Annotated in this window: 65 protein-coding genes, 8 tRNA genes and 1 riboswitch (1 of these 74 running past the window's edge); of the genes, 69 read left to right on the top strand and 4 right to left on the bottom strand. The window is 44.0% G+C overall.

Annotated elements, in window-relative coordinates; genetic code table 11:
- Positions 1–124: 124 nt before the first annotated feature.
- Genes FD47_RS00620 through FD47_RS00610 form a run of 3 tightly spaced genes read left to right on the top strand, consistent with a single transcriptional unit; the run spans position 125 to position 2,011 of the window.
- Positions 125–442: a PadR family transcriptional regulator gene (locus FD47_RS00620; RefSeq protein WP_008215173.1), complete on the top strand. Its 318-nt coding sequence runs from the start codon at positions 125–127 to the stop codon at positions 440–442.
- Positions 435–1,073 carry a DUF1700 domain-containing protein gene (locus tag FD47_RS00615; protein WP_056979912.1) on the top strand — a complete coding sequence of 213 codons (639 nt, stop codon included), beginning with the start codon at positions 435–437 and terminating at the stop codon, positions 1,071–1,073. The genes FD47_RS00620 and FD47_RS00615 overlap by 8 nt, the downstream gene beginning before the upstream one ends.
- Entirely contained in the window at positions 1,070–2,011 is a 942-nt protein-coding gene (locus FD47_RS00610; RefSeq protein ID WP_056979911.1) for a DUF4097 family beta strand repeat-containing protein, read from the top strand. The genes FD47_RS00615 and FD47_RS00610 overlap by 4 nt, the downstream gene beginning before the upstream one ends.
- Positions 2,012–2,149: 138 nt before the next feature.
- On the opposite strand, the gene FD47_RS00605 is transcribed toward FD47_RS00610, so the two are convergent.
- Positions 2,150–2,527: a DUF1634 domain-containing protein gene (locus FD47_RS00605; protein WP_054732069.1), complete on the bottom strand. Its 378-nt coding sequence runs from the start codon at positions 2,525–2,527 to the stop codon at positions 2,150–2,152.
- Positions 2,528–3,346, bottom strand: a complete 819-nt coding sequence (locus tag FD47_RS00600; RefSeq protein ID WP_420806358.1) for a sulfite exporter TauE/SafE family protein — start codon at positions 3,344–3,346, stop codon at positions 2,528–2,530. It lies immediately after the preceding gene.
- A gap of 181 nt (positions 3,347–3,527) precedes the next feature.
- Here FD47_RS00600 and FD47_RS00595 point away from each other — a divergent pair, with 181 nt between their 5' ends.
- The 18 genes from FD47_RS00595 to rpoC all read left to right on the top strand — a co-directional run bounded on the left by FD47_RS00595 (position 3,528) and on the right by rpoC (position 22,407).
- The gene (locus FD47_RS00595; protein WP_054732073.1) at positions 3,528–4,217 is read left to right on the top strand and encodes a phosphatase PAP2 family protein; all 690 of its coding nucleotides are present in this window, start codon (positions 3,528–3,530) and stop codon (positions 4,215–4,217) included.
- Between the two features lie 26 nt (positions 4,218–4,243).
- The gene (locus FD47_RS00590) at positions 4,244–4,771 is read left to right on the top strand and encodes a GNAT family N-acetyltransferase (protein WP_225352666.1); all 528 of its coding nucleotides are present in this window, start codon (positions 4,244–4,246) and stop codon (positions 4,769–4,771) included.
- A gap of 76 nt (positions 4,772–4,847) precedes the next feature.
- Positions 4,848–5,024: riboswitch (Lysine riboswitch) on the top strand.
- An 89-nt stretch (positions 5,025–5,113) separates the two neighbouring features.
- A complete protein-coding gene (locus FD47_RS00585; RefSeq protein ID WP_056979910.1) occupies positions 5,114–6,604 on the top strand; it encodes an amino acid permease in 1,491 nt (496 codons plus the stop codon).
- A 127-nt stretch (positions 6,605–6,731) separates the two neighbouring features.
- Positions 6,732–7,778 (top strand): tagatose 1,6-diphosphate aldolase, encoded by a 1,047-nt coding sequence (locus tag FD47_RS00580; protein WP_056979909.1) that lies wholly within the window; start codon positions 6,732–6,734, stop codon positions 7,776–7,778.
- Positions 7,779–7,860: 82 nt separating this feature from the next.
- Positions 7,861–8,499 carry a deoxynucleoside kinase gene (locus tag FD47_RS00575; RefSeq protein WP_008215161.1) on the top strand — a complete coding sequence of 213 codons (639 nt, stop codon included), beginning with the start codon at positions 7,861–7,863 and terminating at the stop codon, positions 8,497–8,499.
- Between the two features lie 327 nt (positions 8,500–8,826).
- Positions 8,827–10,110, top strand: a complete 1,284-nt coding sequence (gene serS / locus FD47_RS00570) for a serine--tRNA ligase (RefSeq protein ID WP_054732075.1) — start codon at positions 8,827–8,829, stop codon at positions 10,108–10,110.
- A 550-nt stretch (positions 10,111–10,660) separates the two neighbouring features.
- Positions 10,661–10,733 (top strand) — tRNA-Val (locus FD47_RS00565).
- A 2-nt stretch (positions 10,734–10,735) separates the two neighbouring features.
- Positions 10,736–10,808: transfer RNA gene (locus tag FD47_RS00560), tRNA-Lys, on the top strand.
- Positions 10,809–10,830: 22 nt separating this feature from the next.
- Positions 10,831–10,912, top strand: a tRNA-Leu gene (locus FD47_RS00555).
- Positions 10,913–10,933: 21 nt separating this feature from the next.
- Positions 10,934–11,007, top strand: a tRNA-Thr gene (locus FD47_RS00550).
- Between the two features lie 5 nt (positions 11,008–11,012).
- A tRNA-Gly gene (locus FD47_RS00545) sits at positions 11,013–11,084 on the top strand.
- 56 nt (positions 11,085–11,140) lie between these two features.
- Positions 11,141–11,214 (top strand) — tRNA-Arg (locus tag FD47_RS00540).
- Positions 11,215–11,250: 36 nt separating this feature from the next.
- A tRNA-Pro gene (locus tag FD47_RS00535) sits at positions 11,251–11,324 on the top strand.
- 64 nt (positions 11,325–11,388) lie between these two features.
- A tRNA-Pro gene (locus tag FD47_RS00530) sits at positions 11,389–11,462 on the top strand.
- A 426-nt stretch (positions 11,463–11,888) separates the two neighbouring features.
- On the top strand, positions 11,889–12,356 hold the full coding sequence (locus tag FD47_RS00525; protein WP_040537669.1) for a CtsR family transcriptional regulator: 468 nt from the start codon (positions 11,889–11,891) through the stop codon (positions 12,354–12,356).
- A 15-nt stretch (positions 12,357–12,371) separates the two neighbouring features.
- Positions 12,372–14,864, top strand: coding sequence for an ATP-dependent Clp protease ATP-binding subunit (locus FD47_RS00520; RefSeq protein ID WP_056979908.1), 2,493 nt, complete (start codon positions 12,372–12,374; stop codon positions 14,862–14,864).
- Positions 14,865–15,090: 226 nt separating this feature from the next.
- Positions 15,091–18,717 (top strand): DNA-directed RNA polymerase subunit beta, encoded by a 3,627-nt coding sequence (rpoB, locus tag FD47_RS00515; RefSeq protein ID WP_054732077.1) that lies wholly within the window; start codon positions 15,091–15,093, stop codon positions 18,715–18,717.
- A gap of 18 nt (positions 18,718–18,735) precedes the next feature.
- The gene (gene rpoC / locus FD47_RS00510; RefSeq protein ID WP_008211793.1) at positions 18,736–22,407 is read left to right on the top strand and encodes a DNA-directed RNA polymerase subunit beta'; all 3,672 of its coding nucleotides are present in this window, start codon (positions 18,736–18,738) and stop codon (positions 22,405–22,407) included.
- A gap of 102 nt (positions 22,408–22,509) precedes the next feature.
- Here rpoC and FD47_RS00505 read toward each other — a convergent pair whose 3' ends face one another.
- On the bottom strand, positions 22,510–23,211 hold the full coding sequence (locus FD47_RS00505; protein WP_054732078.1) for a prepilin peptidase: 702 nt from the start codon (positions 23,209–23,211) through the stop codon (positions 22,510–22,512).
- A gap of 234 nt (positions 23,212–23,445) precedes the next feature.
- Here FD47_RS00505 and rpsL point away from each other — a divergent pair, with 234 nt between their 5' ends.
- The 39 genes from rpsL (at position 23,446) to FD47_RS00320 (ending at position 46,002) form a co-directional block, all read left to right on the top strand.
- Positions 23,446–23,859 carry a 30S ribosomal protein S12 gene (rpsL, locus tag FD47_RS00500; protein ID WP_003559489.1) on the top strand — a complete coding sequence of 138 codons (414 nt, stop codon included), beginning with the start codon at positions 23,446–23,448 and terminating at the stop codon, positions 23,857–23,859.
- A gap of 56 nt (positions 23,860–23,915) precedes the next feature.
- A complete protein-coding gene (gene rpsG / locus FD47_RS00495) occupies positions 23,916–24,386 on the top strand; it encodes a 30S ribosomal protein S7 (RefSeq protein ID WP_008211797.1) in 471 nt (156 codons plus the stop codon).
- Between the two features lie 74 nt (positions 24,387–24,460).
- Positions 24,461–26,557 (top strand): elongation factor G, encoded by a 2,097-nt coding sequence (fusA, locus tag FD47_RS00490; RefSeq protein WP_054732081.1) that lies wholly within the window; start codon positions 24,461–24,463, stop codon positions 26,555–26,557.
- Positions 26,558–26,863: 306 nt separating this feature from the next.
- Entirely contained in the window at positions 26,864–27,172 is a 309-nt protein-coding gene (rpsJ, locus tag FD47_RS00485; RefSeq protein ID WP_035444678.1) for a 30S ribosomal protein S10, read from the top strand.
- A 27-nt stretch (positions 27,173–27,199) separates the two neighbouring features.
- Positions 27,200–27,835, top strand: a complete 636-nt coding sequence (gene rplC, locus FD47_RS00480) for a 50S ribosomal protein L3 (protein WP_054732083.1) — start codon at positions 27,200–27,202, stop codon at positions 27,833–27,835.
- 17 nt (positions 27,836–27,852) lie between these two features.
- On the top strand, positions 27,853–28,476 hold the full coding sequence (rplD, locus tag FD47_RS00475) for a 50S ribosomal protein L4 (RefSeq protein ID WP_008211806.1): 624 nt from the start codon (positions 27,853–27,855) through the stop codon (positions 28,474–28,476).
- Entirely contained in the window at positions 28,476–28,766 is a 291-nt protein-coding gene (gene rplW / locus FD47_RS00470; protein ID WP_008211807.1) for a 50S ribosomal protein L23, read from the top strand. Before rplD ends, rplW begins: the two co-directional genes overlap by 1 nt.
- Before the next feature lie 26 nt (positions 28,767–28,792).
- On the top strand, positions 28,793–29,632 hold the full coding sequence (gene rplB, locus FD47_RS00465) for a 50S ribosomal protein L2 (protein WP_040537651.1): 840 nt from the start codon (positions 28,793–28,795) through the stop codon (positions 29,630–29,632).
- A 44-nt stretch (positions 29,633–29,676) separates the two neighbouring features.
- Positions 29,677–29,952: a 30S ribosomal protein S19 gene (gene rpsS / locus FD47_RS00460; RefSeq protein ID WP_008211809.1), complete on the top strand. Its 276-nt coding sequence runs from the start codon at positions 29,677–29,679 to the stop codon at positions 29,950–29,952.
- 16 nt (positions 29,953–29,968) lie between these two features.
- Positions 29,969–30,325: a 50S ribosomal protein L22 gene (rplV, locus tag FD47_RS00455; protein WP_008211812.1), complete on the top strand. Its 357-nt coding sequence runs from the start codon at positions 29,969–29,971 to the stop codon at positions 30,323–30,325.
- A 3-nt stretch (positions 30,326–30,328) separates the two neighbouring features.
- Positions 30,329–30,994, top strand: coding sequence for a 30S ribosomal protein S3 (gene rpsC / locus FD47_RS00450; protein ID WP_056979907.1), 666 nt, complete (start codon positions 30,329–30,331; stop codon positions 30,992–30,994).
- 2 nt (positions 30,995–30,996) lie between these two features.
- Positions 30,997–31,431: a 50S ribosomal protein L16 gene (rplP, locus tag FD47_RS00445; protein WP_008211816.1), complete on the top strand. Its 435-nt coding sequence runs from the start codon at positions 30,997–30,999 to the stop codon at positions 31,429–31,431.
- Positions 31,421–31,615: a 50S ribosomal protein L29 gene (gene rpmC, locus FD47_RS00440; protein WP_008211818.1), complete on the top strand. Its 195-nt coding sequence runs from the start codon at positions 31,421–31,423 to the stop codon at positions 31,613–31,615. Before rplP ends, rpmC begins: the two co-directional genes overlap by 11 nt.
- A gap of 24 nt (positions 31,616–31,639) precedes the next feature.
- Positions 31,640–31,906, top strand: coding sequence for a 30S ribosomal protein S17 (gene rpsQ / locus FD47_RS00435; RefSeq protein ID WP_008211820.1), 267 nt, complete (start codon positions 31,640–31,642; stop codon positions 31,904–31,906).
- Between the two features lie 58 nt (positions 31,907–31,964).
- Positions 31,965–32,333, top strand: a complete 369-nt coding sequence (gene rplN / locus FD47_RS00430; protein WP_003635661.1) for a 50S ribosomal protein L14 — start codon at positions 31,965–31,967, stop codon at positions 32,331–32,333.
- A gap of 28 nt (positions 32,334–32,361) precedes the next feature.
- The gene (rplX, locus tag FD47_RS00425; RefSeq protein ID WP_008211826.1) at positions 32,362–32,670 is read left to right on the top strand and encodes a 50S ribosomal protein L24; all 309 of its coding nucleotides are present in this window, start codon (positions 32,362–32,364) and stop codon (positions 32,668–32,670) included.
- Positions 32,671–32,700: 30 nt separating this feature from the next.
- Positions 32,701–33,243, top strand: coding sequence for a 50S ribosomal protein L5 (rplE, locus tag FD47_RS00420; protein ID WP_008211828.1), 543 nt, complete (start codon positions 32,701–32,703; stop codon positions 33,241–33,243).
- 16 nt (positions 33,244–33,259) lie between these two features.
- Positions 33,260–33,445: a type Z 30S ribosomal protein S14 gene (locus tag FD47_RS14935; RefSeq protein ID WP_081467886.1), complete on the top strand. Its 186-nt coding sequence runs from the start codon at positions 33,260–33,262 to the stop codon at positions 33,443–33,445.
- 28 nt (positions 33,446–33,473) lie between these two features.
- A complete protein-coding gene (gene rpsH / locus FD47_RS00415; protein WP_040537652.1) occupies positions 33,474–33,872 on the top strand; it encodes a 30S ribosomal protein S8 in 399 nt (132 codons plus the stop codon).
- A gap of 29 nt (positions 33,873–33,901) precedes the next feature.
- Entirely contained in the window at positions 33,902–34,441 is a 540-nt protein-coding gene (gene rplF, locus FD47_RS00410) for a 50S ribosomal protein L6 (RefSeq protein ID WP_054732087.1), read from the top strand.
- Positions 34,442–34,475: 34 nt separating this feature from the next.
- Positions 34,476–34,832, top strand: coding sequence for a 50S ribosomal protein L18 (gene rplR, locus FD47_RS00405; RefSeq protein ID WP_040537653.1), 357 nt, complete (start codon positions 34,476–34,478; stop codon positions 34,830–34,832).
- A 21-nt stretch (positions 34,833–34,853) separates the two neighbouring features.
- Positions 34,854–35,357, top strand: a complete 504-nt coding sequence (gene rpsE / locus FD47_RS00400) for a 30S ribosomal protein S5 (RefSeq protein WP_008211832.1) — start codon at positions 34,854–34,856, stop codon at positions 35,355–35,357.
- A gap of 14 nt (positions 35,358–35,371) precedes the next feature.
- Positions 35,372–35,557, top strand: coding sequence for a 50S ribosomal protein L30 (gene rpmD / locus FD47_RS00395; RefSeq protein ID WP_008211833.1), 186 nt, complete (start codon positions 35,372–35,374; stop codon positions 35,555–35,557).
- Positions 35,558–35,583: 26 nt separating this feature from the next.
- Positions 35,584–36,018, top strand: coding sequence for a 50S ribosomal protein L15 (gene rplO, locus FD47_RS00390; RefSeq protein ID WP_008211834.1), 435 nt, complete (start codon positions 35,584–35,586; stop codon positions 36,016–36,018).
- A complete protein-coding gene (secY, locus tag FD47_RS00385; protein WP_054732093.1) occupies positions 36,018–37,337 on the top strand; it encodes a preprotein translocase subunit SecY in 1,320 nt (439 codons plus the stop codon). The genes rplO and secY overlap by 1 nt, the downstream gene beginning before the upstream one ends.
- Positions 37,338–37,367: 30 nt before the next feature.
- Positions 37,368–38,024: an adenylate kinase gene (locus FD47_RS00380; RefSeq protein ID WP_008211838.1), complete on the top strand. Its 657-nt coding sequence runs from the start codon at positions 37,368–37,370 to the stop codon at positions 38,022–38,024.
- 124 nt (positions 38,025–38,148) lie between these two features.
- Positions 38,149–38,367: a translation initiation factor IF-1 gene (gene infA / locus FD47_RS00375; protein ID WP_003559541.1), complete on the top strand. Its 219-nt coding sequence runs from the start codon at positions 38,149–38,151 to the stop codon at positions 38,365–38,367.
- A gap of 35 nt (positions 38,368–38,402) precedes the next feature.
- Positions 38,403–38,522: a 50S ribosomal protein L36 gene (gene rpmJ / locus FD47_RS14930; RefSeq protein ID WP_011668476.1), complete on the top strand. Its 120-nt coding sequence runs from the start codon at positions 38,403–38,405 to the stop codon at positions 38,520–38,522.
- Between the two features lie 20 nt (positions 38,523–38,542).
- Positions 38,543–38,908, top strand: a complete 366-nt coding sequence (gene rpsM / locus FD47_RS00370) for a 30S ribosomal protein S13 (RefSeq protein WP_008211840.1) — start codon at positions 38,543–38,545, stop codon at positions 38,906–38,908.
- A gap of 25 nt (positions 38,909–38,933) precedes the next feature.
- Positions 38,934–39,323, top strand: coding sequence for a 30S ribosomal protein S11 (gene rpsK / locus FD47_RS00365; RefSeq protein WP_008211841.1), 390 nt, complete (start codon positions 38,934–38,936; stop codon positions 39,321–39,323).
- A gap of 99 nt (positions 39,324–39,422) precedes the next feature.
- Positions 39,423–40,373, top strand: coding sequence for a DNA-directed RNA polymerase subunit alpha (locus FD47_RS00360; RefSeq protein WP_040537654.1), 951 nt, complete (start codon positions 39,423–39,425; stop codon positions 40,371–40,373).
- 24 nt (positions 40,374–40,397) lie between these two features.
- Positions 40,398–40,781 (top strand): 50S ribosomal protein L17, encoded by a 384-nt coding sequence (rplQ, locus tag FD47_RS00355; protein ID WP_040537655.1) that lies wholly within the window; start codon positions 40,398–40,400, stop codon positions 40,779–40,781.
- Between the two features lie 192 nt (positions 40,782–40,973).
- Positions 40,974–41,807, top strand: a complete 834-nt coding sequence (locus FD47_RS00350) for an energy-coupling factor transporter ATPase (RefSeq protein ID WP_056979914.1) — start codon at positions 40,974–40,976, stop codon at positions 41,805–41,807.
- Complete coding sequence (locus FD47_RS00345; protein WP_054732095.1) at positions 41,777–42,652, top strand: energy-coupling factor ABC transporter ATP-binding protein; 876 nt, start codon at positions 41,777–41,779, stop codon at positions 42,650–42,652. Before FD47_RS00350 ends, FD47_RS00345 begins: the two co-directional genes overlap by 31 nt.
- On the top strand, positions 42,645–43,442 hold the full coding sequence (locus FD47_RS00340; RefSeq protein WP_008211849.1) for an energy-coupling factor transporter transmembrane component T family protein: 798 nt from the start codon (positions 42,645–42,647) through the stop codon (positions 43,440–43,442). The genes FD47_RS00345 and FD47_RS00340 overlap by 8 nt, the downstream gene beginning before the upstream one ends.
- Positions 43,443–43,453: 11 nt before the next feature.
- Positions 43,454–44,248: a tRNA pseudouridine(38-40) synthase TruA gene (truA, locus tag FD47_RS00335; RefSeq protein WP_054732163.1), complete on the top strand. Its 795-nt coding sequence runs from the start codon at positions 43,454–43,456 to the stop codon at positions 44,246–44,248.
- A 126-nt stretch (positions 44,249–44,374) separates the two neighbouring features.
- On the top strand, positions 44,375–44,818 hold the full coding sequence (gene rplM / locus FD47_RS00330) for a 50S ribosomal protein L13 (protein WP_040537656.1): 444 nt from the start codon (positions 44,375–44,377) through the stop codon (positions 44,816–44,818).
- A gap of 13 nt (positions 44,819–44,831) precedes the next feature.
- On the top strand, positions 44,832–45,224 hold the full coding sequence (gene rpsI / locus FD47_RS00325) for a 30S ribosomal protein S9 (RefSeq protein ID WP_040537657.1): 393 nt from the start codon (positions 44,832–44,834) through the stop codon (positions 45,222–45,224).
- A 184-nt stretch (positions 45,225–45,408) separates the two neighbouring features.
- Entirely contained in the window at positions 45,409–46,002 is a 594-nt protein-coding gene (locus FD47_RS00320) for an ECF transporter S component (protein WP_040537658.1), read from the top strand.
- Positions 46,003–46,068: 66 nt separating this feature from the next.
- Here the strand turns inward: FD47_RS00320 and FD47_RS00315 are convergent, their stop codons facing one another.
- Complete coding sequence (locus FD47_RS00315; RefSeq protein ID WP_054732097.1) at positions 46,069–46,353, bottom strand: hypothetical protein; 285 nt, start codon at positions 46,351–46,353, stop codon at positions 46,069–46,071.
- Positions 46,354–46,570: 217 nt separating this feature from the next.
- Here FD47_RS00315 and FD47_RS00310 point away from each other — a divergent pair, with 217 nt between their 5' ends.
- The 9 genes from FD47_RS00310 to gatA all read left to right on the top strand — a co-directional run.
- On the top strand, positions 46,571–47,146 hold the full coding sequence (locus FD47_RS00310) for a glycoside hydrolase family 73 protein (RefSeq protein ID WP_040537672.1): 576 nt from the start codon (positions 46,571–46,573) through the stop codon (positions 47,144–47,146).
- 15 nt (positions 47,147–47,161) lie between these two features.
- Positions 47,162–47,734 (top strand): xanthine phosphoribosyltransferase, encoded by a 573-nt coding sequence (locus FD47_RS00305; protein WP_008211865.1) that lies wholly within the window; start codon positions 47,162–47,164, stop codon positions 47,732–47,734.
- 150 nt (positions 47,735–47,884) lie between these two features.
- Positions 47,885–49,045 carry an ATP-grasp domain-containing protein gene (locus FD47_RS00300; RefSeq protein ID WP_056979906.1) on the top strand — a complete coding sequence of 387 codons (1,161 nt, stop codon included), beginning with the start codon at positions 47,885–47,887 and terminating at the stop codon, positions 49,043–49,045.
- A gap of 99 nt (positions 49,046–49,144) precedes the next feature.
- Entirely contained in the window at positions 49,145–51,376 is a 2,232-nt protein-coding gene (pcrA, locus tag FD47_RS00295) for a DNA helicase PcrA (protein ID WP_056979905.1), read from the top strand.
- Positions 51,377–51,393: 17 nt separating this feature from the next.
- Positions 51,394–51,996, top strand: a complete 603-nt coding sequence (locus FD47_RS00290) for a sugar O-acetyltransferase (protein ID WP_054732101.1) — start codon at positions 51,394–51,396, stop codon at positions 51,994–51,996.
- A 34-nt stretch (positions 51,997–52,030) separates the two neighbouring features.
- On the top strand, positions 52,031–54,058 hold the full coding sequence (gene ligA / locus FD47_RS00285) for an NAD-dependent DNA ligase LigA (protein WP_040537660.1): 2,028 nt from the start codon (positions 52,031–52,033) through the stop codon (positions 54,056–54,058).
- A gap of 18 nt (positions 54,059–54,076) precedes the next feature.
- Positions 54,077–55,219 (top strand): CamS family sex pheromone protein, encoded by a 1,143-nt coding sequence (locus FD47_RS00280; RefSeq protein ID WP_082402567.1) that lies wholly within the window; start codon positions 54,077–54,079, stop codon positions 55,217–55,219.
- Between the two features lie 84 nt (positions 55,220–55,303).
- Positions 55,304–55,615, top strand: coding sequence for an Asp-tRNA(Asn)/Glu-tRNA(Gln) amidotransferase subunit GatC (gene gatC, locus FD47_RS00275; RefSeq protein WP_008211876.1), 312 nt, complete (start codon positions 55,304–55,306; stop codon positions 55,613–55,615).
- Positions 55,615–56,365 carry the 5' portion of an Asp-tRNA(Asn)/Glu-tRNA(Gln) amidotransferase subunit GatA gene (gene gatA, locus FD47_RS00270; protein ID WP_056979904.1) on the top strand. It continues 713 nt past the right edge of the window, so the window shows 751 of its 1,464 coding nt (coding positions 1–751); it begins with the start codon at positions 55,615–55,617; its stop codon lies beyond the right edge, outside the window. The genes gatC and gatA overlap by 1 nt, the downstream gene beginning before the upstream one ends.

Genomic DNA, 56,365 nt, shown 5'->3' with positions numbered 1-56,365 from the left:
CATATACGCCTCTAAGCTTAGTAGTTTTTATATTTCAAACATTGTCGTTGACAAGTAATCGGAAGTTCGGTAAGATATTCATGAAATCATATTATATGATATATAGTATTGTAGAGGTGACAATATGGCAATTCAAATGAGTTCCGAACTTTTGGATGGGTGCGTGCTGGGGTTGTTATCCCATGATGATTATTACGGTTATGCCCTGACCCAGAAGATTCAGGAATCGATCACGGTCTCAGAATCCACGATGTATCCGGTTTTGAGGCGGTTGAAAAAGAACGGCTTATTGACGACGTACGATCAGCCCTATCAGGGACGCAATCGCCGGTATTACAAAATTACAGCGGAAGGTAAGCGACAGTTTGACATGATTCAACAGGAATGGCAGGAATTTAAAGACGGGGTTGATAAGATGTTGGGAGATGAGTTGAATGAATGATTACATTGCGGAATTCACGGGGCTGCTAAGCCAATTGGATGCCGAAGAGCGAAGTGAAGTGGTTGATTTCTATACCGAGTATCTACAGGACGGCAACTTTACCGCCTATAACGATTGTGTTCGGGAATTGGGCACGCCACGGCAATTGGCTCGAAAGGTTTTAGCAGATTATTCGATTAAAAATTTACAAGCCGACCAGAGTAGTGACAAACAATCGCGCGCTGCCAAGCCGAAGGACAACGTTAAAACCGTTTGGCTCATTATCCTAGCGGTGTTATCAACGCCGGTCACGATCCCCTTAGCCCTCGGGTTAGCGGGACTATCGGTTGCCATTTTTGCAACAGCCTTTAGCATCCTCGTTGGCCTGATTGCGCTGGCGGTTGGGATCATCTTTGGCGGTCTTGGGAGCCTGGTGGTCGGCATTGGTATTCTGCCATCCGATGCCTGGCTAAGCATGCTTTACATTGGCGTTGGGATGACCGTTGTCGGAATTTTGGTCTTAATGAGTCCGGTATTTTCGGCCGCATTTAACGGGATTATTCGTGGCGTCACAAACTTTTCTCAGTGGGCTTACCACAAGGTAGTGCCCCAAAATCGGGCTGAAAAACATGGAAAGGGGCGGCAAAAATGAGAAAATCAACAATTATCGGGTTGGCACTCACCATCCTCGGCGTTATTTTGACTGCCGTTGCCCTTGGCCATACCGGATTTAAGACAATTGTTTGGGATAACGGCCTGAAGGTAGCTGATGAGCAAACCCAGGGACTGAAGCCGATCACCAAACAGCTCAAATCTTTTGACCAACTGAATTTCCAAACCGAGAGCGGTGTCGTGATTAAAACCGGCAATGTTGACCGGCCAACCGTTTCGTATCCGAAATTTAATCACGTGACGCAATCCGGCAACACCCTCACGATTGACGGCGCGCAACGTCACCGTACCCGCATCATTGGCTTTAGTATCAATAGTTACAATGACGATGGCGGCAAGGTGACGATTACGGTGCCAAGGAAAATGACATTAAAGGGTGTGGATGGTCATACCTATAACGAAGTGACGATGACGGACCTAAGTCTGGATCAATTAAAGTTATCTGGTGATGCTGACGTTGAGATGACTAACGTCAAGGTTCACTCAGCGCTTAATCTAACGAACACCGATGACACGACCTTGAAAAACGTGAGCGCCCCGGGAATTACCCAGAGCAGTGATGGCGGCGACCTGACTTATCAGAATGCTGATTTTTCAAAGGGTGCCAGTCAAATCTCAACCGATGGCGGGGATGTGTCAGTCACTGAAACCAAGTTCAAGGACGCGACAATCAATTCCGATGGTGGCGACGTCAAATTGATCAATAATCACGTGACCAGCTCGGCCACGGTGAATACCGACGGCAGTGATATTGAGGCCGTCATTCCTGACCGCAAGCACGTGCAGATCAGCACCAACGCGGATGGCGGGGACGTGTCCCTGTTTGGCAAGTCTGGTAGTGACTCGTGGCAAATGGGTAAGACCAATGCCGTCCTCTATCGGTTCAGTACAGACAGCGGCGATGTGACGGTCAGGTAGCTGTTTGTGACTGAATAACCGTCTTTTGCCGAAATAGAAGTGGATAAAAAAGGTTAGCCTCCAACATATTCTGGAAGCTAACCTTTTTGGATATTCTGATCTCACGCGTCCAAATTTCAGCAAAATTTTTAAGCGGCGCTAAGCTCTAATCCCCACAATTAAGCAAACCGCTAAAATAATCAGCACGGCGGTGGTAATAATGACATACATTCTGTCGTGTTCTTTGTAGAACGAATAAATTGAGACGACCACTCGCAAAACCGGCGTCAGAATCAAACAAAAGATACCCAGCATCATAATGGCAAACGGTTTGAACTGAATGAGGCCCTGACCAATTTGTGAGAAGTTGGTCGGGTAGGTATCTCCGGGATAACCGCTCTTACCAGTCAGGATCAATAACACAATTCCGACGATCATAATACTGGCTGAGATGATGACGCCAATTCGCAGAATTTTGCCAATCATGACTTCAACATCGGCCATTTCTTCGGAGACGTTTTTAGGTGACTGTTTCATTTATAATCGAATTCCTTTCACAAACATTTCCAGACCAATATAGGCGAGGACGGGAATAAAAATCAGCCGGATAAATCGAGCGGACAAATGCTGCATTAGCCGGGATCCCAGGGTTGCACCGACTAGAATCCCCAGTGCCAAGGGAACGGCAATCTGCGGCTTGATGGAGCCGTTGAAGAAGTAAACCGTGGCACTGGCGGCCGCCGTGACGCCCATCATCAGATTACTGGTTGACGTGGAGGGCTTCAACGGCATTTTCATGATGGTATCCATTGCCGTAACTTTGAAGGCCCCCGAACCGATCCCCAATAAGCCACTGGCAATGCCGGCACCGTACATCATGGCAAAGCCGCCGGGGATGTTTTCGACCTGGTAGTCAATTTGCTTCATGGCAGCCTTATCAAAGTAGGTGCTGTTGAGCTTGAACTTACTTGCCAAAGCGTCCGGATGGGCCCGATTGAGAACCCCTTCGTTTCGCCGTAATTTTCGAATCATGTTGTACGCCGAAAATAATAGCAGCAGGCCAAACAAAATGTAGAGGTACTTGGGATCCAGCACGCCGGTTAAAAGGGCCCCGCTTAAAGCGCCCAACGTGGTCGCAATTTCCAAAAACATGGCAACCCGCAGATTCAAAATTTGGTTCTGCAGGTAAGCGATTGTGGCGCCCGAACTGGTGGCGATCACGGCGATAATGCTGGCTCCAATGGCATACTTGATGTCAACGCCCATGAGCAGTGTCAGAATTGGCGTGAGAATGATCCCACCGCCAAGTCCAAGGACGGCGCCGGCCAGGCCGGCAAAAACCCCAATTGCAATCATGGTAAGGGCATACGTTATCAAAATTAAGTCACTCCTTCGTCTTTCGTTGAGAAACAGATTTAATTATACAACCTGAACTCAAGCCTGAAAAGTTTCTAAAGTTTGAAGGGGGCCAAAAAAACAAATGGTGAATGTGATATACTCAAAATTGAGATTTATTTAGTAGAGAGGATTGTTGAAGATGTTTGGCAACGAAGGTTACATGATGATTGACAGGGATACTAACCGGGCGTTTAAATTGCTGGTTAGCGTTATTATTACCCTGCTGTTATCAATATCGGTCGCGTTTAATTTTGATTACCTGCAATTTTTAGATTCGGTGTTCACAACCGCAATTCAAGGGAACACGCCCAGTCAGGGCCTTGAGAGCTTCTATTCGGCAATCTCATTTTTTGCCAGTCCTAAAATGGATATTTTGTGGGCGTTTATCATTGCCTTCTTTCTATGGGGATTCAAGTATAAGGTTCCCGCGTTATGGGCACTGTTCACGCTTGCGGGCGGGGACGTCATTGGCTTTGTCGTCAAGGATCTGGTGAAACGCCACCGACCGCCGCTTCATTTGGGTGTCGATAACGGTTATAGTTATCCAAGCGGCCACGTCCTGGGGTTCTTTTTGGTCATGGCGGTACTATGGATCGCGGTTATCCCGTTGATTCGCTTTGCGGCGGTTCGCTACCTTCTGCGGACGTTGATGATTATTGGTCTGGCAGTGGTGATGATTTCCCGGGTCTATCTAAACGCGCATTACCCAACCGATACGGTCGGGGCTGGTCTGGTGGCATACAGTTGGTTATTAATTTCTGAGATGCTGTACGTCAAGTTTGCTCCCCAGATTGCCCGGTATCGATTCGTGGTAAACACCAAGGTATAAGCTGGCGATGAATGAGGATAATTTGTTTGAATGAGAGGGTTGGAAACTTGATGATTGTGACTGATCGGCTGGCAATTCGCCGGCTTTTGCCAACGGATTTTCAACAGTACGCCGAATTAACGGCCTTCCCTGAGGTCGCTGATGGGGCGGGGTTTAACTTCATCAGTAACCCCCAAATGATTAAAAGCGCGCTTGTCCGCCAACTGAAGAATAAGGGAACCTACGGGGTGTTTGAAGATCAGCAGTTAATTGGCGCTGTTTTATTGTTTGAACGGATTGGTGCGTCTGGCCGCCCGGACCCTGAGGATTTGGAAGTCAGTTACTTTTTACGACCTGATCGCTGGCAAATGGGCTATATGACTGAGGCTTTAAAGACTATCGTTGCCGGGGTAAAAGCCCGCCATCAGGTACGGTCACTTTACGCTGAGGTGCTGGTTACCAACGCACGATCGGTTGCTTTGTTAGAGCGGTTAGACTTTGAGCTGGTCACCAAGCTGCGCGACCCAATTCTTGGAAGCGATAAGTTAATTTACGAGCGCAAACTCCGGGCGTGAACGCCGGCGGTTGTCAGAATTGTCAATATGCGTTACAATTCGGAGTGTTAAAATTCAATAGTTAGACTAATCAATGTATTCGAGTAGAGGCGCATTTATCAAGAGTCGATTTCACGAGTTTGAAAAGAAACGGTGACTGAAATCAAAAGGGATGAATGCCGAAATGAGCGGCCACTTTTATGACTGTGAGTTGGGGCTTAACCTAATAAGTTAAGAACTGTCGCGACAATTGCCGCGGAGCGCTATAAGATGTTGAAAAACACTTGCCGTCTCTTTCAATATATTTTGAAAGGGATTTTTTTGTGGTCTGATGAATCTAAAATTAGGAGACGAGGTTAAATTATGGATGGAAATGAGAATGGCGAAAGCACCGGTCAAGTGAAGCGGGGATTAAAGTCCCGTCACGTTTCAATGATCGCCCTTGGCGGTAGTATTGGAACCGGGCTGTTCGTTGCCAGCGGTTCCACAATTAGCCAGGCTGGACCAATGGGCGCCTTAACGGCGTACTTTTTCATGGGACTGATGGTTTACTTTTTAATGACCAGCCTGGGTGAAATGGCCACGAACATGCCAATTTCAGGCTCGTTTGCGGCGTATTCATCAAAGTACGTTGATCCGGCCCTGGGATTTGCGATGGGCTGGAACTACTGGTTTAACTGGGCAATTACGGTTGCCGTTGATATTAGTACCGCGGCGTTGGTCATGCGGTTTTGGCTGCCCAACGTTCCGGAATGGATCTGGAGTTCAATCGCCCTGGTTCTGATTTTTATTATCAACGCGCTGTCAGTCCGGGCATTTGGCGAAACCGAGTTCTGGATGTCTTTGATTAAGGTTGTCACAATTGTGATTTTTCTGGCCGTTGGCTGCTTAACAATTTTCGGAATCATGGGCGGTCACTTTATTGGGATGCGTAACTTTACGATTAAGCAGGCACCGTTTGTTGGCGGATTTCCAGCAATCTTATCCGTATTCGTGGTTGCCGGATTCTCGTTTCAGGGAACCGAGCTGGTCGGCATTACCGCTGGTGAATCTCAAGACCCCCAGCACAGCGTTCCCAAGGCGATTAACGAAGTCTTTTGGCGAATCATTTTATTCTATATCTTAACGATTTTTGTCATTGGTGCCATTATTCCTTACACGAACCACGCCTTACTCGGGTCAAGTACCACCGACATTGCCATCAGTCCGTTCACGCTGGTATTTCAACGCGCCGGATTAGCTGCGGCGGCCAGCGTCATGAACGCGGTTATTCTATCGTCAGTGATTTCGTCCGCCAATTCGGGGATGTACGCCTCGACGCGGATGCTTTACTCACTGTCTAACAGCGGGTATGCACCCAAGAAGCTGGGGCAAACTGCCAGCAACGGGATTCCGTATTATTCACTGTTAGTGACGACGGTTGTGTCGCTGTTAACGTTTATTTCCAGTATTGCCGGGCCGCAGTTGTATATGTGGCTGGTGGCGGCATCTGGATTGACCGGGTTTATCGCCTGGTTTGGGATCGCAATTTCTCATTATCGGTTCCGGCGGGCGTTCGTCAAACAAGGCCATTCACTGAGCGAACTGAAGTATCATGCTAAATTGTTTCCGTTTGGGCCGCTTCTGTGTTTGATTCTTTGTATTTTGGTGATCGTCGGCCAAAATCCGACGGCCTTCCTGCACTTTGACTGGAAGCAAATTCTGGTCACGTATATTAGTGTGCCGTTGGTACTGGTCCTGTACTTTGGCTATAAGTGGAAAAATCATACGAAAATCATTCCACTTGAAAAGGTCGACGTTTCCCCGTCGCGCGAAGAGGAAGACCTTTCAAAATTAAATGATCAACAGTCGTAATACCGGTAATTGGCCTATCCAAATTTGGGGTGGGCCAATTATTTTTGTTGTACATATAAGTGGTCGTATCGTATAATGAACCAATAGAACCAACAAATTGGTATATTAAAAATATGAGGTGTTGGATATGGCAAAAAAGTTCCTTTCAAAGGGAAAGTATGACAGAATGTTGAAATTGACCAATAATGACGCAATCATCGATGCGTTGGCGTTAGACCAGCGTGGATCGCTTGTTAAGATGATGAAAAAGGCTTCCGAAAAATACGGGAAGCTTTTCAGCATGAAAATGGTCTATGATTTTAAGCAAACCGTTTCAGAAGTCTTGAGTCCGTTGAGCTCAGCTATTTTATTGGATGAGCAAATGGGCTTTAAAGGCATTGAGGCCAAGTCTGCCGACACTGGTTTGATTATGTCATACGAAAAGACGGGGTATGATGCGAACGAACCTGGCCGGCTGCCAAGTTTGATTCCCGATCAATCTGCCCAGATTATGGTAACGAAGGGCGCTGACGCCTTGAAAGTGTTAATTTACTATAACCCGGATGATCCCGATGAGATCAACGACCAAAAGAAAGCCTTCGCTGAACGTTACGGAACTGAAGGACTGGCTGCCGAGACGCCGACCTTTTTTGAAATTGTGACTTACGACGATCGCTATGATTCAAAATCACTTGAGTTTGCCAAGGAGAAGCCGGACTTTGTTCTTCGGGCAATGAAAGAATTTACCCAGGATAAATACCACATTGACGTTCTCAAAATGGAAGTGCCATTTAATCCAACCTACATTGATGGCTGGGATAGTAGCGTTGATGAGTCGGCCTATACTGAAGACCAGGCCAAGGGATATCTCAAACAGCTAAGCGATGAAGCAACCCGACCGTTTATCTTCCTGAGTGCTGGGGTGCCAACCGATGTTTTCCAACACGAATTAAAACTTGCCGGGGCTGCTGGGGCCAAGTTTAACGGCGTATTGAGTGGCCGGGCAACTTGGATTGAAGGCGTTGACCTATTTGTTCGTGATGGTCGCGATGGGCTGGTTGATTGGCTTCAGCATAAGGGAACCCGTAACGTCACCGAATTAACGAAAATTTTGGCCGAGAACGCCACCCCGTGGTACGAAGCATATGGTGGTTTAGACAATATTCAGGTGGTTGACGTATCGAATTTGAATTAGTGAGCTACTAGATGTTGCACCTGACGTTTTAAACTAGTACAATATGTTGTACTGTTATTAAAACGAATAAGGGGATTATCGAATGCTCGTGTTAGCTGGAACAATTGGCGCCGGAAAAACGTCATTAACGCAAATGCTCTCAACCCATTTGGGAACACCTGCCTACTATGAATCGGTTGACAATAACCGAATTCTGCCGCTGTTTTATCAGGATCCGAAGAAATATGCTTTTTTGCTGCAAATTGATTTCTTGAATCGGCGAATGGCGGATATCAAGAAGGCATGGCGTAACGAACAAAGCGTCCTGGATCGCTCAATTTTTGAAGATTCATTGTTGTTTCATTTGAATGCCGATCTTGGCAGAGCGACCGAAACCGAGGTTGCCATTTATGATTCGCTGTTGCAGAACATGATGCAGGAATTGCCATCGACTCCCCATAGTAAGAACCCGGATTTGTTAATTCACATTGATATTTCGTTTGACACGATGTTGGCGCGGATTAAGAAGCGGGGGCGGCCATTCGAACAGATTGCCAACGATCCAAGCCTGTATCAGTATTACAAAGATCTTAATCAGCGCTATCAAACGTGGTATCAAAATTATGACAAGTCAGCTAAAATCCAGATTAACGGTGACAAGTACGATTTCGTTGAAAAAGATCGCGATAAGCACGCTGTCTTTGACTTGATTGATCAAAAAATCAGCCAGTTGGCGATTTAGGCGCTTGTGGTTTGAGATTGGATTGGGTATAATCGATTTAGATTAAAACGTTTTGTGCCTATTCAGTAGATTTCAGAGAGACAGTGGTCGGTGTGAACTGTTATCGAATATTCCAGCACATGGAAGCGGGCGGGTAATGCCGCACGGTGTATGCCGTTATCATACTTTGAGAGCTCGGCATTTGTCGAGAACTTGGGTGGTACCGCGAAAAGGATCCTTCGTCCCAGTGATGAAGGGTCCTTTTTTATGCACAAAATGTTGCCAATTGGAAAATGATGGGTTCAACCATCTAAAACGACTGGCAAGTTATCTAAGGAGGATTTTCACATGCTTGATATTAAAAAAATTCGTAAGGATCCTGATTTTACCAAGGAAAAGTTAGCCACTCGGGGGATTAAGCCCGAGACAATTGACGAGCTGCTTTCATACGACGCCAAACGCCGGGATTTAATCGTTAAATCAGAATCACTTAAGGCCCAACGGAATGACGTTTCTGACCAAATTTCTCAGTTAAAACGTCAGAAGCAGGATGCTACTGAGGCCATTAACCAAATGAAAACGGTTGGCCAAACCATCAAGGATCTGGATGATCAATTACGCCAGATAGAAGAGGATGAGACCAACTTGGCTGCCCACCTGCCGAATATTCCGGCCGATGGGGTGCCGGTTTCCCTGACTGAAGAAGGGGCCGTGGAATTACGCAAGGTTGGCAACATTCCGTCATTTGATTTTGAACCCAAACATCACTGGGACATTGGCGAACAACTCGGGATCCTGGATTTCGAGCGGGCCGCAAAGGTTTCCGGCAGCCGGTTTGTGTACTATATTGGCGACGGCGCCTTGCTGGAACGGGCGGTTTACAATTTCTATCTTGACCAAAATACCGCCGCTGGTTACCAAGAAGTCATCCCACCATACATGGTTAATAATGATTCAATGTATGGCACCGGCCAATTTCCAAAGTTCTTGGAAACAAAGGCTGGTTACGAAATTTCCGGGACGGATTTAACAATGATTCCAACCGCTGAAGTGCCGCTGGTCAATTACTATCGTAATGAAGTCATTCCAGAAGATAAGCTGCCGGTCTCATTTACGGCACTTTCACCGGCCTTCAGATCAGAAGCTGGTAGTGCCGGCCGGGACACCAAGGGATTAATTCGCCTGCACCAGTTTAACAAGGTTGAGATGGTGAAGTTTACCAAGCCGGAAGATTCTTGGGATGCCCTGGAACAAATTACCCATCAGGCTGAGGAAAACCTGCAGAAGTTGGGGCTGCCATACCACGTTATCACGCTGACAACCAGCGATATGAGCTTCACGGCAGCAATGACCCACGACTTGGAAGTTTGGTTCCCGGCTCAGGACAAGTATCGGGAGATTTCAAGCTGCTCAAACACCACTGATTTCCAAGCTCGCCGGGCTCACATTCAATATCGGGACGCGGATGGTAAACTTCACTTTGTTCACACGTTGAACGGGTCTGGATTGGCAGTTGGGCGAACGGTTGCCGCTATTTTGGAAAATTATCAGAATGCTGACGGTTCGGTCACGATTCCAGAAGCATTACGGCCGTACATGCATGGCAAAACCAAAATCGAAAAAAACAACTAATTTAATTGCAGAATTTCAGCCCTAGTATTCGTATCTATAACTGTAACCTGCTGCGATCGCACTGGTGACCCGGCAGGTTACATGGATACTGGTTGTGAAGAGACGTTTATTTATTTCGGGATTTTAGGAGAATCCGATTTAAAATTGCGTATCTATATAATGTAGCCACGAGCGATGGTCACCCGCCATCCTTGTTGGTTGCATGTGCAGGATGCTTGAGATCGCCCTCTCGAGGTATTCTTTGTACTCATTCCCCCAAAAATGCTTCAGTAGCCGGCAGAGGAGCTGTCGATAGTGAAGCGATGTGTCGAGATGGCTTGCCCGCCGTCTCGGCACTTTTTTTGACTAAATTAAAAATTGTGCTGGTAATGAGCCGCAAATTACGATATAATATTTCTTGTCGGAAAATGCTAAAGGCTTTCGATATCAGTCATGGACAGCGATTTAAATTTAAAAATTCTTCTTGACTTCGATTGAGTAGGAATGGTAAAATTTAATAGTTGTCTTGATGATGTGTCTACCAACAACACATTGATTCATATAGTTTCATGGAGGATTAGCTCAGCTGGGAGAGCATCTGCCTTACAAGCAGGAGGTCACAGGTTCGATCCCTGTATCCTCCATTGAGCCGTTAGCTCAGTTGGTAGAGCATCTGACTTTTAATCAGAGGGTCGGCAGTTCGAGACTGCCACGGCTCATTGCCAGTTTTTATTTAACAATGCGGGCGTGGCGGAACTGGCAGACGCGCTAGATTTAGGTTCTAGTGTCTTATGACGTGGGGGTTCGAATCCCTTCGCCCGCATAGAACCATTAATATTATATTGCCGACTTAGCTCAGTTGGTTAGAGCGCTTCACTAGTAATGAAGAGGTCGGGCGTTCGAATCGTCTAGTCGGCACTTTTGCGGAAGTAGTTCAGTGGTAGAACATCACCTTGCCATGGTGGGGGTCGCGGGTTCGAATCCCGTCTTCCGCTTCCTCATTGTCAGTGTACTGATAATCGAGATGCGTAACTAATTTAATAAATATTATGCACCCATAGCGCAACTGGATAGAGTGTCTGACTACGAATCAGAAGGTTGTAGGTTCGACTCCTACTGGGTGCATTTTTTATTGCCATTGGTTATGCAATTTGGTAATATCGGGAAGTAGCTCAGCTTGGTAGAGCACCTGGTTTGGGACCAGGGGGTCGCAGGTTCGAATCCTGTCTTCCCGATTTTTTTGTCTCAACGCATCAATTTGTGATATATTGAGACTGTGAATTAAATACTAGTGATTATCGGGAAGTAGCTCAGCTTGGTAGAGCACTACGTTCGGGACGTAGGGGTCGCAAGTTCAAATCTTGTTTTCCCGATTTTTTTTGCCTTAAAATTGACTTGTGAGATCAAAATAACCGATTACTTTCATTAATAATAATTAAAATTCAAACTACTTCGATTCATTTTTGGTGGTGCGGAGGCTTCCAGCTGGGGTGGGCTGGGGCCTTTTTTGCTTTTTGACGAGAGGACTTGGTTGGTCTTTTGTTGCCGGGTGTCATTTATTATAGTAGAAATGTGCTCCAGAGCCCACGCTGGAGGCGTTGGCGAGTCCCTTTAGGGCGACGCCCCCGATACTAACGTGTAAGCACTAACCAGCCAGAACCCAAATCCGGGGTTCCGCTGGTTAGCGGTTACACACCGGGACACCCGTTGCGCTTCGCACTCTCGAAACCTTTTCTTTGCATTTTCCCTGGTTCTTCGTATAATTAAAGTCAATATTAGTCAAAGAATTGGGTGATAATATGGCCGACGAAAATATTTCTGATTTAATTGAACATTATTTGAAGGAAATACTCGCCGATAACGAACAAGTGAAAATTCGCCGATCGGAAATTGCTGGATTATTTGACGTTGTCCCGTCGCAAATTAACTACGTCATCAATACACGATTTACCATTCAAAATGGGTACATCGTTGAGAGCAAACGTGGTGGCGGCGGGTACATTAGAATAGAAAAGGTTCATTTATTAGATGATATCGATGTGTTGAATTCTCTGATTGCCGCAATTGGCAATAAATTATCGAAAAGAGATAGTGAAACCATCGTCCAAACGTTATATAATAATGAATTAATTAATCGTCGTGAGGTGAGCATTATCTTAGCGGCAATTGATAAGGATGCAATTGACCTTAACAATAGTGATTTAACTGATATTATGAGGGCAAATATCATGATATCAATTTTGAATCGTTTGCGTTATGAACGATAGGAAGTGAGGGTATATATGAATAATTTATTTACTCCGAGTGCTAAGAATGTTTTGACCATTGCTCAAGAACAAGCTAAGAAATTTAAGCACCAAGCTATTGGAACTGAGCACCTGTTACTTGGTCTGTTGATCGAGACAAATGGGATTGCGTACAAGTCGCTTCAGCAGTTTTCAATCACGGCTGAGGACATTACCGAAGAAGTCGAGCGCTTTGCCGGTTATGGCAACTTAAAGGATCTTAGCAGCAACGATTATTTACCATACTCTCCAAAAGCCAAGGAAGTTTTGGCTCAGGCTGGTGAATTTGCTAAGAAAAATGGCGTTCCCAAAGTAGGAACTGAACACATTCTCTTATCATTATTAACTGACGAAACGATCCTTTCTTCGAGAATCTTAATTAACCTAGGCCTTGATTTATCACAAATTCGTAAAGTCACTTTAAGAAAAATGGGAATCAGTGGTGGTTCTATGGCTTCAAATATGTCATCTAAACGGGGCGCTCGTCAGCCTAAGCAAAAGGACAGCAAGACCCCGACAATTGATTCACTTGCCCGTGATTTGACGGAAATGGCTCGTGAGAATCGTCTGGATCCAACCATTGGTCGTGATCTGGAAGTTAAACGGGTTGTTCAAATTTTGGCACGACGAACGAAAAACAATCCAGTGTTGATTGGTGAACCTGGGGTTGGTAAGACAGCAATCGCTGAAGGTCTTGCTGAACGCATTGTGAATGGCGACGTTCCTGGCGATATGGTTCATAAGCGATTGATGATGCTTGATATGGGCTCATTAGTTGCTGGTACAAAGTACCGTGGTGAGTTTGAAGACCGTTTGAAGAAGGTCATTGAAGAAATTTACCAAGACGGCAACATCATTCTCTTCATCGATGAGCTGCATACGCTGATTGGTGCTGGTGGGGCTGAAGGGGCCATTGATGCCTCTAACATTTTAAAGCCAGCCCTTGCTCGTGGTGAGCTGCAACTGATTGGGGCAACCACTTTGGATGAATACCAAAAGTACATTGAATCCGATGCTCCTTTGGAACGACGGTTTGCTAAGGTGATGGTTGATGAACCAACCACCGATGAAACCGTTCAGATTCTGAAAGGGTTGCGGCCAAAGTACGAACAACATCATCACGTTGAAATTACCGATGAGGCAATTGACGCAGCGGTTCGGCTTTCCAGCCGTTATATCAGTGACCGATTCCTGCCCGATAAGGCAATTGATTTGATGGATGAGGCCGCTGCAAAGGTTCGAATTGATCACCTGCAAAGTTCCAATGTGGTTGACAGTCACAAGAAATTGTCTGATTTACTGGAAGAGTTGAATGACGCATTAGCAGCCCAGGATTACGAAAAGGCTTCTAAGCTTCGTAAACAAGCTAACAAGCTGCAGGATGAACTGGCTAAGGAAAACGAAGCGCCTGAAGAAGACGAGGACGCCCACTATCCTGTTAAGGAAACTGCTCAGGATATTGCGGAAATTGTTGGTGAGTGGACTGGGATTCCAGTAACCCGTTTGAGCAGTACTGAAGCTGATCGGTTAGTTAACTTGGAAAAGGTGCTTCACCAACGGGTTGTTGGTCAAGAGGAAGCAATCTCAGCAGTTTCACGATCGATTCGCCGGGCTCGAAGCGGCCTGAAGGATCCGAACCGGCCAATTGGTTCATTCATGTTCCTTGGACCTACCGGGGTTGGGAAAACCGAATTAGCAAAAGCCGTTGCTGAAGCGGTCTTTGGTTCCGAAGACGATATGATTCGGGTTGATATGAGTGAATACATGGAGAAGTACTCTACCAGCCGGTTGATTGGATCAGCTCCTGGCTACGTGGGTTACGATGAAGGTGGCCAATTAACTGAAAAGGTTCGTCAAAAGCCATACTCCGTGGTTCTCTTTGATGAAGTTGAAAAGGCTCATCCAGATGTCTTTAATTTGTTGCTTCAAGTCTTGGATGATGGCTACTTGACTGACTCCAAGGGACGCAAGATTGATTTTCGGAACACGGTAATCATCATGACTTCTAACTTGGGGGCCACGACGCTTCGTGATAAGAAGACGGTTGGCTTCGGTCAGGAAACTGCCAAGGAAGACTACGCTGCGATGAAGGACACCATTAACGCCGCCCTTAAGCAACGGTTCCGGCCAGAATTCTTGAACCGAATTGATGAAGTGGTTGTCTTCCACTCATTGACCAAGGCAGAACTTGATCAGATTGTGAAGTTGATGACTAAACCAGTTATCAAGCGGATTCATGACCAGGGGATCGACATTAAGGTTACTAAGACGGCCATTGGCATTATTTCCAAGGTTGGCTTTGATCCTCAATATGGTGCCCGTCCAATTCGCCGCGCAATTCAAACCGAGCTCGAAGATAATTTGAGTGCCAAGCTGTTGTCTAAAGAAATCGTTCCTGGCGATTCGGTAACCGTTGGCGGTCGTAACGACCAGATTACCATTTCCGTTAAGAAACCTAATCGGCAGACACTGGTGAACAATAAAAAGTAAATAAACGGATTCACGAGACTTTTGTTTGACAAGTAGTTGAATAGTTGGTATAGTCTTAGTTGTATTTGTTGTGAATCGAAATGGTTAATGCGATCTATTGTCCGGATTAACCTGCATAAAAACCAAAAGCAAGTCAGGCTTGTTTTTGGATTTTTTTTGCCAAAAATCAGGTAAAAAGGGCAATTGTAATCAAAATGTAACATTTTGATTCCGGAATTTTGGAGAGGTGAAAAACTTGGCAGGACACTTAGTTAAATATGGAAAACACCGTACCCGACGAAGTTACGCACGAATTAAAGAAGTGCTCGATCTCCCAAACCTTATTGAAATCCAGACTAATTCTTACAACTGGTTTTTAAAAGAGGGACTTCGCGAAACCTTTGATGGCATCATGCCCATTGATGATTTCCAGGGAAAGCTTTCATTAGAGTTTGTTGATTATCAGCTATTAGAACCAAAGTACACCGTTGACGAAGCACGTGAACATGAAGCCAATTATTCTGCACCACTTCATATCACATTGAAATTAACCAATCACGAGACTGGTGAAATCAAGAGCCAAGATGTCTTCTTTGGTGACTTCCCATTAATGACCGATCAAGGAACATTTATCATTAATGGTGCCGAACGAGTTATTGTTTCACAATTGGTTCGTTCTCCCGGCGTCTATTACCACCAGGATACTGATAAGAATGGTCGGGTTTCTTACGGCACCACGGTTATCCCTAACAGAGGTGCCTGGCTTGAATTTGAAACTGATTCCAAAAATATTTCATATGTTCGAATTGACCGGACTCGTAAAATTCCTTTGACTGAATTGATCAGAGCGCTCGGCTTTGGCAACGATTCAGAAATCACCGATATTTTGGGCGATAGCGAGAGCCTGGGATTGACGCTGGAAAAGGATGTTCATAAGGATACTGACGATTCTCGAGTTGAAGAGTCGTTGAAGGATATTTATGAACGGTTGCGGCCAGGTGAACCAAAGACCGCTGATTCATCACGGAGTTTGTTAACTGCACGTTTCTTCGATCCAAAGCGTTATGATATGGCGCCAGTTGGCCGTTACAAGACCAACAAGAAGCTGAGCCTGAAGAACCGTCTTTTGGGCCTGACTTTGGCAGAAACGCTTGCTGATCCGGACACCGGTGAAGTCATTGTTCAAAAGGACACTGTCATCACCAAAGACGTGATGAAGAAGTTGGCCCCATATCTTGATAACAACGAGTTTAAAGCCTACACGTTCACGCCTTCTGATGAAGCCGTTGTAACCAAGCCAATGACCGTTCAGATTATCAAGGTTTATTCCGTCAATGATCCGGAACGTGTCGTTCCAATTATTGGTAATGACAACATTCCGCTTGAATTTAAACACATTACCCCAGCTGATATCATTGCGTCGATGAACTACTTCTTTAACCTACAAGAAGGCATCGGGACAATCGATGATATTGATCACTTGGGTAACCGCCGGATTCGTTCAGTTGGTGAGTTGCTCCAGAACCAATTCCGAATTGGTTTATCACGGATGGAACGGGTTGTTCGTGAAAGAATGTCAATTCAAGACACTTCGACCGTCACCCCGCAACAGTTGATTAACATTCGGCCAGTGGTTGCTTCTATTAAGGAATTCTTTGGGTCATCACAATTGTCACAATTCATGGACCAGACTAATCCGCTTGGTGAATTAACCCATAAGCGCCGTTTGTCAGCTCTTGGACCTGGTGGTTTGACTCGTGACCGTGCCGGATATGAAGTCCGGGATGTTCACTACACCCACTATGGTCGGATGTGTCCAATTGAAACGCCTGAAGGCCCTAACATTGGTTTGATTAACAGTTTGTCAAGCTATGCCCGGGTTAACAAGTATGGCTTTATCGAAACACCATACCGCCGGGTTGACTGGACGACGCATAAAGTAACTGATAGAATCGATTACTTGACTGCCGACGAAGAAGATAACTTTGTTATTGCGCAGGCCAACTCACCTTTAAATGATGACGGCTCATTCGTTAATAACGTGGTTATGGCTCGTCACAAGTCAAACAATATCGAAATCAGTATCGATAAAGTCGATTACATGGACGTTTCACCGAAGCAAGTTGTCGCTGTTGCGACGGCATGTATTCCTTTCTTGGAAAACGATGATTCAAACCGGGCGTTGATGGGTGCCAACATGCAGCGGCAGGCGGTTCCTTTGATTGATCCGCATGCCCCACTAGTTGGAACTGGTATCGAATACAAGGCTGCTCATGATTCCGGAGTTGCACTTATTTGCAAGTTCCCTGGAAAAGTGGAATACGTCGATGCTCGTGAAATCCGGATTCGTCGTGAAGACGGCACGCTGGATAAGTATAAATTAATGAAATTCCGTCGTTCAAACGGCGGTAAGAACTATAACCAACGGCCAATCGTCCGCGTTGGTGACCAAGTCGATGCTGACGAAGTGTTGGCTGATGGGCCATCAATGGAAGGCGGCGAATTAGCACTGGGGCAAAACCCAATCGTTGCCTTTATGACTTGGCAAGGTTATAACTTCGAAGATGCCATCGCCATTAGCGAACGACTTGTTAAGGACGATGTCTACACGTCAATTCATATTGAAGAGTACGAATCTGAAACTCGGGACACCAAATTAGGACCTGAGGAAATGACCCGTGAAATTCCTAACGTTGGTGAAGATGCCCTTAAGAACCTTGACGAATCCGGAACTATTCGGATCGGTGCCGAAGTTCATGATGGCGACATCTTAGTTGGTAAGGTAACCCCTAAAGGAGTTACTGAGTTGTCAGCTGAGGAACGGTTGCTTCACGCCATCTTTGGTGAAAAATCACGTGAAGTGCGTGATACTTCATTGAGAGTTCCTCATGGCGGCGGCGGTATTATTCAAGACGTTAAGGTCTTCACCCGTGAAAACGGTGATGAATTATCACCTGGCGTTAACAAGATGGTCCGGGTTTACATCGCCCAGAAGCGTAAGATTCAAGTGGGTGATAAGATGTCCGGCCGTCATGGTAACAAAGGGACCGTTTCCGTTGTGATTCCTGAAGAAGATATGCCATTCTTGCCAGATGGAACCCCAGTTGACATTATGTTGAGCCCAATGGGTGTGCCATCACGAATGAACATTGGTCAAGTTTTGGAACTTCATTTAGGAATGGCCGCACGGAAATTAGGGATCCACGTTGCAACACCTGTTTTTGATGGGGCAACCGATAAGGATATCTGGAGCGCTGTTAAGGAAGCCGGCATGCCAAAGGATGGTAAATACATTCTTTATGACGGCCGGACCGGCGAACCATTTGATAAGCCGATTGCCGTTGGGGTTATGCATTATCTGAAGTTGGCCCACATGGTTGACGATAAGATTCATGCCCGTTCAATTGGACCTTACTCATTGGTTACGCAACAACCACTTGGTGGGAAAGCCCAGTTTGGTGGTCAGCGTTTTGGTGAAATGGAAGTTTGGGCACTTGAAGCTTATGGTGCCGCTTATACCCTGCAAGAAATCTTGACTTATAAGTCAGATGACGTCGTTGGTCGAGTTAAGACCTACGAAGCGATTGTAAAGGGCGAGCCAATTCCTAAGCCAGGAGTTCCAGAATCATTCCGAGTTCTTGTTAAGGAATTACAATCACTCGGACTTGATATGAAGGTCCTTGATAACAGCCATAAAGAAATTGAACTTAGAGATTTAGACGATGACGACGATGTTGTTAACGTTGACGCTTTAAGCAAAATGAATGACAAGAAGGATCAAAAGACTTCTGCAACGACTGAAGCGGCTTCTGACAAGAAGGAAGTTGCCGATCAGCCAACTAAGTCAACCAATGTTAATAATAGTAATGACTAATCATGGGAGGTCAAACTAGTGGTCGATGTTAATAAATTCGAAAGTATGCAGATTGGGCTAGCCTCTCCCGACAAGATTCGTAGTTGGTCATACGGCGAAGTAAAGAAGCCGGAAACGATTAACTACCGGACATTAAAGCCTGAAAAAGACGGCCTGTTCGACGAACGAATTTTTGGCCCAACCAAAGATTGGGAATGTGCCTGTGGCAAGTACAAGCGGATCCGTTACAAGGGAATCGTTTGTGATCGCTGTGGTGTTGAAGTAACGCGGTCCAAGGTTCGTCGTGAACGAATGGGCCACATTGAATTAGCTGCCCCAGTGACTCACATTTGGTACTTTAAGGGAATTCCAAGTCGAATGGGCTTGGTTCTCGACATGAGTCCACGGGCCCTTGAAGAGATTATCTACTTTGCTTCTTATGTTGTAACCGATTCTGGTAATACACCATTGGAAAAGAAGCAGTTGCTCTCAGAACGGGAATATCGTGAAAAGAAGACCGAATATGGGCCTCGTTTTGAAGCTCAAATCGGTGCTGAAGCAATTAAGACGTTATTAAAAGACGTTGATGTTCAAAAAGAAGTTACTGAATTAAAGGACGAATTGAAGAACGCAACCGGTCAAAAACGGACCCGGGCCGTTCGTCGTCTGGATATTCTGGAAGCCTTCGTTCAGTCAGGTAACAAATTATCATGGATGGTACTGGATACCATTCCGGTTATCCCACCTGATTTGCGCCCAATGGTTCAGTTGGAAGGTGGCCGATTTGCCACTTCTGATTTGAATGATTTATATCGGCGGGTAATCAACCGTAATAATCGGTTGAAACGACTGCTTGACCTTAATGCCCCTGGCATCATCGTTCAAAATGAAAAGCGGATGCTTCAAGAAGCTGTCGACGCATTAATTGATAATGGTCGTCGTGGTCGTCCGGTTGCCGGTCCTGGTAACCGCCCATTGAAGTCACTGTCACACATGCTTAAAGGTAAGCAGGGACGGTTCCGTCAAAACTTACTTGGTAAGCGGGTTGACTACTCTGGTCGTTCAGTTATCGATGTTGGGCCAAGTCTGAAGATGAACCAAATGGGACTTCCAGTTCCAATGGCAATGGAATTATTTAAGCCGTTTATCATGAAGGAATTGGTTGGCCGCAAGTTGGCTTCCAACATTAAGAACGCTAAGCGCAAGATTGAACGTCAAGATGATGATGTCTTTAGTGTTCTTGAAGATGTCATTAAGGAACACCCAGTTCTGTTGAACCGGGCCCCAACACTTCACCGTTTGGGAATTCAAGCTTTCGAGCCCGTGCTTGTAAGTGGTAAGTCGATGCGTTTGCACCCACTTGTTTGTGAAGCTTACAATGCCGATTTCGATGGTGACCAAATGGCCATTCACGTGCCACTGTCTGATGAAGCTCAAGCCGAATCACGTCTTTTAATGCTCGCTGCTGGTCACATCCTGGCACCTAAGGATGGAAAACCAGTTGTAACACCATCACAGGATATGGTTATTGGTAACTATTACTTGACGATGGAAGAAAAGGGCCGTGAAGGTGAAGGAATGATCTTCAATTCACCTGACGAAGTTAATTTGGCATACCGGAACGGGATTGTGCACTGGCATTCAAGAATTGGGATCAAGGCTTCAGCCTATCCTGAAAAGTCATTTACTAAGGAACAAGCCGGCAAAATTTTGGTAACTTCCGTTGGTAAAGTGATCTTCAATAAGATTCTGCCAAAGGATTTCCCTTACATTAACGAACCAACCGATACAAATATTAATGGGTTCGTTGATGATAAGTACTTCCTTGAACCCGGCGAAGACATCCATGAACATTTGGCAAATGCAGAACTTGTTCCCCCATTCAAAAAGGGCTTCTTGAGTGACATCATTGCCCAAGTTTATAAGATTTATAAAGTAACTGAAACCTCATTCTTCCTGGATCGAATGAAAGATCTGGGCTACGATGAATCAACTAAGTCAGGCCTGACGGTGGGAATTTCCGATATCACCGAATTACCTGACAAACAAAAGATCATCGATGAGGCCCACAAAAAAGTTGAAATGGTTACCAAGCAATTCCGCCGTGGTTTGATTACCGATCATGAACGTTATGAACGGGTTATCGGCGTTTGGAACGATGCCAAGGATGACATTCAAAAGCGTTTGATGGCCGCTCAGAGTCCCCAGAACCCAATCTATATGATGAGTGATTCTGGTGCTCGTGGGAACATTTCTAACTTTACCCAGCTTGCTGGGATGCGTGGTCTGATGGCCGCTCCTAACGGTGAAATCATGGAATTGCCGATCACATCGAACTTCCGTGAAGGCCTATCTGTTTTGGAAATGTTCATTTCAACCCATGGTGCCCGTAAAGGAATGACTGATACGGCGCTTAAGACTGCCAACTCAGGTTACCTGACCCGTCGATTGGTTGATGTTGCCCAGGATGTGATTGTTCGTGAAAAGGATTGTGGAACCGATCGTGGTTTGACAATCAGCGCGATTACTGAAGGTAACGAAATGATCGAACCATTGTATGATCGGATTGTCGGTCGTTACGCACAGAAATCAGTTAAGAATCCGAAGACTGGCGAAGTGATTGTGCCAGCTCAGACGATGATTAATGAAGATCAGGCGCAAAAGATTGATCAACTTGGCATTAAACAAGTTACGATTCGCTCAGCATTTACTTGCAATACCGTTCATGGGGTTTGTGAGAAGTGTTATGGTCGTAACATGGCTACCGGCGACGAAGTTGAAGTTGGTGAAGCTGTTGGAACGGTCGCTGCTCAATCAATCGGTGAACCAGGTACTCAGCTAACCATGCGGAACTTCCATACCGGTGGTGTTGCCGGTAACGCTGATATTACCCAAGGACTTCCTCGAGTTCAAGAAATTTTTGAAGCCCGGAATCCAAAAGGTAAAGCTGAAATTAGTGAAGTTACTGGAACTGTTCAATCAATTGAAGAGAATCCAGCTGAGAGAACTAAGGAAATCACCATCAAAGGTGAGGCCGATACAAGAACTTATACGGTTCCGATTACCGCTCGGATGCGCGTTGGCGAAGGTGACTTTATTCACCGAGGCTCAGCTCTGAACGAAGGGTCTGTTGATCCAAAGGAATTGTTGAAGGTTCGCGATGTTCTTTCAACCGAAAACTATCTTCTCCACGAAGTTCAAAAAGTTTACCGGATGCAAGGTGTGGAAGTGGCTGATAAGCATGTGGAAATCATGATTCGTCAGATGCTTCGTAAAGTTCGCATTATGGATCCTGGTGATACCGATGTTCTTCCAGGAACATTGATGGATATTAATGACTTCAGAAATAGCAATGGTGACACCGTTATTTCTGGTGGCATTCCGGCAACTGCGCGACCAGTTCTTCTCGGAATTACCAAGGCTGCCCTTGAAACGAATAGTTTCTTGTCAGCTGCGTCATTCCAGGAAACTACTCGAGTATTGACGGATGCTGCTATTCGCGGCAAGAATGATCCATTAGTTGGTTTGAAGGAAAATGTTATCATTGGTAAATTGATCCCTGCAGGTACTGGGATGCCAAATTACCGTGGTATCAAGCCAGAAGAAATTGGCGGTTCTTCAACTGATGGGGTTTATTCAATCAGCGAACTTGAAGAAAAAATGAAGGCTGAGGATGCTCAAAAGAGCCAATCAACCAATCCAGCAAAATAACATTAACTGATGGATCATCATTTTAACTGGTGAACATCAACTGTTAAAAGAAGACCCCTGTCAATTTGGCAGGGGCCTTCTTCGTACATAAATGACCGATGATTAGGGAAACTGTGAGATTAGGGGAACTAAATAGGTGCCAAAGTGAAGCATTATGATATAGGCAGCTGTAATGAATGGTACGAAGGGAATTTTGTTGTCAGCTGGCCAGGGAGCAACAATTAGGTACCCTAAAGCAATCACGCAGGAAATGCACAGAATCCAGAGTAAATGAGCTATGGATAGGGGCAGCCATAAACAGAAGAAAATGTCGATATCCCCATTACCAAGAAATGTTTGCCAACGGTTAATGAGTTGAATAACAGCGTAGCAGCCAATCGCAATTAATAATTGCGGCAAGGTGTGCTGATGGCAGATAACGCAAACGACGAAGAGCAATATTAAGCCTGCCGAGGGTACCTGCTTGCGTTTTATGTCGAAAAGACTAAGATAAATCAAAATGAGAACGGTTGCTAATGACAGAAAGTTTGGGAGTGAAACGGCTTGGACGACGAATATCGTTCCGACTAGCAGCTCAGCGATAAACGAAGCCTTGGCAATTGATGCGTGGCAGAATCGACACTTTCCTCGTAAACTCAAGTAACCGAGGACGGGAATCAGGTCGCGAACCTGGAGCTGCTTTTGACAGCTGTCACAATGTGATCGGGGAAAAATAATTGATTCCCCACGGAGTTGACGGGTGACTATGGCGGTGATAAAGGAGCCAAAGCTGGCCCCTAACATAAATTCAATTATTATCAGCATATTTTTTACCTCTGTTAGAGATATACGAAATTAAATTCTTTTTTCTTGAATGATTGACACATCTGCTTAGTCATGATAAATTAGAGAAGGTGCTTTTTGTGACAGATTCCTGAAATCTCAGACATGCTGACTGTTTAAGACAAAAAGTGTTTGGCGGAACACATTTCTTTTTACATAAAAAAGAACCGCCTGGATGTGTGGACTTAAAACAAAATACGAAAGGAGTACTTTTAGATGCCTACAATTAATCAATTGGTCCGTAAAGGACGTCATTCTAGAAGTTCAAAATCAAAGTCACCAGCTTTAAACTATGCTTACAATAGTTATAAGAAGAAGCAAGTCGTTGTACCTGCCCCTCAAAAACGAGGCGTTGCAACCCGTGTCGGAACTATGACACCAAAGAAGCCTAACTCAGCTTTACGTAAATATGCCCGTGTTCGGTTATCCAACTTAATCGAAGTAACTGCTTATATCCCTGGGATTGGCCACAACTTGCAAGAGCATAGTGTTGTATTAATCCGTGGTGGTCGTGTTAAGGATTTACCTGGTGTTCGTTATCACGTTATTCGTGGTGCTCTTGATACAGCCGGTGTAACCGATCGTCGTCAAGGTCGTTCTAAGTACGGTACTAAGAAGCCTAAAGAATAATTTAAATCACTTAATCTAAATTTTCGTTTTTATAGAAAAATGAGGAGGATAACGAAATGCCTAGAAAAGGAAATGTTCAAAAGCGGGAAGTACTTCCCGATCCTATGTACAATTCAAAACTGGTCACTCGTTTAATCAACCGCTTAATGTTGGATGGTAAACGAGGAACCGCATCAGAAATTTTATATGGTGCATTTGATCTTATTAAAGAAGAAACTGGTAACGAACCAGTTGACGTGTTCGAAGAGGCAATGAAGAACGTTATGCCCGTTCTTGAAGTTAAGGCTCGCCGTGTTGGTGGTTCTAACTATCAAGTTCCAATCGAAGTTCGTCCTGATCGTCGGACAACCTTGGGCTTACGTTGGCTTGTTAACTACGCACGCTTGCGTGGCGAACACACCATGACTGAACGTCTTGCGCGTGAAATTATGGATGCTGCCAATAATACTGGTGCAGCCGTTAAGAAGCGTGAAGATACTCACAGAATGGCTGAAGCCAACCGAGCATTTGCTCACTATCGTTGGTAATATAATATTTGTTTTAAGCTTCAATTAAAAAGTGGCTTATGGCCACTTTTTATGCGAATGGAAGGAGTAACACAATGGCTAACAAACGAGAATTTCCGCTAGAAAAAACTCGTAATATCGGGATTATGGCCCATATCGATGCTGGTAAAACAACAACGACCGAACGGATCCTGTACTATACCGGTAAAATTCACAAAATTGGTGAAACCCATGATGGGGCCTCACAAATGGACTGGATGCCACAAGAACAAGAACGTGGTATTACGATCACTTCTGCCGCTACTACTGCACAGTGGAAGGATCACCGGATTAACATTATCGATACCCCAGGACACGTGGACTTCACTGTTGAAGTTGAACGGTCATTGCGGGTTTTGGATGGTGCGATCGCTGTTCTTGATGCCCAAGCTGGTGTTGAACCTCAAACCGAAACTGTTTGGCGTCAAGCCTCAGATTACGACGTTCCACGGATTGTTTTTGTTAACAAGATGGATAAAATTGGTGCCAACTTTGATTTCTCCGTTGGCTCAATCCAAGATCGCTTGAACGCTAAGCCACTTGCTATTCAGATGCCAATTGGTGCCGAAGATAATTTTGAAGGGGTTATTGACCTCGTTGAAATGAAGGCCGATCTTTATGATGAAGATCAATTGGGAACTGAATGGGATACGGTTGACGTTCCTGATGATTATAAAGAAGAAGCCGCTAAGCGTCGGGATCAGATGATTGAAGCCCTTGCCGATGTCGATGATGACATTATGGACAAGTACCTTGAAGGCGAAGAAATTCCTAAGGCCGAAATCAAAGCTGCCATTCGTAAAGCAACCTTGAACTTGGAACTCTTCCCTGTATTAGCTGGTTCAGCCTTTAAGAACAAGGGTGTTCAGATGCTGATGGATGCCGTTATTGATTACTTACCATCACCACTTGATGTTAAGCCATATAACGCAACTGATCCTGAAACTGGTGAGAAAATCGAATTGAAGGCTAACGATGACGCAAGTTTCGCTGCCCTTGCATTTAAAGTGGCAACCGATCCATTCGTTGGTCGTTTGACTTACATTCGAGTTTACTCAGGTACCTTGGAATCCGGTTCATATATTCTGAACGCAACCAAGGACAAACGTGAGCGGGTTGGTCGTCTGCTGCAAATGCATTCGAATCACCGTCAGGAAATTCCAGAAGTCTTCTCAGGTGATATTGCTGCTGCGATTGGCCTGAAGAACACGACTACTGGTGATTCCTTAACCGATGTTGATCGGCCACTTCACTTGGAATCAATGGAATTCCCAGACCCAGTTATTCAGGTTGCCGTGGAACCAAAGACCAAGGCTGATCAAGACAAGATGAACGAAGCTTTGCAAAAGCTTTCTGAAGAAGATCCAACTTTCAAGGCTGAAACCAACCCTGAAACTGGTGAAACTTTGATCGCCGGAATGGGCGAATTGCATTTGGATATCATCATCGACCGAATGAGACGTGAATTCCACGTTGATGCCACTGTTGGTGCCCCACAAGTTTCATATCGTGAAGCATTTACGAAGAAGACTTCTGCACAAGGGAAGTTTGTTCGTCAGTCTGGTGGTAAAGGTCAATATGGTGATGTTTGGATCGAATTCTCACCTAACGAAGAAGGTAAGGGATTCGAATTCGAAGATGCCATTGTTGGTGGGGTTGTTCCTCGTGAATTTATCCCAGCTGTTGAACAAGGCTTGAAAGAATCATTGGCTAACGGTGTGCTTGCCGGTTACCCATTGGTTGATTTGAAAGCTAAGTTGTACGATGGTAGTTATCACGAAGTCGATTCGAGTGAAGCCGCATTTAAGGTTGCCGCATCATTGGCTCTCCGGAATGCTGCTAAGACGGCTGATCCAGTTATCCTTGAACCAATCATGAAGGTTGATATCAACGTTCCTGAAGAATACATGGGTGACATTATGGGTCAAGTTACCGCTCGTCGTGGACGGGTTGACGGTATGGAAAGCCGAAGCGGCGCCGAAGTTATTCATTCATATGTGCCATTGGCAGAAATGTTTGGATATGCAACGACTCTTCGTTCAGCTTCTCAAGGCCGTGGTACTTTCACCATGACATTTGATCATTACGAGCCAGTACCAAAGAGTATTCAGGCTGAAATTATCAAGAAAAATGGTGGTAACGCACCAGAATAAAAATTATTTTGGAGAGATCAGTTGCGGCTGATCTCTTTTTTTGGAAAAAATCTGTCATCGTGGTTAAGATCATTTGAACATCACAGAAATATTACAAAATAAAATTATTGCCCGTTAGGCTTGTTTTAACGGGCATTTTTTAGTACACTAGTTGAGTACTGTTTTTAGGGATAGCTTTGTCCTTAAAACTGTAAAGGTAAGCTTTGATGTGAAAGGTTGCGACACACCCGGATGCTTTGCCATGGGTTTGGCGGTAATTTTCACGGAGTTAGTCTTATTTTTAAAATAGACGAAGGAGGGAACACAATGGCAAAACAAAAAATTCGTATCCGTTTGAAGGCATACGAGCATCGGATCTTAGATCAATCAGCAGATAAGATTGTTGCAACGGCACAAAGAACTGGGGCTACTATTTCAGGTCCAATTCCGTTGCCTACTGAGCGGACAATCTATACTGTTCTTGCTTCACCACATAAGTTTAAGGATGCGCGTGAGCAATTTGAAATTTTGACTCATAAACGTTTAATCGATATTTTGAATCCAACACCAAAGACGGTTGACTCATTAATGAAGCTCGACCTGCCTAGTGGCGTTGACATTGAAATCAAACTTTAATTAATACAATATATTGGAGGTGTACTCATGACCAGAAAAGGAATCTTAGGAAAAAAGGTTGGAATGACGCAAGTCTTTACTGACAACGGCGAGTTAGTACCCGTAACTGTTGTTGAAGTAACCCCTAACGTTATCATGCAGGTTAAGACCGTTGAAAACGACGGTTACGATGCTGTTCAGTTGGGTTATGATGACAAGCGTACTGTGCTTACTAACAAGCCAGAACAAGGTCATGCAAAGAAAGCAAATACGACCCCTAAGCGCTTCATTAAGGAAATCAAGGATGTTGAGCTGGGGGATTATAAAGTATCTGAGGAAGTTAAGACAGATATCTTTAAACCAGGAGACATCGTTGATGTAACTGGAACTACAAAAGGTCATGGATACCAAGGTAACATTCATAAGGATGGCCAATCACGTGGACCAGAAACTCACGGTTCTCGTTATCACCGTCGTCCAGGTTCATTAGGTGTTATTATTAACCGGGTTGTCCCAGGTATGAAGTTACCAGGACGCATGGGTAATAAGACCGTTACAATTCAAAATCTTGAAGTTGTTAGCACCGATGTTGACAATAACGTTATTTTGATCAAAGGTAACGTTCCAGGCGCAAACAAATCATTTATTACGATTCAATCAGCCGTTCGCGGCGCAAACAAGTAGAAGGGAGGCAACTATAGATGACTGACGTAGCATTATTTAAACAAGATGGTAGTCAAAACGGAACAGTTTCATTAAATGATAGCATTTTTGGAATTGAACCAAACAATAACGTCGTTTTCGATGCAGTTGTTATGCAGCGGGCATCACGGCGTCAAGGAACTCACTCAGTTAAGAACCGTTCAGCAGTCCGTGGCGGTGGTAAAAAACCATGGCGTCAAAAGGGTACTGGTCGCGCTCGTCAAGGTTCTATCCGGTCACCACAGTGGCGTGGCGGTGGAATTGTCTTTGGACCAACTCCACGTTCATACGCTTATCATTTACCTAAGAAGGTATCCCGTTTGGCTCTTAAGTCAGTACTTTCTGAAAAAGTTTCAGACGGTAAATTCGTTGTTGTCGATGCTTTGGAATTTGACGCACCGAAGACTAAGGAATTTGCAACATTACTCGATAAATTAAATGTTTCTACTAAAACATTAGTAGTTTTGGAAGATGGTAACGAAAAGGCGTCACTTTCTGCTCGTAACCTCGAAAATGTTAAAGTTGTATCGGCTGACGGTATCAACACATTGGACATTGCGGATCATGACAAAGTTATCATTACAAAAGCTGCTCTTTCTCAGGTAGAGGAGGTGCTCGCATAATGGAATCACGTGATGTTATTTTACGCCCAGTTATTACTGAAGACTCAACCAGCCGGATGGACGACAAATCATACACATTCGATGTTGATTTACGAGCAACTAAGACTCAAGTTAAAAAAGCAATTGAAGATATCTTCGATGTCAAAGTTGTTCGGGTGAACATTATGAACGTTCGTGGCAAGTTAAAGCGCCAGGGTCGTTATGCCGGATACACAAAGAAACGTCGCAAGGCAATTGTAACCTTGTCAGAAGATTCAAAAGAAATCCAATTATTTGGTGAAGAATCATAATTTTTAAATAGTAGGAGGGAAACGTTGTGGCTATAAAAACATATAAGCCTACCAGTAATGGTCGTCGTAATATGACCAGCTTGGACTACAGTTCAATTACTAAGAGCAAGCCTGAGAAGTCATTACTCGAATCAAAAAGCCATACTGCCGGCCGGAATAACAATGGTCGGATGACTGTTCGCCATCGTGGCGGCGGTAACAAGAATCAATACCGTGTGATCGATTTCAAACGGATCAAGGATAATGTTCCAGCAACTGTAAAGGCAATCGAATACGATCCAAACCGGACTGCTAACATTGCACTTATCGTGTATGTGGATGGCGTAAAGTCATATATCATTGCACCTAAGGGCTTGAAGGTTGGAGATCAGGTTGAATCCGGAACAGATGCCGATATTAAGGTGGGTAACACGTTACCGCTTGCTAACATTCCCGTTGGTTCAATTATTCATAACATCGAATTGAAGCCAGGTAAGGGTGGGCAATTAGCTCGTTCTGCCGGTGCCTCAGCTCAATTGTTGGGCCGTGATGGTAAGTACGCCTTAGTTCGTTTGTCATCAGGTGAAACCCGGATGATCTTAGCAACTAACCGTGCCACTATCGGCTCAGTTGGTAATGAAGAACATGAACTTGTTAATGTTGGTAAAGCTGGCCGAACTCGTTACAAGGGTCAACGTCCACATGTTCGTGGTTCTGTAATGAACCCTAACGATCACCCTCATGGTGGTGGTGAAGGTAAAGCGCCAGTTGGTTTACCATCTCCATTGTCACCTTGGGGCAAGAAGACCGTTGGTAAGAAGACCCGTTCTAAGAAAGCACGTTCAAACAAATTTATTGTGCGTCGTCGTAAGGGATCGAAGATGTAAAAAAACATATGTCATTAGTTGGCATATGAAGAGGAGGTTTCAAAATGAGTCGTAGTTTAAAAAAGGGACCATTCGCCGATGAGTACTTGCTTAAAAAGGTAGACGCTCAGAAGGATCAAGATAAAAAGTCCGTTATTAAAACATGGTCACGTCGCTCAACAATTTTCCCTAGCTTTATTGGTTACACGTTCGCCGTTTATGACGGTCGTAAACACGTACCAGTTTATGTTCAGGAAGATATGGTAGGTCATAAGCTTGGTGAATTTGTACCAACTCGGACTTTCCATGGTCATGGTACCGACGATAAGAAGACTGTCTAAACAAGGAGGATAACAAATGGCTGAACAAGTTACATCAGCAACAGCAACTGCTAAAACTGTTCGTATTGCCGCTCGTAAGGTCCGACTTGTAGTCGATCTTATCCGGGGTAAGAACGTTGCCGAAGCTGCCGCCATCCTGGATTTCACACCCCGCGGTGCTTCTCCAGTAGTTTCTAAAGTACTTAAATCTGCTGTTGCAAACGCAGAAAACAATTTCGATTTAGATTCTGAAAATCTTTTTGTTAGCGACGCATACGTTAATGAAGGCCCAACCTTGAAGCGTTTCCGTCCTCGTGCAAAGGGATCTGCATCACCAATCAACAAACGCACAAGTCACATCACAATTGTTGTGTCAGAAAAAGAGGAGGGATAACGCGTGGGTAATAAAATAAATCCTAATGGTTTACGAGTTGGAATCATTCGCGACTGGGAAGCTAAGTGGTATGCTGGCAAAGATTATGCTGCATATTTACGTGAAGATTTACAGATTCGTAAGTACATTTCAAAACGTCTTGCAAGTGCATCCGTTTCAACTGTTGAAATCGAACGTGCCGCAAATCGCGTTAACATTTCAATTCATACTGCCAAGCCAGGAATGGTAATTGGTAAGGGTGGATCCGAAGTTGAAAACCTTCGTAAGGAATTAAACGACCTTACTGGCAAACGGGTTCATATCAATATTATTGAAATTAAGAAGCCTGATCTTGATGCAAAGCTTGTTGGCGAGAATATTGCTCGTCAATTGGAAGGCCGAGTTGCTTTCCGTCGGGCAATGCGTCAATCAATGCAACGGACAATGCGTGCTGGTGCTAAGGGAATTAAAACCCAAGTCGCTGGCCGGTTGAACGGTGCAGATATGGCTCGAGTTGAATCATATTCTGATGGAACTGTTCCTTTGCATACTTTACGAGCAGATATTGACTACGCTTGGGTAGAAGCCTTTACAACATACGGTTCAATCGGTGTTAAGACTTGGATCTATCGTGGTGAAATTCTTCCTGAAAAGCCAAAGAACAGTAAAGCTGACAAAGGAGGCAAATAAACATGTTAGTACCTAAACGTGTTAAGCATCGTCGTGAACATCGTGGTAAGTTGCGTGGCAACGCCAAGGGTGGTACAACGGTGACTTTCGGTGAATACGGTTTACAATCTCTAGATTCACATTGGATTACCAACCGTCAGATCGAAGCATGTCGTGTTGCGATGACCCGTTATATGAAGCGTGGCGGAAGAGTTTGGATTAAAATCTTCCCACACAAGTCATATACTGAAAAAGGTGTCGGAGTTCGAATGGGTAATGGTAAAGGAACACCAGCAGGCTGGGTATCACCAGTTAAGCGTGGCAAGGTTTTATTTGAAATCGGCGGTGTTTCTAAAGAAGTTGCTGAAGAAGCATTACGGCTTGCCTCTAACAAACTTCCTGTTCGTACCCGGATTATAAAACGTGAGGAAGTAGGTGGCGAATCAAATGAAGGCTAAAGATATTAATGAATTAACCACTGCTCAAATGATTGATAAAGAAAAAGATTACAAAGACGAATTATTCAATCTTCGTTTCCAACTAGCCACTGGTCAATTGGAAAATACTGCACGCTTAAAACAAGTTCGTAAGAACATTGCGCGTATCAAGACTGCACTTCGTCAACAAGAACTCAATAAATAGAATACGGTAAGGGAGGTATAATTAATGGCTGAAGAACGTAACCAGCGTAAGGTTTATCAGGGACGCGTTGTTTCTGACAAGAGTGACAAGACAATTACTGTTGAAATTTCAACTTATAAAACTCATGCACGATACGGTAAGCGTGTTCGCTACTCAAAGAAATTAACGGCTCATGATGAGAATAATGAAGCTAAAACAGGCGATCTTGTTCAGATTATGGAAACACGTCCATTATCGAAGACAAAGCGTTTTCGTTTGATTAAGATTGTTGAAAAAGCAGTTATTATTTAACTTACTTAATTATCATTATTATCGTATTCTGATCCATTGACGAAGGGAGGATATACCTGTGATTCAACAAGAAAGTCGATTAAAAGTTGCCGACAACTCAGGTGCAAGAGAATTGCTTACTATTAAGGTTTTAGGTGGCTCAACTAGAAGGTATGCCGGAATCGGTGATACTATCGTTGCTACGGTTAAACAAGCAACACCAGGTGGCGTTGTCAAAAAGGGTGACGTTGTTAAGGCCGTTATTGTGCGTACTAAGTCAGTTACTCGTCGTACTGATGGCTCATACATTCGCTTTGACGAAAATGCTGCTGTATTGGTGCGTGATGACAAGAGCCCACAAGGCACTCGTATCTTTGGCCCGGTTGCTCGTGAACTACGAGATAACAACTTCATGAAGATCGTTTCATTAGCCCCAGAAGTATTGTAAAACAACCAGGAAATAAGGAGGTGCCAACATGTTCGTTAAAACTGGTGACAAAGTCCGTGTTATTAGTGGTAAGGACAAAGGAAAAGAAGGAACTGTCAAAAAGACGATTTCTTCAAAGGATCGTGTGATTGTCGAAGGTGTCAACAAAGTTAAGAAGCACACTAAGGCAACTTCAACAAATCCAAACGGTGGAATTGTTGATGCAGAAGCACCAATCCACGTTTCAAATGTCATGCTAATCGATCCATCAACCAACGAACCAACTCGTGTTGGGATTAAGGTTGAGGACGGTAAAAAAATTCGTTACTCAAAGAAATCGCAAAAAGCGATCGATTAATTCCAATTAGGAAGGGAGGATAACTTTTAAATGACAACTCGTTTACGTGAACAATTTGCTAGCAAAATTGTGCCTCATATGATGGACAAATTCAGCTACAAATCAGTTATGCAAGCTCCAAAAATTGATAAAATCGTTCTGAATATGGGTGTTGGTGACGCTGTTACCAATGCTAAGAATTTGGACGAAGCCGTTTCAGAATTGGCTTTGATCTCTGGCCAGAAGCCATTGGTAACCAAAGCAAAGAAGTCGATTGCCGGTTTCAGATTACGGGAAGGCATGTCAATCGGTGCCAAGGTAACCCTTCGCGGCGATAGAATGTATGATTTCTTGGATAAATTAATTAATGTTTCACTACCTCGTGTTCGTGATTTCCACGGTGTTAGTGCCCGGGCTTTTGATGGTCGTGGTAACTATACTCTTGGCGTTCGTGAACAATTGATTTTCCCGGAAATTAACTATGATAATGTTAACCGTGTTCGCGGTCTTGACATTGTAATCGTAACTACTGCAAATACCGATGAAGAATCACATGAGCTATTGGCTCAATTCGGTATGCCATTTGCAAAATAATTGAGGAGGTTTCACATTGGCTAAAAAATCATTAATCGTAAAAAGTGAACGCCCAGCAAAGTTCTCAACGCAGAACTATACACGTTGTGAGCGTTGTGGACGACCTCGTTCAGTTTACAAGAAATTCCACTTGTGCCGTCTTTGCATCCGTGAACTTGCCCATAATGGTCAGATTCCTGGTATGAAGAAAGCTAGTTGGTAATCATTACAAATAAGGAGGTTGTTCGCTGATGTCTATGACTGATCCCATTGCAGACTTTTTAACTCGCATTCGTAATGCCAACATGGTTTATCACGAAACAGTTGAAGTTCCTGCATCGAAAATCAAACGCGACATCGCTGAAATTTTGAAGCGTGAAGGCTTCGTTCGCGATGTTGAATACATTGAAGATGACAAGCAAGGCGTTATCCGTGTTTTTCTTAAATATGGCAAGGATAAGCAACGTGTCATTTCAGGCTTGAAACGTATTTCTAAGCCAGGTTTGCGTTCGTATGTTAAAGCTGATGCAGTTCCTAAGGTTCTTAATGGTCTTGGAATTGCGATTATTTCTACATCCAATGGTGTTATTACTGATAAACAAGCCCGGGCTGAAAAGCTTGGTGGCGAAGTATTAGCATACGTTTGGTAAAAAATTCAAAGTAATTGGAGGTGTAATCCGTGAGTCGAATTGGTTATAAAACAGTTGTCCTGCCAAAGGGCGTTGAAGTATCAACTGATGGAAACAAAGTAACTGTTAAAGGGTCAAAGGGTTCATTAACGCGTGAATTCGTTTCTGAGATCAAAATGACCGTTAAGGACAATGAAGTTAACTTCGAACCAGTTGTGAATTACAACAACAAAGTTCGCGCACTTCATGGGACCATGCGTGCCAACCTTAACAACATGGTTGAGGGTGTAACGGATGGTTTCAAGAAAACCTTGAAATTAGTCGGTGTTGGATATCGTGCCGCACTGAAGGGAAAAACATTAACCCTTAGTGTTGGTTATTCAAACCCCGTTGACATGACAGTTCCAGAAGATATCACCGTTGAAGTTCCTGATAACACAACCATTCATATTAGTGGTATCAGTAAACAACATGTCGGCGATTTTGCTGCATCTGTTCGTGCCGTGCGTTCACCTGAACCATATAAAGGTAAAGGGATTCGTTACGAGAACGAACATATTATTCGTAAGGAAGGTAAGACTGGTAAGTAAACTACCAGCTTAATAAATTATTGAGGTGACTATTGTGATTTCTAAACCAGATAAGAATAAGAGTCGGAAACGTCGTCATAACCGTGTCCGTAATAAAATTTCTGGTACTGCCGAGTGCCCACGCTTGAACGTATTCCGTTCTAATAAAAACATCTACGCTCAGATCATTGATGACGTAGAGGGTGTAACGCTTGTTAGTGCCTCAACACTTGATTCTGCGATCAGTGATGGTAACAAGACTGAGCAAGCAGCTGGTGTTGGTAAATTAGTAGCCGAACGTGCTAGCGAAAAGAACATTAAGAAAGTTGTTTTTGATCGTGGTGGATATCTCTATCATGGTCGTGTTCAAGCTCTTGCTGATGCTGCTCGTAAAAGTGGACTAGAATTTTAATAAAAGGAGGAATAACCGCACATGAAGAAGTTTATTGATCCTGATAAATTAGAGCTCGAAGACAACGTCGTATCGATCAACCGGATTACTAAAGTTGTTAAAGGTGGACGTCGTCTTCGTTTCGCCGCTTTAGTTGTTGTTGGCGATAAGCACGGCCATGTTGGTTTTGGAACTGGTAAAGCTCAAGAAGTTCCTGAAGCAATTCGTAAAGCTGTTGAAGCAGCTCGTAAGAACTTGATTGAGGTTCCGATTGTTGGTACAACCATTCCTCATCAAGTACTTGGAACTTACGGTGGCGGCCGGATTATGTTGAAGCCTGCCGAAGAAGGTTCTGGAGTAGCAGCCGGTGGTGCTGTTCGTTCCGTGATGGAACTTGCAGGTATCGACGATGTTACAAGTAAGCGATTGGGCTCTAACACGCCTGTCAACGTTATCCGTGCGACATTTGCCGGATTGGTAGCGCTGAAGAGTGCTGAAGAAGTTTCAGCTTTACGTGGCGTATCAACCCAACATTTAGCTGAATAAGGAGGGTGTTTTAAATGGCTCAATTGAAAATTACGTTAAAACGTAGTGTAACTCACCGCCTCCCAAATCAACGTAAAATTGTGAAGGCACTTGGCTTAGGTCGAGTTAATAGCACGGTTGTTAAACCGGACAACGAATCAATTCGCGGCGCTTTATTCAAAATCGCTCACTTGATTGACGTTGAACAGATTAAAGACTAATAAATTCGTAAGGAGGTGCCAATTTCATGAAATTAAATGAATTGAAAGCTGCAGAAGGTTCTCGTTCATCACGGACACGAAAAGGCCGTGGGATTTCTGCCGGTAAAGGTAAGACTGCTGGTCGTGGCCAAAAGGGCCAGAAGGCTCGTGGCAAGACACGTATCGGTTTTGAAGGTGGCCAAATGCCATTGTACCGTCGGACTCCAAAACGTGGATTTAACAATATTAACCGTAAAGAATACGCAGTTGTTAACGTTACTAAGCTTGACGTATTCGATGAAGGCACTGAAGTAACCCCAGAGTTACTTCAAGCCCAAGGAATTGTTAAAAACACTAAATCAGGGATCAAGGTTCTTGGAGACGGTAAGCTTACTAAGAAATTAACCGTAAAGGCTAATAAGTTTTCAAAAACTGCACAATCTGCAATTGAAAATGCTGGCGGTAAAATCGAGGTGGTTTAATGCTCTCGACGTTAGCTGGTGCATTTAAGGTTAAAGATATTCGAAACAAGATTTTGTTTACCCTTTTTGTTTTGGTTATCTTTCGTTTAGGATCGTTCATCACTGTCCCTGGAGTTAATGCAAAGGCGCTTACGTCAGTTGCATCCTCAGGGTTAGTCAGCATTCTAAATACCTTTAGTGGTGGTGGATTAACGAACTATTCAATCTTTGCGATGGGCGTTTCTCCATACATCACTGCTCAGATTATTATTCAGCTGCTCCAGATGGATATCGTCCCTAAATATGTTGAATGGGGAAAGCAAGGAGAAGTTGGTCGGCGAAAGTTGAACCAACATACTCGTTATTTAACAGTTGTCCTAGCGTTCTTCCAATCAGTTGGGATTACAGCTGGATTTAATCAGTTGAGCAGTTTGAACTTAGTTAATCATCCAAGTGTCAAAACATTTATTATCATCGGGATTATTTTAACCGGTGGAACGATGTTGACAACTTGGATGGGGGATATGATTACTGATCGCGGAATCGGTAATGGGATTTCGATGATTATCTTTGCAGGAATCATTGCTCGAATTCCAACTGGTCTTCAATCGTTATGGCAACAATATTTTGTTGGTGTTTCAGGTTCTGATCTCTGGCAACCAATTTTGTTCACCATTGCATTGGTAATCATTGTTCTTGTGATCATCACATTTGTGACTTGGGTCCAACAAGCCGAAAGACGAATTCCAATTCAGTATACGCGTCGAGTTGCTGGGTCACCGGATAGCAGCTATTTGCCACTTAAGGTTAACGTTGCTGGTGTTATTCCAGTTATTTTCGCTAGTTCGTTTATCGCAACCCCGCAAACAATTTTGATGGCATTCACGAATAACTATTCAACAACTACTTGGTATCAAATATTGAATAACGTGTTTAACATGCAAACACCAACAGGGGCAGCGTTTTACACAATTTTGATCATCATGTTTACTTTCTTCTATGCTTTTGTTCAAGTTAATCCTGAAAAACTTTCGGAGAACTTGCAGAAACAGGGGAGTTATATTCCTGGTGTATGGCCGGGCCATGAAACTCAGACATACGTTTCAAATCTTCTTATGCGGTTAAGTACGGTTGGTGCACTATTCTTAGGGGTGGTTGCATTGATCCCATTGATTGCTCAGAATGTTTGGAATTTGGACGAGTCAATTGGACTTGGTGGTACAAGTCTCCTAATCGTTGTTGGTGTTGCAATTGAAACCATTCGGCAAATTCGCGGTTTAATGATGAAACGTGAGTACGTCGGCTTTATTAAAGGAAACCGGCCAACCGATGGTAACTAGCACACAGACAACTAATTGGAGGAAATATCAATGGCATTAAATTTAATTTTAATGGGCTTACCGGGTGCCGGAAAGGGTACTCAAGCGGAATTCATTGTTGATAAGTATCACATGCCGCATATTTCAACTGGTGATATGTTTCGCGCTGCCATTTCAAACGGGACGCCACTGGGTTTGAAGGCCAAGTCTTTTACCGATAAAGGTAATTTGGTTCCAGACGAGGTTACTAATGGCATTGTCAAACAACGGTTAGCTCAAAAAGATACTGAACCTGGTTTTCTTCTGGATGGGTATCCTAGAACGCTGGATCAAGCTGATGCATTGGCAGACATGACCGAACAGTTGCATAAACCACTGTCAGCTGTGATTAACATCGATGTTGATCCTAAGATCTTAACCAAGCGTTTGACAGCTCGGTTCATTTGTAAGAATTGTGGTGCAACTTACAACAAGTTGTATCACATGCCAAAAGTTGATGGAACGTGTGATGTCTGCGGGCACCATGAATTCTACCAACGCGATGACGACAAACCTGAAGCCGTTCAAAACCGGTTAAAAGTTAACGTTAAAATGAACACACCGCTGATTTCTTACTATAAGGATCGCGATTTGTTGTTTAACGTTAATGGTGATCAGGATATCGACAAAGTTTGGCAGGACGTCGATAAGATTTTGAGCTCGCTATAAATACTTCTTTAATTAGTGTTGAGACTATTGGATTGATGAAATATAATGGATATGTTAGACTGTCAAAGGTTTGTCAAGTTCGGATATTTTAAATCAATCACATTTCACTTGGAGGTGTAAATTAGTGGCTAAAGATAATGTTATCGAAGTCGAAGGAAAGGTTGTCGAAACATTGCCTAATGCAATGTTTCGAGTTGAACTTGAAAATGGGCATGAAATTTTAGCGCATGTTTCTGGTAAAATCCGGATGCATTATATTCGGATCCTTCCTGGGGACAAAGTTACGGTTGAAATGTCACCCTATGACTTAACAAAGGGAAGAATTACTTATCGATTTAAGTAATTATTGTCTTCATCATTTTTTGAGGAGGTTTAAAAATGAAAGTAAGACCATCAGTAAAACCAATGTGTGAACATTGTAAAGTAATTAAGCGAAAAGGCCGTGTAATGGTGATTTGCTCTGCAAACCCAAAGCACAAGCAACGTCAAGGAAAATAACAACAGGAGGTGTGTGCTAAATGGCTCGTATTGCCGGAATCGATTTACCCCGTGACAAGCGAATTGTTATCGGATTAACTTATATCTTTGGTATTGGTAACACCACTTCAGAAAAGATCCTTGCGAAAGCAGGCGTTTCTGAAGATGTTCGTGTGCGCGATTTAACTCCCGATCAAGAAGATAAGATCCGTGAAATTGTCAGTGATCTTAAAATCGAAGGTGACTTACGTCGTGAAGTCAGCATGAATATTAAGCGTCTTCAAGAAATTGGTTCATATCGTGGAATGCGTCATCGTCGTGGATTGCCAGTTCGTGGGCAAAACACTAAGAACAATGCTCGTACTCGTAAGGGTAAAGCAACTGCTGGAGTATCCAGAAGAAAATAATTAACAAAGGAGGTCATCTGTTTTTATGGTAAACAAGAAGTCAAGTCGTAAACGTCGGACTAAAAAGAATATTGCCGCAGGAGTTGCTCATATTCATTCAACTTTTAACAACACCTTGGTTATGATTACCGATCCTCAAGGTAACGCTGTTTCCTGGTCATCAGCTGGGGCATTGGGATTCCGTGGCAGTCGTAAATCAACACCTTTTGCTGCTCAAATGGCTGCTGAAGCCGCTGCTAAGGCATCTATGGAACATGGCATGAAGTCTGTTGAAGTTGCCGTTAAGGGGCCTGGTTCAGGTCGTGAAGCCGCAATTCGTGCACTTCAAGCTACTGGGTTGGAAGTGACAGCTATTCGTGATGTTACTCCTGTACCTCACAATGGTTCTCGTCCTCCAAAGCGTCGTCGAGTTTAGTTTATTCATTCAATATAGTGAAGTTTATTTTGCCTATACGTATTGATTTAGATATATTGCACATGGACTCACGCGTTTTGAAAGGGGTTAATGATAAGAATGATTGAATTTGAAAAACCTAACATTCATAAAATTGAGGAAACCAACAACTTTGGTGAAGTTATTGTGGAACCGCTCGAAAGAGGCTATGGGACCACATTGGGTAATTCACTTCGTCGGACGTTGTTATCATCACTCCCTGGAGCCGCTGTAACCAGCATCCAGATTGATGATGTTCTGCACGAATTCTCAACGATTAAGGGTGTGGTTGAAGATGTTACTCAAATCATCCTGAATGTTAAGAAAATTTCGTTGAAATTAGATGGACCTGAAGACGAAGAAGAAAACTTAGAAATTGACGTCATCGGACCTGCTGACGTAACTGCTGGGGATATCCAAGGTGATAGTGATGTGACAGTTCTTAACCCTGATCTGCACATTGCCACTGTTGCCGAAGGGGCTACTTTCCACATGCGATTAACTGCCAACAAGGGTCGAGGCTACGTTTCTGCTGTTGAAAACAAAAAGCGCAGTTCTGAAATGCCTATTGGTGTGCTTCCCGTCGATTCCATTTATACCCCAATCGAACGTGTCAACTATCAAGTTGAAAGTACACGAGTAGGTCAACGCGATGATTTTGATAAGCTCACATTGGATGTTTGGACTGACGGTTCAATCACACCAAGTGAAGCGGTTAGTTTAGCAGCTAAAATTTTGACTGAACATCTTGAAATGTTCGTTGATTTGACTGATGAAGCTAAGAACACCGAAATCATGGTCGAAAAAGAAGAAACCCATAAAGAAAAGATGCTGGAAATGACAATCGAGGAATTGGACTTATCTGTTCGTTCTTATAATTGTCTCAAACGTGCCGGCATCAACACTGTTCAGGAACTTACTGAAAAGACCGAAGCTGATATGATGAAGGTTCGGAACTTAGGCCGTAAGTCACTTGAAGAGGTAAAAGAAAAGCTCGCTGCTTTGGGCCTTTCACTTCGCAAAGAAGACTAAATTTTAAAAGGAGGACAACTGGAAATGAGTTATCGGAAATTACAACGTTCTAGCGAACATCGTCGCTCATTGCTTCGTAATTTAACCACTGAATTAATTATTCATGGCCAAATTATCACAACTGAAGCAAGAGCTAAAGAAGTTCGTTCCACTGCCGACAAGATGATCTCACTCGGCAAACGCGGCGATTTGCACGCCCGTCGTCAAGCAGCTGCATTTGTGCGCGATGTTGTTGCTGATGTTAAAGAAGATGGTGATGATATTACTGTCACGACTGCATTGCAAAAGATCTTTGGAGAATTAGCTACTAAGTATGCTGATCGTAACGGTGGTTACACTCGCATTCTTAAAACTATGCCACGTCGTGGAGACGGTGCCCCAATGGTCGTATTGGAATTAGTTGACTAATTCTTTCTAACAATTTAAATAATTGTCACATTTCACGAGAATCACTCAGATTTTTGGTATAGAACGTCATGATGGTGGATTACTTCCTAGTCTAGTTTGAATGTGAAGGTGAAAACTTTCATGCATCAATTATCTGTAAGTGATTTTTTTGTACATAAATTTGGTTTCGCAGTTGATCACGAGGTTTTAAACATGCAAAATATAATTGAAGTTAATAAGATATCCTATAATTATCCGGAGCGGTCACTTCTTTTCGACAACCTTTCACTAAATGTGCGCGAAGGGGAATGGCTCGCACTTATTGGCCAAAACGGAAGTGGAAAGAGCACGCTTGCCCGGCTCATTGACGGATTATTGGTATTGAAAAGTGGGGCAATCACCGTCGATGGCCTCCCAGTGAATGACGAAAACATCAATGAAATTCGCAATCGGATTGGGATCGTGTTTCAAAACCCAGAGGACCAATTTGTTGGGGCCACTGTCGAGGATGACGTCGCTTTTGGTCTTGAAAATCGTCAGGTTCCCCGCGAACAGATGCACGAAATTGTTGAAAAGAGTCTCAAAAGCGTCGGAATGTGGCAATTCCGCGAGCGGATACCTGCTAACTTATCGGGTGGTCAAAAACAGCGGGTTGCCATTGCCGGAATCATCGCCCTTCATCCCAAAATTATTATTCTGGATGAAGCGACAAGCATGCTTGATCCGCAGGGACGCAATGATATTTTGCAGTTGGTCAGAGACCTTAAAGAAGATAACCATCTTACTGTGATTTCAATCACTCATGATATTGATGAGGCTGCCGGAGCTGATCGGGTTGTCATCTTAAATCAGGGACAGATTATTGATGAAAATACCCCTGATGGGATATTTGCCCAGCCTCAGAGATTGAAACAAATCGGCCTCGACGCTCCGTACCCCGCTAAGGTAATTGAAGCATTATCTCGGCGGGGGATCACCAGTGACAAGCAGTATATGAACGACGAGGAGTTAATCGCATGGATAAAGCAATTAGTCTCAAGAATGTAACCCATACTTATCAGGCCAACACGCCATTTGCTCAAAATGCTTTGGACAATGTGACGCTCAATATTGAGAAGGGCGAATTTACCGCCATAATTGGCCATACTGGGAGTGGGAAGTCAACCTTGGTGCAACACATTAATGCGTTGCTAAAGCCGACGACCGGGTCGCTGAACGTCCTTGGGAAAGTGATCACCCCGACAACGACAAATAAGAATTTAAAGGCTTTTCGAAAGCAAGTTGGCATGGTTTTTCAATTTCCAGAAAAACAGTTATTCGAAGAAACCGTTATTAAAGATATCATGTTCGGACCAAAAAATTATGGGGCAACTGATGAGCAAGCTCGTCATTCTGCTGAGCACGCCATGAAGTTAGTGGGGCTTGATCATTCATTGAGTAATAAGTCACCGTTCGATTTGTCAGGTGGTCAAATGCGGCGAGTCGCGATTGCTGGGGTTCTGGCAATGGATCCAGAAATTCTTATTTTGGATGAACCCACGGCAGGTCTTGATCCCCGTGGCCATAATGAGATCATGGATCTTGCCAAATATTTGAATCAACAGCAACATATGACAATTATCCTGATCACTCATCAAATGGACGATGTTGTAAACTATGCGACCAACGTGGTTGTCATGGATCAAGGACAGGCGGTTAAAATTGGTCCACCTGATACGATTTTTACAGATTTAGATTGGCTTCGAAAAATGCAGCTTGATTTACCGAGCAGCGCTGAATTTGCAAGAAAGCTCGAAAGTGCTGGGATTGCCTTTGATCAGTTACCCTTGACGGTGAATCAGCTGGTTGATCGGGTTGCTCAGTTAGTCGGGAAGAAGGCGGCTCATGAGTAATTTTATCTTTGGTCGTTACTTACCGGGACATTCCTGGATTCATCGCATGAGTCCCCAATCGAAATTATTACTAAGCTTTTATTTTGTGATTGTTATTTTTTTCGCTAATAATGGCTATTCGTATGGGTTGTTGTCTGCGTTGATTGTGTTCGTCATTTTGATGTCCGGCGTTTCAATTGCCTACTTTTTAAAGGGAATTCGCCCATTGATTTGGTTAATTGTTTTTACTGTTTTATTGCAAGTGCTATTCAGTAGTGGTGGCCATGTACTGTGGCATTTTGGGCCATTTTCGATTACCGATCAGAGTCTCATTAACGGGGGATTTATTTTTATCCGATTTCTCCTGATTATCATGATTTCAACTGTCCTGACGTTGACAACGACGCCTTTAGCAATCGCCGATGGGGTTCAAACTGTCTTGAAACCATTAAAAAAGGTTAAGTTCCCTGTGGATACTTTGGCACTGATGCTTTCAATTGCTTTAAGATTCGTCCCTACGCTCATGGATGAAATGGAGACGATATTAAATGCTCAGCGAGCTCGTGGCGTTGATTTTGGCTCAGGGAGCTTAAAGCACCGTGTTAAGGCCGCTGTGCCACTGTTGGTTCCTTTGTTCACAGGCGCGATTAACCACGCCGAGAATCTTTCAACCGCTATGGAGGCCCGCGGGTTTTCAGACAGCGAACATCGAACGAAGTACCGCCTTTATAAGTGGCAATTTAGGGATACGATTAGTTGGATCGTTTTCTTACTAGTTGGCGGTCTTGTGTTAGTTTTTCGAAAATATTAGTGGTGGTGATTTTGATTCGTTACAAGATAACTTTTATTTATGATGGAACAAACTTTAATGGGTTTCAGCGGCAACCTGGACAGCGAACAGTCGAAGGGGTCTTGACGCAGAAGGTTAATGTGATGGCGAAGCATCCCACGCCACCAATTGTGGTTTATGGTTCGGGAAGGACCGACTCAGGGGTTCATGCATTGGCCCAAGTGGCCCACTTTGACTTTCCGTTTGACCTGCCGACCACGGCTATTTATCGGGGATTGAACAGCATGTTGCCTTTAGATATGGAAGTGACAAAGGTTGAGAAGGTGAGCGATCACTTTCACGCGCGATATGATGTATCCGGGAAAAAGTACCTTTATCGCCTGGCTTTGGGCGAGTTCCAAAATCCTTTCAAGCGCAACTATACTGGTCACTGGAAATACCCAATTGACATGCAGAAAGTGACTCATGCATTGAAGGATCTTGTGGGTGAGCATGACTTCTCGAGCTTTGTAGCCTCGGGCTCAACGGCTCATACCAACGTTCGGGTTATATACTCGGCAACTGCAAATTATGATCCAGCGGCAAATGAGGTCTCAATTGAGTTTTACGGCAATGGTTTTTTGTACAATATGGTCCGCATCATGGTGGGCGTGGTTGTCGAAATCGGGTCCGGAATTCGTCCCGAGAATGATATTCCCCGTCTGTTTCAGGTTAAGGATCGCAATCAAGCTCGTTTGACAATGCCGGCAGCCGGGCTTTATTTGGAAAAAGTGTACTACGAAAATGAAGATCCGGATCACCCGACAAAGTTACCACCAAAGCCCTGATTATTTGTAAAAGCAATTGACTTTTATCGTAATTATTTGTATTATGTTAGTTGGTATTGTTTGCCCCACGTGAGCCCCGGAAACTTTCTTGGTGTCGAACAAACACAGAACTTGGAGGAATAAAAAGTGCGTACAACATATATGGCAAAACCTGGTGAAGTAGAACGTAAATGGTACGTTGTTGACGCAACGGACGTATCTTTAGGACGTCTATCATCAGTCGTCGCTTCAATTTTAAAAGGTAAAAACAAGCCTACTTATACCCCAAATGTTGATACAGGGGACAACGTTATTGTGATTAACGCTAGCAAAGTGGGACTAACAGGTCGTAAGGATAAAGATAAGATTTATTATCACCACAGTCGTTTCATTGGTGGTTTAAAACAGAAGACTGCTGGCGAATTCCGTCAAAAGAATCCTGACAAGTTGATCGAAACTTCAGTTAAAGGGATGCTTCCTCATGGAACATTGGGTCATAAGATTGGTTTGAAGTTGCATGTCTATGCAGGGCCTGAACATGATCATTTAGCTCAAAAACCAGAAGTATTAGACATTAAGAACCTAATTTAAGGAGGAACTCGCTTTGGCTCAAGTACAATATCGCGGCACTGGCCGTCGTAAAGATTCAGTTGCACGTGTACGCTTAGTACCCGGCACTGGTAAAATTATTATGAATGAAAAACCAATTGAAGATTATATTCCATTCGCAAACTTGCGTGAGGTGGTTGTTCAACCATTTAACGTGACTGAAACGCTTGGAAACTACGATACATTGGTTAACGTTAATGGTGGTGGCTTCTCAGGTCAAGCTGGGGCTACTCGTCATGGTATCGCTCGCGCATTGCTTGCTGTTGACCCGGATTTCCGTGGCCCATTAAAGCGCGCTGGTTTGTTAACTCGTGACGCTCGAATGAAAGAACGTAAGAAGCCAGGTCTTAAAAAGGCTCGTAAAGCTTCACAATTTTCAAAGCGTTAATCCGTTTGAGATTGACATGGACACCTTCAAACTTGAAGGTGTTTTTATTTTGATTAAACAGTTGCCAGAAATGGGGTGCCGCATATTGCGGTTAAACCTTGAAAATGCCTTAACTTTGGTTGTTTTTATCAGAATTATCGGGTTCTCTGGTATAATATACCCATCTTAGTTGGAGGATAAAAAAATGCCGCGCAAAGGACAAACATTAAGATTTAATTTATTGGCAATGTTCATTGCAATTATCATTCTACAAACATCGATTCCACTAATTGGTTATATTCCGATTGGACCGCTGAGTATCACGATTATTTCGGCGACTGTTGTTATTGCAACCATTTTGATGGGAACCTTGGATGGCGCAATTGTTGGTGGTGCCTGGGGAGTTCTGACGTTTATCCGGGCGTTCGTTTGGCCAACCAGTCCGTTAGCCACGATCGTGTTCGTTAATCCAGTCGTCTCGGTTGTTCCACGAATCTTAATTGGGGTAGTTGCCGGGGTGACCTATCAGGCACTTCGAAAACGGTTTAAACGCCAATCAGTGAGCATTTCAATTGCAGCTGTTCTTGGGTCACTGACCAATACCGTGTTAGTTTTGGGATTGATCTATGTGTTTTACCGGGCCAACGCGCCTCAACTGTACCAAGTCAATATCAAGGAATTGCTCCCGTACCTACTAAGCGTGGTGGGGACCAATGGCATTCCTGAAGCAATTTTCTGTGGGGTTGTGGCACCGCTGATTACCCTCCCTTTGCAAAGGATGCTAAAGGGGCGTCTCTAGTGTTGAAAAAGGGCACAAGAAAAGGCCGTCAACGCAAATCACATTGAACGACCTTTTTAGATTGGCTTACTTCTTCTTGCTTTTTTTGTCGGCTGGTTCATCTTGGTCATCATCATCGTCTTTGATGCGTGGGGCCGCCTTGATAAGCTTTAAGTGCCGGTTATTAATGACAACTTTTTTATGATACTTATCGATGATTTCGGGATCATCAGATTCAAACGTAATCAAGAACGAATTCGTGTAGCTCTTATCAATAAAGCCCTTGAACGTTTGCTTTTCAATCTTAAATGAAACCTCATCACCAACTTGATACTTAGATTGTGCTTCTGATACTTCAGCGTTTTTAGCCATTGGTTCTCATCTCCAGATTTTAAGTGTCAGATGATAACATAACCGATATTGTGGTATTTGTCAATAAATATGGTATTTCGAGCAAATTTAGAAATAGCGATTGTCTTTATTCTGGAATATAGTAAAATTAATTTTGATAGTCAGAAAGTTTGAGGTTCAATTGGCAAAGTATAGGAATAAGCGAAGACGACGAAAACAAACATCAAATATGATTGTGATGCTGGTCCTGGTAGTCTTTGGTCTCGTCATCATTTTAGGATTTCGAATGTTAGCGACAACAACGCCGGAATCGACCCGGGTTGAAGATGCCAGAAGCCAGTTAGCCATCCAGCACCGCCGGTTTATTAACAAGCTCGCCCCCCAGGCCCAGCTGCTTCAAGGACAATACAATGTTTTACCCAGCATCACGTTAGCTCAGGCGATCCTTGAGTCGGATTGGGGAAGCAGCCAGCTGGCAAGTAAATATCATAATCTATTTGGGGTTAAAGCTCAGACAGCGGGGGTTAAATCTGTCTATTTGGATACCCAGGAATACGTTAATGGCCGATACGTGACCGTTAAAGCGCATTTTCAGGTCTATGATAGTTGGAACGATTCGCTTTCCGATCATGCGAAACTGCTGGCATACGGAACCAAATGGAATCCCGATCAGTATCGGGACGTTGTTTCGGCGGCCAATTACGTTCAGGCTGCCCAGGGGTTGGAGAAGGATGGTTACGCAACGGACCCAACGTACACCGAAAAACTTATCTCACTTATAAAAACTTATAAATTGTATCAGTTTGACGACTAGAAAGGAATTCTAAAAATGGACTTACTCAAGAAACGCATTGTGGAGGACGGCACCGTTTTACCTGGGAATGTACTAAAGGTTGACAACTTCTTGAATCATCAGGTGGACGCTAAGCTCATGGACCAAATTGGTGAGGAGTTTGCACGGTTATTCAAGGAAGAAAAAATTACGAAGGTTGTAACGGTTGAATCTTCAGGAATTGCTCCGGCACTAACAACGGCGATCCATTTGGGAGTTCCTTTGATCTTTGCTCGTAAACACAAATCGCTGACCCTGACTGATGACTTGTATACGGCCAGCGTTTATTCCTATACAAAACAGGTTAGTAACGATATCAGCATTGACAAACGATTTTTGGCTCCCGACGATCGGATCTTGATTATTGATGACTTTCTAGCAAACGGCCAGGCGGTTCAGGGACTTTTGGAAATTGCTCAGTTAGCAAAGGTATCAGTTGCCGGGATTGGCATCGTGATTGAAAAGAGCTTCCAAAAGGGCCATACCATGATTGAAAAATCTGGTATCCGGCTGGAATCCCTTGCCCGAATTGCATCGCTTGATAATGGTAAAGTGACATTTGTTGAATAAGAAATTTGGGTGTTTGCTCGTAAGGTAAATAAATGTCGATGACTAAGATTAGTTTAAACTAATTGGGAAGTCGGTCAATCAGCTTTTGGTATGGTATGCTTACATGTGACAGCCGTAATAGGCAATCGAGATATGAAAGTAGTGAAATAATTGGCAGAAGCAAATATCTTGTACCCTGGACAGACAATCGGGATCTTAGGGGATAGCATCAGTAGTACAACTCTACTGTATTACGCAAAAAAAATGGGCTTTCGGGTTGGCATGTACAGTTCAAATGAGAATAGCAAGGCAATGCAGTTAGCCGATTATAAGTTTATTGGTCCGGCCGATGATAAGCAGACTTTGAAAATGTTTGCTGAGCGGTGTGACGTGGTAACCTATGATAATCCGGCGATTGATTCCGAAATTATTCGATATATTTCGCAATTCACGGTTGTTCCGCAGCAGGATACGATGCTGGATATCATTCAGGATCGGTTAATCGAACGCAGTTTCTTTGAAACACTTAACATCAATATGGCGCCTTATGCAACAATTGTGACCTTGGAAGATATCTACCAGGCCATTAATTCAATTGGCTACCCGGCGATTCTTAAGCCAATTCAACGGGGATTGCTTGGGGACAAAGAACTGGTGATTCATAACCAAGCGGATATTGTTTCGGCCTCAGGACTGCTTGATGCTGGGACTTACATTATGGAATCGTTTGTTGAGCATGATACAGACTACTCGATTATCGTGACGCGACAGGGTGACGGATCAATCAGTGTTTTTCCAATTGTTGAAGTGATTTATCACGGCGAGCAAATCATGACCGCATACACGCCTGTTAAGCTTGATGCGAGTGTGGAAAAAGAAATGAACCGCATTACCAACGAGATCGCCAAAAACGTGGACTATGTGGGGACGTTTGAAGTTTCCTTATTTCTGGCTAAAAGCGGGTCGATTTATGTTAATCGGGTTGCGCCGGTTCTCAGTGCAGCTGGATTTTTGTTTGACTATGCGGCCAATACAAATGAGTTTGAACAGCATTTACGCGCAATTGCTGGTTTGCCGTTAACTGAAATTAAGCCAAGTTTACCGACAGTCTTTCAGGCGATCCGGCAGCGAGAATATCAACGGGTTCAAACCCAGTGGGTCATTAAGGGCGATTGGCACTTTTCATTCTATGGAAATGAAGCAACCGATCCTCAAGATTCGGTTGGTCATATTCTAATTCCCGGGCCCTCGATTTCGGATACCCTGATGAAAGTTGAAGCCACCAGCATATGGGACGATATCGACTTTAAAGCAAAATATGAAAAAAAATAAAAGTCGGAATTTCCGACTTTTTTTATACTTAGAATCAAGACGAAGCAAACATATATTTGGTATAATTGATTGGATAATTGTGAGAGGATGACATATTCAGTGGTAGAAGATAGTTTATTAAAAGGATTAAATAAGGACCAAAAAGACGCCGTGGTTCATACGGAGGGACCGGTCCTGATTATGGCCGGCGCTGGCAGCGGGAAAACCCGTGTTTTGACGCACCGGATTGCTTATATTGTTGAACACAATCACGTGATGCCTTGGAATATTTTGGCGATTACGTTTACGAATAAGGCAGCTCGAGAAATGCGCGAACGGGTTTCCAAATTATTGGATGAGAGCGGCAACGATGTTTGGGTTTCGACATTTCACGCCCTGTGTGTGCGAATTTTGCGCCGAAATATTGATCAGTTAGGATTTAATCGGGCGTTTACAATTGCGGACACCAGCGAACAGCGGACATTGGTGAAACGGGTGCTGCGTGAGCTTAACATTGATCCGAAAAAGTTTGATCCCCGGGCCATTTTATCTGCCATTTCAAATGCAAAGAATGATTTGTTGACACCAAAAGCTTTTAAAGCGCAGGCAGCCGCGGCTTTTGATCAAATTGTTGCCGACGTTTATCAGCGGTATCAGGATGAATTACGCCAAAATGATGCCTTGGACTTTGATGACTTGATCATGATGACGATTGAATTATTTGATCAATTTCCTGATATTCTGAGTTATTATCAAGATAAATTTCACTACATTCACGTGGATGAGTATCAAGATACCAATGAAGCTCAGTACAAATTAGTGAATACGTTGGCAAAAAAGAACCAAAATATTTGCGTGGTTGGGGATGCGGATCAGAGTATTTATGGCTGGCGAGGCGCTAACATGCAGAACATCCTCGACTTTAAAAAAGATTATCCGGATGCGCATGTGACTTTGCTGGAACAAAATTATCGTTCCACCAAGACGGTTCTAGATGCGGCAAACTCAGTGATTGCCCATAATGATAATCGGGCAGATAAAAATCTCTGGACCCAAAATAATCAGGGAGAGCCAATTTCCTATTATCGTGGTCAAACTGAAAGTGATGAAGCCCGTTACGTGGTTGCTAAAATTCAAGAAGAAATGAAGAACCCCAAACGCAACTTTGGGAGCTTCGCAATTTTGTACCGGACAAACGCGCAGTCCCGGGTGATTGAAGAGACGCTGTTAAAGGCGAATATTCCTTATACGATGGTTGGCGGCCACAAGTTTTATGATCGTAAAGAAATTCGGGACGCATTATCATACCTTACGTTACTAGGGAATCCAAATGATTCAATGAGCTTTGAACGGGTCATCAACGAACCTAAGCGAGGAGTTGGCCAAACGAGTCTTGAGAAGTTGCGGGTATTTGCCAATGATCATGGTTGGACTCTTTTACAGGCGGCGGATAACGTTGATTTGGCCAATGAGATTTCGACCCGTGCCAAAAATGCCATTGCGTCCTTTGCCCACACCATTAATTCGGTGGCTTCCAAGATGGCAGATCTTTCGATTACGGATCTAACTGAAGAAATTTTAGATAAAAGTGGTTATCTCAGTGCGCTTAAGAGTTCTAAATCCTTGCAGGATCAGACCCGATTAGAAAACTTGGAAGAATTTATCTCGGTTACTCAAAAGTATGATCAGGATAATCCGGACCAGACTGGACAAGATAATTTAGTTAACTTCTTAAGCGACTTAGCGTTAGTTTCTGACCAGGACGACCTTGAAGACGACGCAGCCGAAGTCACTTTAATGACGTTGCATGCAGCCAAGGGGTTGGAATTCCCGGTTGTGTTCATGATGGGAATGGAAGAGGGGCTTTTCCCACTTTCCAGAGCCACCGAAGATGAGTCTGAGCTTCAAGAAGAACGGCGACTTGCCTATGTTGGTATCACCCGAGCCAAAGAAAAGCTCTATTTGACGAATGCCTATTCCAGAATGCTGTATGGGCGTCGGCAGAATAATATGGAATCCAGGTTTGTAAATGAAATTAAGCCGGAACTTTTAAAGTACGAAAATGCCCAGCAACAGGATTCACCGGTAACAACGCCGTTTGATCGGCGAACTCGCCGGGCAACCGCAACGACCTACCAAGGACCTGCTCAACCCGTGATGAAGCCCAAAGGAACCGGGGCTGAACGGGCCGCTTGGAATGTTGGCGATAAGGTTGAACACAAGGCTTGGGGAACCGGAACGGTTGTCAAGGTTACCGGAGCTGGTGAGGACATGGAGTTGGATATTGCCTTTGAACAGAAGGGGATTAAACGTCTGTTGGCCGCGTTTGCGCCAATTACGAAACAGGATTAAGGAATGGGGGGGTACTTATGAGCCTTGAACAGCAGATTGCAAACGGTGAAGTTTATCGAGAATCCGGCTTTTCCGATCCCGAGGATATCGCGTTGGCAAAGAAGCTTGCCCATCAACGACAAATGGGAAAGCACCGCTCATTCGCGTATAACCAGACGGACCCAGTAGATGAACCTGCCCGCCAAAAAATTCTAAGGGAATTATTTGGCTCGGTTGGTAAGGACGTTTTTATTGAGGGGCCGGTTTATACGTCTTACGGCAATCACACCCACATTGGTGATCATTTTTACGCAAATTTCAATTTTACGGTGGTAGATGACGCCCCCGTCACAATTGGAAACTATGTGATGTGTGGGCCTAACGTCATGATCTCAGTAACCGGCCACCCATTGGAAGGTCCTAAACGTCGTCATGGGGATCAGTTTAGCAAACCAGTCGTCATTGGTGATGACGTCTGGATTGGCGGCAACGTTGCAATTCTACCAGGCGTTCATGTTGGCAGTAACGTTGTGATTGGGGCGGGAAGCGTTGTGACTCATGACGTTCCCGATGATTCTGTGGTGGTCGGGGTGCCGGCCCGAATTGTGAAACAATTACCACCCCGAATGGATCATGTTTAAAGGAACCTGATTTCTATAAGTAGAAGGTGTAACCGTGGCATTTGAGAATATGTCTGAAGAACAGGCGCAAAAAGCCGCCGAAGAATTAAGATCAAAGTTAAATAAATGGGCTGATGAGTACTATACGTATGATGCTCCGAGTGTCGAGGACTCCGTGTACGATCAAACATATCAACAATTGGTGGATTTGGAAACTCACTTTCCAGCGATTGTGACGCCTGATTCGCCAACTCAAAAGGTGGGTGACCGGACGTTGCCGGGATTCACCAAAATCCCCCATGAAATTCCGATGCTGTCCTTAGGAGATGTTTTTTCGATTGCGGAACTAAAGGATTTTGCTGATCGGCTGACAGTTAACGATGGGGTGCCGTTTGAGTATAACTGCGAACTCAAAATTGATGGCTTGGCAATTTCGCTGCGGTATGAAAACGGCGTCTTTGTTCAGGGATCAACCCGTGGAAATGGTCAAATTGGCGAAGATATCACTCGAAATCTACGAACGATTAAGTCGATTCCTAAACGATTGAGTCGGCCAATTAACATTGAAGTCCGCGGGGAGTGTTACATGCCCAAGGCTTCATTTGTTGCTCTGAATCAACAGCGACAAACGGACGGGGACGCGCCCTTTGCTAACCCGCGAAACGCCGCTGCGGGAAGTTTGCGCCAGCTCGATCCAAGGGTAACCGCTCATCGTAAACTAAGTACGTTTATGTACAATGTCGCCGATTATAGTGATTTGCAGTCCGATACCCAAAGTGGGATGTTGGCAGAACTTAAGGCCCTGGGATTCGAAATTAATCCGGATTACCGCGTCGCAACTAAAATGGCTGATATTGACCAATATATTGCTGAATACACCCAAAAAAGAGATGATTTGGCTTATGGAATTGACGGGATCGTAATCAAGGTAAATGCGTTGGCCCTGCAGCAGTCTCTGGGGGCAACGGTGAAGGTTCCGAGGTGGGCAATTGCATATAAGTTCCCGCCTGAGGAAGCTCAGACCATTGTCAGAGACATTGAATGGACGGTTGGCCGGACAGGCGTTGTGACCCCAACGGCCGTCATGGACGCTGTGACTTTGGCGGGAACAACCGTTAGCCGAGCATCGCTGCACAATCCGGACTATTTGCGTGAAAAAGATATCCGAATTGGCGATACGGTGAAACTCCATAAGGCTGGCGACATTATTCCAGAGATTTCGACCTATGTAAAGGAGAAGCGGCCTGCTGACAGCAAACTTTATCCGGTGCCAACGAAATGCCCGTCCTGTGGGTCGGAGCTTGTTCACTTGGAAGATGAAGTCGCTTTAAGATGTATCAACCCGCAGTGCCCAGCCCAATTACAAGAGGGATTGACCCATTTTGCCTCACGGGACGCTATGAACATTGACGGACTCGGTCCGAAAATTATTGGCCAGTTATTCGAGAAGCACATGTTAAACGACGTTGCCGGTTTATATGAATTAACGTTTGATCAGCTGATGACCCTCGATAAATTTGGCGAGAAATCGGCCGGCAACTTACTAAGTGCAATTGATAACAGTCGGAACAACTCCTGCGAACGCCTTTTATATGGATTGGGCATTCGCCATGTTGGGGCAAAGGCCGCGCGATTAATTGCCCAACACTTTAAAAATATTGATAAGGTTATGCAGGCGACCGCCCAAGAAATTGCGGAAATTGATACAATGGGAATGATCATTGCTGACAGTGTCGTCACCTACTTCTCAATGCCGCAATCCCAAAAATTGATTGACCAGTTAAAGCGCGTTGGCGTTAATATGACTTATTTGGGAGCAACTGAAGAAACCCTTGAGCAATCTGAGTCTTTCTTTAACGGCAAACGATTGGTTTTGACTGGTAAGCTTCAGCATATCACCCGGCCCGAGGCCACCCGTTGGTTGGAAAACCAAGGTGCAAAAGTCAGTGGTTCGGTTTCTAAAAAAACCGATCTTGTGATTGTTGGTGAAGATCCCGGTAGTAAATATGATCGGGCGAAAAGTTTGGGTATCGAGATATGGGATGAAGATCAATTCGCAAAGGCAATGGCTGATAATAAGTAACGTATGGAGGAAGTTATTTTGAAAAAAATATTTCTGGGACTCTCAGTTATTTTGACGGGAATCCTACTTGCTGCGTGTGGGAGCGTGGATAATTTATCCAACGATACCAATAGTTCTGGCAGCTCGAAAGGTAAAACGCAGTTAACTGGTCAAACCAACACCGGCTATTATCAGGGGGTCATTAAAAACGGCCGCTATCAAACCAGTAAGTCACGGGGCGTCAGTGTTCAACAGGAATCAAACCAGTTTAATATTAAGGGATTTGAAAACGGCCTGCTTAATATTTCCAAAAAGCAATTTTCAACCAAAAAGTATGTCTTTCAAGAGGGCCAGTACCTGTCAACAAAACGGGTTGAGGCTTGGCTGGGTCGAAAATCCAAGTCAAACCCAACCGGATTAAATCCAGTCAAGTCCAAATCAACGAGTGCAACTAAACGAAATCCAATTTACTTATCCCAAATCGATGAGCAGGATTATATGACTCGTAGTGGGAAGTCGCTTAGTTTGCAGGGGATGACCATTGGATTGGCGATTAATTCCGTTGACTATTACAAGAAAACTCAGTACGGGCCTACTTATCAAACCGATTTAACGAATAATCAAATTAATTCTGAGGGTAAAAAGATTGCCAACCAGGTTCTTAGTCGGCTGCGAAACAATAAGAAGTTGAAGAACATTCCGATTGTGATTGCTTTGTATAAGCAGGCTTCTGATGACAGTTTGGTTGGCGGAAACTTCTTTGCTTATTCAACAAACAATAGTGGGACCACCTCGGTTAACAAGTGGAATAAAATTAACCAGAAGAACTACGTCTTTCCGCTTCAATCTAATCAGAAGGGTCCAAGTCAAAATGATGCTGATTCCTTTGACAACTTTAAGTCCCAGGTTCAAACGTTCTTCCCTAATTTGAGTGGGGTCACCGCGCAAGCTCAGTACACCAACGGGTCACTGACCGGGATGAATGTGAACATCACGACTCAGTTCTACAGTCAGACTGAAATTATTAGTTTTACTCAATATATTCAAAGTGCCGCGCAGCGATACTTGCCTGCCAACGCGCCGATTGATATTACGGTTCAGTCGACTGAGGGGATTCAAAGCTTCTTGACGCGGAAAGCGAACGAAAAGAAGTTTTCGGCTCACATATTTAATAGTTACTGATTTTGCAAGAAATCAGGATAATTTCTATGGTAAAATGAATATTGTTACTTAAAATTACTAATTGCAGAAGAGAGAAGGATTTCAATGACTGAAAAGATCTCCGAAGATCAAGTACGGCACGTTGCCCAACTGGCAAAGCTCAAGATCAATGATGATCAGCTCCCGTATTTTACGACCCAGTTGGATCAGATCATTGGGCTGTTTGAAACGCTCAGTGAAGTTGACACTGACGGGATTAAACCTACCAGTAGTGTCACTGACCAAGTGAATGTAATGCGCGAAGACGTGGCTGATAATTGGAACCAACGTGACGGACTTCTTGCAAGTGCCCCTGACACCCAGGATGGCTATATTCGCGTTCCTACGATTATTGATGAAAGTGGGGAAAACGAGTAATGAATTACTTTAATCAATCATTAACAAGTATTCACAAACAGCTTTCCGATAAGTCGGTTTCAGCTGAAGACCTAACGAAACAAACCCTTGAAAACATTAAAAACGTTGATGGTGACATCAATGCTTTTCTGACGCTTGACGAAGATGGCGCCCTTAAGCAGGCCAAGGAAATTGATGATAAGGGAATTGATTCTGATAATCTCTTGTCCGGTTTACCGATTGCCGTTAAGGATAATATTGTCACTAAAGGGCTCAAAACAACCGCTGCTTCAAAAATTTTGGAAAACTTTACCCCGATTTATGACGCAACGGTTTCTGAAAAGATCAAGAAATTGGGAACCATTACCGTTGGTAAGACCAATATGGATGAGTTTGCTATGGGTGGATCAACTGAAAATTCAGCCTTCAAAATAACCCATAACCCCTGGGATACGACCAAGGTTCCTGGTGGCTCATCAGGTGGTTCAGCTGCAGCAGTTGCTGCTGGCGAAGTTCTGGCAGCTTTGGGGTCTGATACTGGGGGGTCGATTCGTCAACCAGCTTCATTTACCGGTGTTGTCGGGATGAAACCAACGTACGGTCGGGTCTCTCGTTGGGGATTAATTGCCTTTGGTTCAAGTTTGGATCAGATTGGGCCGATTACCAGAAACGTTGCTGATAACGCAACGTTGTTAAATGCAATTGCTGGTCATGATGATCACGATTTAACCTCATCGACTAAGGAAGTTCCTGATTTTACCAGTTCATTGA

The sequence above is a fragment of the Lentilactobacillus parafarraginis DSM 18390 = JCM 14109 genome, from assembly GCF_001435895.1.
Lineage (GTDB): Bacteria > Bacillota > Bacilli > Lactobacillales > Lactobacillaceae > Lentilactobacillus > Lentilactobacillus parafarraginis.
Note: the sequence above shows the minus strand (reverse complement) of the source record. Positions and strands in the feature narration are given on the sequence as shown.

Bases quoted from the DNA above. Each gene is read 5' to 3' on its own strand.
- FD47_RS00610 (WP_056979911.1), top strand. From the start codon at position 1,070: ATGAGAAAATCAACAATTATCGGGTTGGCACTCACCATCCTCGGCGTT.
- FD47_RS00580 (WP_056979909.1), top strand. From the start codon at position 6,732: ATGGCAAAAAAGTTCCTTTCAAAGGGAAAGTATGACAGAATGTTGAAA.
- FD47_RS00350 (WP_056979914.1), top strand. From the start codon at position 40,974: ATGCAAAATATAATTGAAGTTAATAAGATATCCTATAATTATCCGGAG.
- FD47_RS00615 (WP_056979912.1), top strand. From the start codon at position 435: ATGAATGATTACATTGCGGAATTCACGGGGCTGCTAAGCCAATTGGAT.
- rpsE (WP_008211832.1), top strand. From the start codon at position 34,854: ATGAAGAAGTTTATTGATCCTGATAAATTAGAGCTCGAAGACAACGTC.
- rplE (WP_008211828.1), top strand. From the start codon at position 32,701: ATGACAACTCGTTTACGTGAACAATTTGCTAGCAAAATTGTGCCTCAT.
- FD47_RS00315 (WP_054732097.1), bottom strand. From the start codon at position 46,353: ATGGCTAAAAACGCTGAAGTATCAGAAGCACAATCTAAGTATCAAGTT.
- rpmC (WP_008211818.1), top strand. From the start codon at position 31,421: ATGAAGGCTAAAGATATTAATGAATTAACCACTGCTCAAATGATTGAT.
- FD47_RS00575 (WP_008215161.1), top strand. From the start codon at position 7,861: ATGCTCGTGTTAGCTGGAACAATTGGCGCCGGAAAAACGTCATTAACG.
- FD47_RS00340 (WP_008211849.1), top strand. From the start codon at position 42,645: ATGAGTAATTTTATCTTTGGTCGTTACTTACCGGGACATTCCTGGATT.
- FD47_RS00310 (WP_040537672.1), top strand. From the start codon at position 46,571: ATGCTGGTCCTGGTAGTCTTTGGTCTCGTCATCATTTTAGGATTTCGA.
- FD47_RS00620 (WP_008215173.1), top strand. From the start codon at position 125: ATGGCAATTCAAATGAGTTCCGAACTTTTGGATGGGTGCGTGCTGGGG.
- FD47_RS00380 (WP_008211838.1), top strand. From the start codon at position 37,368: ATGGCATTAAATTTAATTTTAATGGGCTTACCGGGTGCCGGAAAGGGT.
- rplC (WP_054732083.1), top strand. From the start codon at position 27,200: ATGACCAGAAAAGGAATCTTAGGAAAAAAGGTTGGAATGACGCAAGTC.
- secY (WP_054732093.1), top strand. From the start codon at position 36,018: ATGCTCTCGACGTTAGCTGGTGCATTTAAGGTTAAAGATATTCGAAAC.
- rplO (WP_008211834.1), top strand. From the start codon at position 35,584: ATGAAATTAAATGAATTGAAAGCTGCAGAAGGTTCTCGTTCATCACGG.
- gatC (WP_008211876.1), top strand. From the start codon at position 55,304: ATGACTGAAAAGATCTCCGAAGATCAAGTACGGCACGTTGCCCAACTG.
- FD47_RS00360 (WP_040537654.1), top strand. From the start codon at position 39,423: ATGATTGAATTTGAAAAACCTAACATTCATAAAATTGAGGAAACCAAC.
- FD47_RS00585 (WP_056979910.1), top strand. From the start codon at position 5,114: ATGGATGGAAATGAGAATGGCGAAAGCACCGGTCAAGTGAAGCGGGGA.
- rplP (WP_008211816.1), top strand. From the start codon at position 30,997: ATGTTAGTACCTAAACGTGTTAAGCATCGTCGTGAACATCGTGGTAAG.
- rpsM (WP_008211840.1), top strand. From the start codon at position 38,543: ATGGCTCGTATTGCCGGAATCGATTTACCCCGTGACAAGCGAATTGTT.
- FD47_RS00600 (WP_420806358.1), bottom strand. From the start codon at position 3,346: ATGATTGCAATTGGGGTTTTTGCCGGCCTGGCCGGCGCCGTCCTTGGA.
- rplV (WP_008211812.1), top strand. From the start codon at position 29,969: ATGGCTGAACAAGTTACATCAGCAACAGCAACTGCTAAAACTGTTCGT.
- rpsJ (WP_035444678.1), top strand. From the start codon at position 26,864: ATGGCAAAACAAAAAATTCGTATCCGTTTGAAGGCATACGAGCATCGG.
- rplX (WP_008211826.1), top strand. From the start codon at position 32,362: ATGTTCGTTAAAACTGGTGACAAAGTCCGTGTTATTAGTGGTAAGGAC.
- FD47_RS00505 (WP_054732078.1), bottom strand. From the start codon at position 23,211: ATGCTGATAATAATTGAATTTATGTTAGGGGCCAGCTTTGGCTCCTTT.
- rpmJ (WP_011668476.1), top strand. From the start codon at position 38,403: ATGAAAGTAAGACCATCAGTAAAACCAATGTGTGAACATTGTAAAGTA.
- rpmD (WP_008211833.1), top strand. From the start codon at position 35,372: ATGGCTCAATTGAAAATTACGTTAAAACGTAGTGTAACTCACCGCCTC.
- serS (WP_054732075.1), top strand. From the start codon at position 8,827: ATGCTTGATATTAAAAAAATTCGTAAGGATCCTGATTTTACCAAGGAA.
- rpsK (WP_008211841.1), top strand. From the start codon at position 38,934: ATGGTAAACAAGAAGTCAAGTCGTAAACGTCGGACTAAAAAGAATATT.
- fusA (WP_054732081.1), top strand. From the start codon at position 24,461: ATGGCTAACAAACGAGAATTTCCGCTAGAAAAAACTCGTAATATCGGG.
- rplW (WP_008211807.1), top strand. From the start codon at position 28,476: ATGGAATCACGTGATGTTATTTTACGCCCAGTTATTACTGAAGACTCA.
- FD47_RS00525 (WP_040537669.1), top strand. From the start codon at position 11,889: ATGGCCGACGAAAATATTTCTGATTTAATTGAACATTATTTGAAGGAA.
- rpsS (WP_008211809.1), top strand. From the start codon at position 29,677: ATGAGTCGTAGTTTAAAAAAGGGACCATTCGCCGATGAGTACTTGCTT.
- rplD (WP_008211806.1), top strand. From the start codon at position 27,853: ATGACTGACGTAGCATTATTTAAACAAGATGGTAGTCAAAACGGAACA.
- FD47_RS00345 (WP_054732095.1), top strand. From the start codon at position 41,777: ATGGATAAAGCAATTAGTCTCAAGAATGTAACCCATACTTATCAGGCC.
- rpsH (WP_040537652.1), top strand. From the start codon at position 33,474: ATGTCTATGACTGATCCCATTGCAGACTTTTTAACTCGCATTCGTAAT.
- FD47_RS00290 (WP_054732101.1), top strand. From the start codon at position 51,394: ATGAGCCTTGAACAGCAGATTGCAAACGGTGAAGTTTATCGAGAATCC.
- FD47_RS00305 (WP_008211865.1), top strand. From the start codon at position 47,162: ATGGACTTACTCAAGAAACGCATTGTGGAGGACGGCACCGTTTTACCT.
- rpsL (WP_003559489.1), top strand. From the start codon at position 23,446: ATGCCTACAATTAATCAATTGGTCCGTAAAGGACGTCATTCTAGAAGT.
- rpsG (WP_008211797.1), top strand. From the start codon at position 23,916: ATGCCTAGAAAAGGAAATGTTCAAAAGCGGGAAGTACTTCCCGATCCT.
- rplQ (WP_040537655.1), top strand. From the start codon at position 40,398: ATGAGTTATCGGAAATTACAACGTTCTAGCGAACATCGTCGCTCATTG.
- FD47_RS00520 (WP_056979908.1), top strand. From the start codon at position 12,372: ATGAATAATTTATTTACTCCGAGTGCTAAGAATGTTTTGACCATTGCT.
- rpsQ (WP_008211820.1), top strand. From the start codon at position 31,640: ATGGCTGAAGAACGTAACCAGCGTAAGGTTTATCAGGGACGCGTTGTT.
- FD47_RS00605 (WP_054732069.1), bottom strand. From the start codon at position 2,527: ATGAAACAGTCACCTAAAAACGTCTCCGAAGAAATGGCCGATGTTGAA.
- FD47_RS00595 (WP_054732073.1), top strand. From the start codon at position 3,528: ATGTTTGGCAACGAAGGTTACATGATGATTGACAGGGATACTAACCGG.
- FD47_RS00320 (WP_040537658.1), top strand. From the start codon at position 45,409: ATGCCGCGCAAAGGACAAACATTAAGATTTAATTTATTGGCAATGTTC.